Genomic DNA, 57,671 nt, shown 5'->3' on the forward strand with positions numbered 1-57,671 from the left:
TCACCCTGGCTGGCGAGGACTACCTGGACCAGCCGCTGCGGTTTCAGGGTCAGTATTTCGATGGGGAAAGCGGGCTGCATTACAACCGGCACCGGTATTACGACCCACGGCTGGGCAGGTATCTGACACCGGACCCGGTGAAGTTGGCGGGTGGGTTGAATCAGTATCGGTATGTGCCGAATCCGACGGGGTGGGTGGATCCGTTGGGGTTGAGTTCCAATTGTCCGCCGCCGAAGAACCAGGGTTGTGAGCTGCCGGGTGGGGTTGGTGGCGCTAAGGTCGATGAGGGTGAACCACAATTACCGGACTTGATTCATGGCGTTGACCCACATTCAGTGAAGCGAACGCATGCAATTATGGGAAAAAAATCAACTAAACACGTCGAAAAAATAAGGGATCAAATGCGAGCAGGCGGCTACGATGTCAGCTATCCCATAGACGTAGCAGAACATCAGGGCAACTTCTATATTCTGGATGGACATCACCGTGCAGCAGCTGCAAAACAAACAGCAACGCCTATAACTATAAAACTGATCACAAACATCAGAGAGCACAAAGGAGAGCTCAATACGATCGAAGAAGTCATTGAATCAGCTAACAATGTCGGACACGACCGATTGGAGCATCACAGAAGAAGATGAAAAAAGACGATAAAAATCTTGGGGATCTGATAACTGACTTTCTTTCAAAAGTTGAAAGTGGAACAGAACTACTACAAAAAAAATTTGGCACTCGGAATATTTTAAGACTTTGGCGGAGCAAGCAAATCGAACGCTGCGGTGAAATAACTGATGAAATTCAGTATGAACTACACGGCATAGGGTGCGCCATTCACTTCCCATCAGAATCAGTGGACTTTGATTATGGTTCGGATAACAGAATCGACGGCTTTGATGTATGGCGCCTTTACATTTACGCTAGCGATAGGCCATCTAAATATAAAAAATACTGCGACAAAAAAACAGTTGAAAAGGAATTTCAAGAATACATCGCATCAGGTCGAATAGAAAAAATGTCGACATCAGATAACCTTTACGTACTCGTCAACCCTGACTTAACTGCCAAATAACAATATTTTTTGTCGGTTTGCTTTCGTCCGCCTTTACGTCTGTTTTACCGACCGTGACGTCGCGAGCAAACCGATCCGAATCAAAGGGCCTGAAGTACAGGCCCCGGATATTTAAATTCAGTGTGCTGCCGTTCTCGACTCTCAAGACAACTTATTGCTCATCCTCATCCTCCTCAGACTCCATATCTGCCTCATCCGAATCATCCAACGGCACCGTCGCATCATCCATCAGCGACCCCGGATCCTCATTCCCCGGATCATTGATATACGGCAGCCCACTCGGGCCTTTCTCTTCCTTGCCTTCAGTTTCGGGAGTCATGGCAAACCTCATGAATTCGGGGGAGTCTATGACGTTCGAAAAGCCCCAGGGCCAATCGTTCCAAAGACTGACCAGCAGAAACGAGAAACCCGGCACACGGCCGGGTTTGTGTTGAATCGTCAATCAATGATGTCGGTTTTTATGTTTGTTCTTATGTTTATGACCACCACCGGAATGAGACTTCCCACCATCGTCACCCAGATTATTGCCGACCGCACCACCCGCCGCGCCACCCAATCCTGCACCGATGGTTGACCCCGCGGAACCACCCAGGCTGTTACCGATCACCGAGCCGCCGGCTGCGCCGAGGCCTCCGCCAATGGCGGCTTCCGTACGATTGCGTTTATTCGCCCCGACGGCACTGCCCGCCGCGCCGCCAACGCCCGCCCCCACAGCCGCGCCTGTACTCCCGCCGAGTTGCCCGCCGACCACGTTGCCCAACGCACCACCCAGCCCGCCCCCTACAGCCGCCGTACCGTCGCCGGCAGCCATTACGCCTTGCGAAACCAGCAATCCGAAAAACAGTGCAGATAATGACAGTCGCATATGAACCTCACAGTTCCCGAATCGGGATAATCCGCCCCAAAGAGGGCCTATGTGAGATTGGAGCCGCCTGCGGAACAAACGTTCACCAACGAAAAAGCCCGATGGGGTGCACCGGGCGTTTAGGTGGAACAGGATTAAACCTATTTCAGGACGAAGACAGACGATCAGTCTCAGTGACGCTTGTGACCTTTCGACAGATTGCTGCCCACCGCACCGCCAGCCGCCCCGCCAAGACCTGCACCGATGGTCGCACCGTTCCTGCCACCGAGGCTGTTGCCGATGATCGAACCGCCGGCCGCACCGACACCGCCGCCAATGGCTGCTTTGGTCCGGCTGCCTTTACGCGCCGCCATTGCACTGCCTGCGGCGCCTGCCACGCCAGCACCAATCGCTGCACCATTGCTGCCGCCCATTTTCTGGCCGACCACATTACCCAGAGCGCCACCCAGGCCACCGCCGAGCGCAGCTGTGCCATCTCCAGCAGCCATCGCACTTTGAGCGACCAGAAGCCCAAGAACCAGAGCAGGCAGTGTTAAACGCATGACAAAAACCTCAAAAAACGCGATGAAAAAATTGGCCGGCATTCAATGCTGTCGGCACGCATTCGGCGCCGATTGGACAGCGATTTCGCAAAAGGTTTTATCGCAGGCAAAAAAAAGCCCGCTGGGGAGACGGGCTGGAGACTTGCTTTCTAACGGATGGCTTCACCCTACTTTGATAGACGTGAAAAGTTTGTGAAAGCATTGCCAAGCCACCCGTCATCTGTAGGAAATTTCCAGCCTACTCGTCAGACGCAAAAAACCCCGCTTGTTGGCGGGGTCGCTCGCTGCAGACTATTTTCGGGCTCGAGTCGCGACCCTGGGCAGGAACTTCGCCTTCGGCCCTTTGGGTGCCTTGGACTTGATCTTGCCGATCTGAACCGGATCCTCGCCAAAGCCAGCCTGATAATCGGTCTGGCCGCATCGTACGCAATTGTTCAATGGAAACTCAGCACCATCGTCTTCGATATACGGATCAGTCATACCTTCGCCCCTGAGAAATGGGTCGACACCAGCAAAGCGCTTTTGCCTGAAAAAATATCGACCTCCAAGACTTTTGAGACTAGCTGGTCATTCCTGGACTTGCGGTTCAGATCGACCCATGCCCGACGAGCGGCCTACACCCGCTGACAACAACTTGAACACGGTGACAGCGAAATCTATCGGCCACCGAGTTTGTGCCGATAATCAGCGCAACTTGACCGCTGTCCCTGTTGCGAACACCACAACCATACCGCCCTTGCCCGCTGGCATGCTGATCTCGAAGTCCACTCCAACCAAAGCATCCGCCTGCAAGGCACGCGCTCGTTCCTTGATCTCGTCAGTTGCCTGGATACGCGCCTCTTTCAACGCGCGCTCCAGGGTCTGAGAGCGCCCACCAAAAAAATCCCTCATCCCCGCGAACATGTCGCGAATCACGTTTACGCCCTGCACGGATTCGGCACTAACGACATCCAGATAAGCCGTTATCTGACGCCCCTCAATTGAGGGCGTGGTGGTGATAATCATCCGATCAATCCTTGTCATACTTGAAAAAAAGCGATTATCAACTGAGTCGAGCTTGAGCGCTTGATCTGTTGATCTGTTGATCTGTTGATCTGTTGATCTGTTGATCTGTTGATCTGTTGATCTGTTGATCTGTTGATCATCACGCCTAATGCTAGGTCACGAGAAAAGTCGCTTGGATCATAACCCCTGCCTTTGCTGCCTCAGAGATCTACAAAGCCGAGAACAAACCTAAAGAAGCCGGGCGCCAAGGCACTATCCTAGGTGGTGGGGCCGCTGGTGGCGCGTTGGCTGGACAGAGCATCTCGATGCTATGCGGCCACGCGCTTTCAACTTTGCGCAGGTACTGATCAATCATCTCTTTAGCGGTGGCGCCCTTGCGGCTCGCCCGCTCGATTGCACCAGGCTCATCGAGTTCCGACTCACGCGCCCACGCCTGCGCAGCCTGTTTCCGGGCGAAGGTCTGGCTCTCTTGGTAGACTTGCACCCCATCACGTTTGATGCGGATCTGAGCGGTGTAGCTCACAGACCCATCCGCCAGTTTTCTTGCCCTCATAGCTGCCATATCAAAAGTGGTACGCGTCGGTTTTGAAGTGGTAGATCGCACCACCGAGACCTGAAAAACGCTTGAAAACGCCCTAAAACACGCCGAAAACACGTTGAGTAAAATGGTACAGAATCAGAGCCTTAGCCCAGTAAAATCAATGCCTGCGCCGTCTCGCCGCTTCAGCGTGGCCCCGATGATGGATTGGACTGACCGCCATTGCCGGTTCTTCCTACGCCTGCTGTCGAAGAACGCCCTGCTCTACACCGAGATGGTCACCACCGGCGCGCTCCTTAACGGCGATCACGAACGTTTCCTCCGTCACAACGAAGCCGAGCATCCGCTGGCGTTGCAGTTGGGCGGTAGCGTTCCGCTGGATCTGGCCGCTTGCGCGCGGATGGCCCAGGAACACGGTTATGACGAGGTGAATCTCAATGTCGGCTGCCCAAGCGATCGTGTGCAGAACAACATGATCGGTGCGTGCCTGATGGGGCATCCGCAACTGGTGGCCGATTGTGTGAAGGCGATGCGCGATGCAGTGTCGATTCCGGTGACGGTGAAACATCGGATCGGGATCAATGGGCGCGACAGTTACGAGCAGTTGTGTGATTTCGTCGGGACGGTGCGGGATGCCGGGTGTACCAGTTTTACAGTGCATGCGCGGATTGCGATTCTGGAGGGGTTATCGCCGAAGGAAAATCGCGACATCCCGCCGTTGCGCTATGACGTTGCCGCGCAGTTGAAGGCGGATTTTCCGGCGTTGGAGATTGTACTGAACGGCGGGATCAAGACGATAGAGGCTTGCCATGAGCATTTGCAGACCTTCGACGGGGTGATGCTAGGGCGTGAGGCTTATCACAATCCGTATTTGCTGGCGGAGGTGGATCAGCAGTTGTTTGCTAGTTCAGCGCCGGTGATCAGCCGCGCTGAGGCGCTGGCGCAGTTGCGGCCTTATATTGCCGAGCATTTGCAAGCCGGGGGCTCGATGCATCACATCACGCGGCATGTGCTGGGCTTGGGCACCGGGTTCCCGGGGGCGCGCAAGTTTCGTCAGTTGTTGTCGGTGGATATTCACAAGGCCAAGGATCCGCTGGCGTTGCTGGATCAGGCGGCGGAGTTGCTTGAAGGCCGTTGATGCCCTCCCCTCAAACTGGCCAGGCGAGCTGATTCGCCTGGCTTGATCCTCATCCCGCCGCTGCCTCCGTCCAGTTCACCCAGCCGAACAGCCACGTTGCCAGTATCAGCAAGCCAAACGCGATCCGATACCAGGCGAACGCGGCGTAGCTGTGGTTGGCGATGAACTTGAGCAGGCCGCGCACGGCGATCATCGCGAAAACAAACGCAGTAACGAAGCCGAGGGCGAAGACTGGCAGGTCACTTTGCTGAAACAGGTCGCGGTACTTGTAGCCAGAGTACACGGCAGCGCCGACCATGGTCGGCATGGCGAGGAAGAACGAGAACTCGGTGGCGGCTTTGCGCGACAGACCGAACAGCAGGCCGCCGATGATGGTCGAGCCGGAGCGCGAGGTGCCTGGAATCATCGCCAGGCATTGTACGAAACCGACCTTTAGCGCGTCAGACCAGTGCATGTCGTCGACGTGATCGACACTCACGACGTGATTACGCTGTTCGGCCCACAGCATCACAACACCGCCGACGACCAAAGCCACAGCGACGGTGATGGGGTTGAACAGGTATTGATGGATTTTGTCAGCGAACAATACTCCCAGTACAACGGCGGGGAGAAAGGCGATCAACAAGTTGAGGGTGAAGCGCTGAGCATTACGCTCAGTGGGCAATCCTTTGGCGATGGCGAAGATCTTCGGCCGGAACTCCCAGACGACGGCAAGAATGGCCCCCAGTTGAATAATGATGTTGAAGGCCATCGCACGTTCGCCGCCGAAATCCAGCAAGTCGGCGACGATAATCTGGTGGCCGGTACTTGAGATAGGCAGGAACTCGGTCAGGCCCTCTACCGCACCTAATATCAACACCTGGAAAAGGGTCCAGAAATCCATTAATCCTCCGTCAGAGTGCTCGTGGCGAGCGACCCGTTAAAACTGCACTCAGAAATTGAGTATCGGTATTGAAACAATTGCCGTATCGCCCCATTGCTGAGTAGGCGACGCAGAATATGCCTTATCAAAAGACACACTCAAGCCATGTTAGTAATCGTCCGCGTACGAACTACTCGAAAAATATTCAGGCACTTTAATAGAAAAAGTTTGCCAACCGGGAAAAGTGTGATCAATATCACACTCTCTTCGATGGCTAGATAATGGCAAAAGGACACAGACCAGTAATGGCCACTGATTCAAAACAGTGGCACAATTTCATATTGCCACCATCTGGCAGCTAGTTCAGCACCTCGAGAAAATCAACTAAAAGCATGGAATGCTTAATTATTGTTATAAAACTCGGGAGCCACGTCTAAAAATCGCGTGAATGTTACCAATTGTCAGTCACAGATGAGAATTAGTGCTTTAACATCCCGATGTCAGCACTTAATTCGAGTCAATGCATGATGCTCTCAGGGAACTTGGCGACTAGAAGTCCGCGCCCGACAAACGACGAACCCGGCGTTCTCACTCTGGGTCGAACCCGTGGCGTGGCTGAACACTTTAGAGCGCTGATCGCCCGGCACATACGAAGCGATATGGCACTGGATGCCAACGCCTACACTAGTTCATATGAGCAGAATGAACACCCTGGTTCGTATCGAGCCATCTTCATTGTCATCGACAGCCCCCAGGCTCTTGAAGAGAATCTTGCGCTGGTGGAGAGCCTGCGCACTGACAACTTGAAACCTATCATTTGTGCGGTCATCACCGGTCGCGGCGCCTTCAACAAGATCAAGTATTTTCTAGCCGGGGCGGACTTTTGTATCAAGGTCAACACTCCTTGCGACGATGGCGCCGAGTCACTTGGCGAATTCTTCAACAGTGAAGAATGGCAAAGAGAAGTCAATCTGACACTCGACCCCACTCGTATCTGCCTGATGGATACCAGCAAGAAGCTGGATATTTCTTTCGCTGAAATGAAGATCCTGGAAGCCTTTGCGCAAACCAGTAATCACATCCTCAGCCACGATGAAATCGCCGATATCATGGGGCTCAATACCAATTTCTACGATCCCAGGGCGCTGGAAAAATCAATCAGCCGCTTGCGTGGAAAAATCAAGGACATGTATGGTACGAACGCGATTCAGAGCATCCGCGGCTACGGCTATCGCCTGATGCGCGGTCTGATATCGACTGCCTGACTCAAGGGCACCCTCCCTTTTGCATACTTACGAAGGATCGTCTGATGCAACCATATAGCTCTAGTTATACCTCACGCCTACTAATAACAAAGCGCTTGAATGAGCACGCCAACATAATAATAAATTCAACAACATAGCAGCAGATCGAGTGGAATTCATCGAGAGCTATCATTGGGCCCAGACCCTGCCTATCGATTACTTCCAAGGAAGTCATTGCTCGCCTGCCGATTTATCTTTTAGCCATTTTTGGTGTGTATTTAGGAGAGAGACATGGAAACTAGTACAACCCTCCCAAGAAAATATTTTGTTGTCGTGACTCACAGTACAAGTTCTCAGCGTGAACTTGAGAGCATGCTGTCCAGCAAGCGCTTCAATTCGTTTGGTACGTCTCAGGCACAAATGTTTATTGAAGGTGCTACTTCGCCCTCTTCCGCCCCCATGCTGATGGAGTTCACCTACGCAAACGGCACCCGAAGAAACGTCGCCCGCACGATTGAACATGACACACAGCGAATATTGGCCACTCTTGAGTCCGAATGGCTGGCTGCACAGTCGGCGAATCCATTTCACAGCGTTCCGGCAAACACGCCTCCAGTCATCATGGACGACACGCCTTGCAGCGAAACCTGGCATCTTGATGATGATCAGGGCGCACTGAGCAAAGAAGGCGTCGAAATCAGTCTGACTGGCCTGGAAACAGCATTGGTCAAGAAAATGCTTAACCATGAAGAGCGTGTTGTCAGTCGCGATGACCTGATCCTCAGCATCGGCCGAGAGCCGGAGCAGTATCGCGGCCTGGAGATGTGCCTGAGTCGCCTGCAAGACAAATTCAAAAGCGCCAGCAAGGGTGAGCGATTGTTCCGTGCCGTAAGAAATCGCGGTTATTGCCTCATCCAGGAAATCGTCGCGTAAACACGGCGACCGCTCCATACAAAGCAAACAGATAACAGTGCGATTACAAAAACAAGAAGAGCACTCTGTTTGACTTTACCTCCCTTCGCCAAATAAGACATCCCTGCCTCCACCCCGACAACAGTAACAAAAACGACATCACCTATTCACCCCCTCCTCCACGACCTTTTCTAACACCCCTCTATTTAATTATTAAAAAGTTGGCACTATGCCACCTTGTTAGAACTCGTCAGACACCATCCCCGACAATAACTTAGTCTATTGATTGACGACAGTTCGGCCTATCGACGTTGTTACCTCAGGACACTCGTTAAAACAAAAACAATAACTCTGACTAACAACTCGGTTTTCAACTGTTGAAACCTGAATGGACGTCTTTTGGGGATATCGTATGGATCTTTCTCTTAGTATCAATCGAAGCGCAGGCCTCAAAGGACTGACCTTTTGGGGCCAATGGGCGCTGGCACAGGGCTTTGTTGTAACGCTGTTGTTCATGCTCGCTGAACAGCACACCGGTACCGTGGCGTTCTACTACCGAATGTGCGCAACGCTGGCGGTATTGGCCTCGGTCCCGGCTTACACGTTTAGCGGCGTTTATCGCAAACGCGACAATTACCTGACCGGGTTGGGTCGGCTGTTGATGGGCTGGTCCATGACCATGGCGGCGCTGGCCTTCATCGCCTTTGTCTGCAAGGCCGATGAACTGTTCTCACGACAGGTGATTCTGAGTTGGGCGGTGTATGGCTTCCTGGGTCAGGCACTGCTGTACGCGCCGCTGCATGCGTTTTCGAAGTTCTATCAGCGCTCACGTAAAAGCGAGCACAAGACCCTGATTGTAGGAACAGGCGAACTGGCACTGGGCTTGGCGAAGAAGCTCAACCAACTGGAGAACCTGCCGTTGGTGGGTCTGGTCAGCAACGGTGATCTGCCGGCCCTGGACTCGGACGCACCGCGCATCGTCGGCGCTCAGGAAGAGTTGCTGACGCTGATCGAGGCCCATGACATCCGCCGCTTGTACATCACGCTGCCGCTGTGCGAAGCGGCGAAAATCGAAGCGATGTATGTCGATTTGCTGGGGGCCAACGTGGACGTTGTCTGGGTGCCGGATCTGAACAGCCTGACGCTGCTCAATCACTCGGTGAAAGTCGTGGACGGTCTGCCGGCGATCTACCTGAACGAGAGCCCGCTGACCAGCCGCCCGACGGCGGCCCTGAGCAAAAGTCTGATGGAGAAAAGTGTGGCGCTGCTGGCCATCATCCTGCTGAGTCCGGTGCTACTGGTCATTGCGCTGGCGGTCAAACTCAACTCGCCCGGCCCGGTGTTCTTCAAGCAGGATCGCCATGGCTGGAACGGCAAGGTGATCAAGGTCTGGAAGTTCCGCTCGATGCGTATGCACGATGACCATGAAGTGAAACAGGCCAGCCGTAACGACTCGCGTATTACGGCGGTCGGCCGCTTTATCCGTCGCACATCGCTGGACGAGTTGCCGCAATTGTTCAACGTGCTGCAAGGGCATATGGCCCTGGTGGGGCCGCGTCCCCATGCTGTCGCGCACAACCATTTTTACTCGGGGAAGATCCTTGCCTACATGGCGCGTCACCGGATTAAACCGGGGATCACCGGGCTTGCTCAAATCAGCGGCTGCCGAGGCGAGACGGACACCATCGACAAGATGCAAAAGCGTGTTGAGATCGACCTGCAATACATCAATAGCTGGTCATTGTGGCTGGATCTGAAGATCCTGGTGAAGACACCGTTTACACTGCTGTCGAAGGATATTTACTGAGGTTGAAGGCTTAACACCGCGAGGGGACGAAAGTCCCCTTTTTTGTGCCTGTTGTTTTTTTGGGGGGGGGGCAGGCGACATCGATGCTGAATGTGCCGACGCCTTCGCGAGCAAGCCCGCTCCCACAGGGATTCTCGGCGGGCAGCGGGGTTGGGGTTCGGCAGATAACACGGTGGGAGCGTGGCTTGCCCGCGATGGCGGTGGGTCAGGCAACATTAATGCTGGATGTGCCGACGCCGTCGCGAGCAAGCCTGCTCCACAGGGGTTCCCACCGGTTTAGCGAGGGTTACTCGGTGATCTTCTCGAAGTTGCGATAGAACATGTCCCCTTCCCGGCTATCGGTCATTGAGTGCAATTGATAGCTGCGATTGAGCCTTGCGCCACCGTCACGAGTCAGTGGCGCCCACACCAGGTTGGCGCGGCGCATGGTGGACATGCTCATCATTTCGTCGAACGGAATGGACAGGTAGATGCCTTTGTCGAAGCTACCTTCACCGTACTCGGCACTGCCGGCGGTGGTGATCGTCGCCCAGGCCCCAAAGCGTACGCCGTTGAAAAACTCACGCGAGATGTCCAGCGTGCCGCCCCAGTCGCCGGCCAGGTATCGGCCGACGCTGACGGCCGCCAGCGTGTCGTAGGGCAGGTCGGTGTAGCCCGTGATGTGCCCGGTCACTACCGAGTAGTCACGCAGCGCGAAGCCCTGATCAAAATCGCGCTGACGCACGTAGTTGAGATCCGCTCCCACCGACCAACGCTCACCCGTCGGACGGAACAGTACTTCCCCGCCAACCCCGGCAAACATCGACTCCAGATACCCGCCGTACACCATGCCATACAGGTCTTTATCCAACTGTTCGGCATGGCTGACCTGGAACAACGGCATGGTCACTTCGGAGGTGGTCAGGTATTGACGTAAATCCGTGCGCACGCGCGGCAAGCCGCTCGGCGCATCGTAGGAAAACTTGTCGAAGTTGTTCGCCAGGTTGGCGCTGAGCAGGCCGCTCCACCAGGTGTTGCGGTTGAAGCGGTATTCGGCGTCCGCATCGGCACTGAACTGATAGAGCAAACCATCGGGGCCGCCAACGTTCTGTTTGAAGCCCAATCCAACGCCATAACTGAAGTGCTGCGGTGCTTCGGTGTAGAGAGTCTTCTCGTTGCGCGGCATCGCCGGGTTGATCTCGGTGGTGCGGTGCAACGACTCCAGCGGCTCTTCGTTGTTGATCACTTCACGGAAGGTCTGGCGCGGTACGCTGGTTTCTTCCAGCGGCAGGTCGTAGCGTTTGTTGACCAGGGTGAACCAGTCGATGTCGTCGTTGACGCTGTTGTCGAGAACCCGGCTCGCACGGCCGACCGCCTTGGACGAATGGAAGTAGCGCTGTTGCTCGCCATACACGATCAACTCGCGATCGCGCTGGCTGATGCGCTCGACCTTATAGCCGGCATTCTGCTGCAGGCGTTGCGACACGTCGGCCCAATTGACCTGTTCCATCGACGTGGTCGGCATTTTTGCCGGCAACGGCTCTGGAGTGGGATCGTACGTTTTGGCCGGGGCTTTGCGGCTGACGAAATTGGTGTGGAACGTCACGCCAAACATCGCTGTATTACCACGCTCCCACGCTGCACTGAGGTCGATCGAATCGGTGACCTTGAACACCGCACCGAGGTTGATCGGCGAGTCCTGTTTGATCACGTTGTCCTTCGGTTCGCTTTTGTAATCGTTGCCTTCGTATTCGAGTTTCAGGCTGAGGCGATCCCAGGGCGTCTGGTAGCTCACGCCGCCAAAAAGCGAGGGGCTGCCGCGAAAGTACGAACCGGCGTTGACGTCACCAGTACCTTCAGTTGCCGGGCGGGTTTTGAAACGGTCATCGGCGTAGCCCAACGGGTTGTCGAAGTCGCCGCGATTGCCGATATAGCCCCACGCGATACCGGCGCTGAAATCGAAGTTGTCGTAGCGCTTGTTGGCGACGAAAAACTCACTGGAGAACAAACCCGTACCCCCGATATCCCGGAAGCCCAGCGCCACTTCGGGCGCCCAATGACTCTCCTGCCACAGCCGGACCTTGGCGTCGACCGCCTTATCCTTATAGCTCTGGCTGCCACTCAGCGCCTCGGAGCCGTATGGCCGGTTGGTGATTGCGGTGTAGCGAAAGGAACCTTCGAGCCAATCGAGCGGCTGCAACGAAACGCTGTAGCGGCTGTAAGGCTCGGTGCGGTTGGCGTTGACGCTCAACTCGCCGGCCGGCGCCATGCGCGCCGTCGGCGTTTGCAACAGCCCCGTGCCACCGAAGTCATTCTGGGTAATGCGCGGCTCGGCATGAACCAACCCGCATGGCAATAACAACACAGCTGCAAACCGTAAATTCAACGAACCACCTCAACCAACTGCGTGGCAATCAATTCAGCCAACTGCTGATTCAGCTCAGGAACAGGCGGATCAAGATCATCATTTTTTACCGGTACAAAAATCTTGCTGCCGGCAACGGGAAGCTGGCCGCTTTCGCGATTCCAGTGGGCAATGCCAACGCGCCGCGAAGTGCCGTTGGGCTGGATCAGCCACAGATAGTCGGCCTCGGCGTCGGCCAGAATCGTGCAGTCTTGCAGGTAGTCGCGAGCCTCCTGCAAGGGCTGATACGGCAAGTGGCAAGGCTCGGCGACTGCACCAAGCACTTCAACTTCGTCGACCCGCTTCGGGTAGATCAGCCGATCACCGTTGTCGAGACGAATGTTGCGCGCAAAGCCAACTTCCAATGCCACCGGATCAAGATCGGCGATCTGCCGGCCAGTGACCGGCATCTGCCGGACGTCCTCGATCAACCGCGCAGCCAGCGCTGCGCGACCCGGTCGATCGAAGAGCAAGGCCATACGCCGCAACACATCCAGATCAAACAGCACACCGGCCTTGAGCCGCGCCTGCTCTTGCAGCAGTGACTGACGCAGCAGCACACCCGCCAGCCAATAACCCTCGGCATTGGGCACGGCCTCGTTGATCACATCGAGCAAGCGCCCATTCGCCGGCAACTCGACCGGCCCGGGATTGGCGACATCGCCACTGACGGTGACGGCGGCGTGGCTCATTGCGCTGATCAACATCAGACTCGCCGATAACATACCGAGCCGCTTCACGGGATGTGCCTGCGGTCAGGCGTCAGTTGCACAATCTTCACGCGTAACTGCGAGGTCAGTTGTTGCTCGCTCTGCATAATGAAACCGTCACGCGGATCGACCCAATAACGATTGGTCGCCCGCAGGCCGATGGCCGGGGCATCAATCTGCTCATCGACACGCAGCACGGTGTAGTCCTTATCAAGAATTCTGAGGGTTTGCGTGGATCGGCGGGAGAAGCGGCTGTTGACGATGACGCCAACCTCCTGGCCTTTGTAGAGGTCGATCCAGCGCCGCGTGGTGTAGCCGTCCGCAACCTGATGCAGGCCTTGTTTGAACGGCGAATCGTCGGACTGACGCATGCCATCCAGATCGCCCTCCAGGCCCAGGCCAACGCTGCGCACGGCGAGGCCGTTACGAAGCAGCAACACCTGCTTGCCGGAGGCGACCCAGAACTGCAGATCCTCACGCTCGCGCACCAGCGCCAGCACCCCGGAGCCGGACGGCGTGGTCAGTTTGAGTTGCGGATAATTGACCCCGGCCACTTCGGCCGCCGACACGTCCACTTCATCCGGGCCGATGACCGCCGCTTTGAGGTTGTTCAACGAAGCGCTCATCAACGGGTTGCAGCCACACAACAACGTGGCCGCTATCAGGCAGACGCCCACTTTCAAGGTGTTCACAGTCGGCGGCCTTATTTGGTGTTGTTACTGTATTCGCTCCAGTTCTTCGCAGCGGAAGCGCCCGTACCGACAATCGATGCCGATGGCACCAATTGGCTGATGAAGCGGTTCCAGCGAGTCACGTTGGCAGGTCCGACATAAACAACATCCTGAGGACGCACCTGGAAGTGCGAAGCGAGCGCCATGGCGGTCGGCGATTGGGCCTCCAACTGGTAGATCTTCGCCGGCTCGACATCGAGGTTTTCCACCCCGCGAATGACGTAAACCGCGTTGCCATTGGAGGTGGTTTGACTCAAGCCTCCGACCGAGCCGAGCACGTCCGAGAGGTTCATGGTCGCGGTCTTGAAGCTCAGTGCACGGGGCTGATTGACCTCTCCCATGACGTAGATGCGCTTGTTGTCGTTGTACGGCAGATAAAGCTTATCGCCACCCTTGAGGTAGACGTTCTGCAACTCCGAATCCGGCTGGTTGAGCGAGTCGAGATTGAGCGGATACGTTTGCCCATGGCGCGTCAGCAACAGGCCGGACAAGTCAGCGTTGTTGGTGTCGATGCCGGCTGAGCCGAGGGCCTCGACCACACTCAGCGGAGTGGTGGAAATCGCTTGTGGGCCAGCCTTGGTCACCGCGCCGGTCACCACGACTTTCTGGCTGGCGAAACGCAACACCGCGACATCCACTTGTGGCTCGGCGATGAAGGCCGACAGCCGCTGTTCGATGTCTGAGCGCAGTTGCTGAATGGTTCGCCCGGCGGCCTGGACTTCCTTGATGTAGGGGTAATAAAGCGTGCCATCGGAACGCACCAGACGGCCATTGGCGTCGATCTGTTGTTGCGCGCCGGACGGGGCCGTCAGCTCTGGGTGATCCCACACCGTGATGTACAAGACATCGTTGTTGCCGATGAGGTACTCGGACGGCGTTGCCAACAGTGCCGCCGGCACCGGCTCACGCTTTTGCGTGGCGCGGTTCATGGCAATCAGTTTGGGGGTGATCGGAATCAGCTCGACCCGGCTACTTTCACTGGCCCCTTGGCGGGTGATGTCACCGGTGCTCAGGTATTGGCCGGGGGAAAACATGCAACCTTGCAAAGCGAGACTTGCCAACATTAAAAGAGAAAAACTACGAGTCATAATGGCACTACGCTATTCAAGGGCGAATCCAAAAACAAAGTCACCCGACTTACGTCGGGCGACCTTGTACTGCACTAACAAATGTTCCTGTTAGTTGTGCGTGCCGGTGGTACCGGTGGTACCCGTCGTACCGGTGGTACCGCCGTTGGCACTGCCACCGCTGTTGGACGCCGCTACAGCACTGGCAACCATTGCAGTACTGGCTGCAGGCGCTTGAGAAGCCGCTACATTGCCACCTACATTGGTTACCGCTGTCAGCGGCGCTTCAGCGGCGGCTGCCCAGTTGCTCAACATCGTCAACAGGGCAATTGCCATCACTTTTTTCATATCAACTCCTTTCTAACATTCAACCTGATCGAAATCGGGTGTGTGCTAGAGGTGGTAGAGTTCAAGTCCGCAAAAAGCGCGAACAAGATCCGTTGTTCTTTCACAGTCTTACCCAACTGATAAAAGTCGAACGGCAGGTTTATATCTACGGACTTGCAATAAGCATTGCCAGTGTAATTTCCCGACGTTATCTAACAACCTGACTGAAAATAACATTGGGTTAAATAGCCATCATCGCAAGTAACCCTTGGGATGATTCGATTGCCAGCGCCAAGTGTCGGTGACCATGTCCTGCAAGTTGCGCGTGGCTTTCCAGCCCAGTTCTCTCGCCGCCTTGGAGGCATCGGCCCAGCTCTCGGCAATATCGCCCGAGCGACGCGGCATGACCCGATACGGAACGGGCTGCCCGCTCGCCTGCTCGAAGGCGTGCAGCACTTGCAGCACGCTGTAACCGTCACCAGTGCCCAGGTTCCAGGTATGAATGCCGGTGCGCCCGGTGATGGACTGCAAGGCCTTCAAATGCCCGTCCGCCAGATCGACGACATGGATGTAGTCGCGCACGCCCGTGCCGTCGACGGTGGGGTAATCGTCGCCGAAGATCGACAACTCTTGCAGGCTACCGACCGCCACCTGGCTGATGTAGGGCAGCAGATTGTTGGGGATGCCGCTGGGGTCCTCGCCCATATGGCCGCTGTCGTGGGCGCCGATCGGGTTGAAGTAACGCAACAGGGCGATGCTCCAGCGCGGCTCGGACTGACACAGGTCGCGCAGCACGTTCTCGACGATCAGCTTGGATTGGCCGTAGGGATTGGTCGGATTGCCGGTGGGGAAATCTTCGCGGATCGGCATTTGCTCAGGCTCGCCATACACCGTGGCCGATGAGCTGAACACCAGGTTAAACACCCCCGCCGCAGCCATCGCCTGGCACAGCGTGATGCTGCCGCTGACGTTGGTTTCGTAATACGCAAGCGGCTTGCGCACGCTCTCGCCCACCGCCTTGAGCCCGGCAAAATGCAGCACGGCCTCGATCGCGTGCTCGCGGAAAATCCGGTCGAGCAAGGCTCTGTCACAGACATCGCCTCGAATCATCCAGGCACTTTTGCCGCAGATGGCTTCTATCGCATGCAACGCCGCTTCACTGCTGTTGCACAGATTATCCAGCACGACAACTTCATAACCTGCTTCAAGCAGCGCAAGTGTGGTGTGCGAGCCAATATAGCCGGCACCACCGGTTACCAGAATTTTCATAGCGCGGTCCGTTATTGAATAAGTGCCAAGTAGCGTGTCAAGCCTCATTGTTGGATTTTGTGTGGTACACCACACAAACAAGGCGACAACAACCGAAAACAAAACTGGTTCAATGACTGGCAATAAATATCTTTGCAGGTCACACTCTATTGCCCGGTACTTATTAGCACTGCAAGTGTGCTTGTCACTATCAACAGATACCGACTAAAAATAACTAATAACGCGCTGACCGACATCTCATAACATTGCCATGTTTTACCCCCTCGATTCATTGCCATTAACAACCTGACTCAGGTATTAAAGTAGACCTTCAATCATCATTGAAACTTGCAGCCATTTGTTATGGCCTGCCATCGTCGCCTGTGTTCCATGACTGTCCAGGATACTTTTATGATTCGTAAATGTTTGTTCCCCGCTGCCGGCTATGGCACGCGTTTCTTGCCGGCCACTAAAGCGATGCCCAAGGAAATGTTGCCGATCGTCAACAAGCCGTTGATCGAGTACGCCGTTGAAGAAGCGCGGGACGCCGGTCTGCAACACATGGCCATCGTTACTGGCCGCGGCAAGCGCGCGCTGGAAGACCACTTCGACATCAGCTACGAACTCGAACACCAGATTCGCGGCACCGAGAAGGAAAAATTCCTCGCCGGCACCCGAGCGCTGATCGACACCTGCACCTTCTCCTACACCCGCCAGGTGGAAATGAAGGGCCTGGGCCACGCGATTCTCAGCGGTCGGCCACTGATCGGCGACGAACCGTTCGCCGTGGTACTGGCCGATGACTTGTGCCTGAACCTGGAAGGTGACGGCGTACTCAGCCAGATGATCCGGCTCTACAAAAAATTCCGCTGCTCGATCGTAGCCATCCAGGAAGTCCCGGCCGACCAGACGCACAAATACGGCGTGATCGCCGGTGAGTTGATTTCCGATGGCATCTACCGGGTCAACAACATGGTGGAGAAACCTGCGCCGCAGGACGCCCCCTCGAACCTGGCGATCATCGGCCGCTACATTCTGACACCGGACATCTTCGACCTGATCGCCGACACCCAGCCAGGCAAAGGTGGCGAGATCCAGATCACCGACGCGTTGATGAAACAGGCGCAGAACGGTTGCGTGCTGGCCTACAAATTCAAGGGTTTGCGCTTTGACTGCGGCGACGCCGAAGGGTATCTGCAGGCGACCAACTTCTGCTACGAAAACGTGTACCTCAAGGGCCGCTGAACCGGCCACATCCCCCGCCCACTCTCCACTTCAGGCAGACAACCATGAACATTGCACAACATTCGGCAGACATTGAACGAGAAGTGGGCAACCAAGGGGTGATGAGCTGGTTGTCACGCCATCAGCCATTGCCCAGCGCCAATGAGTCGTGGCTGGGCACGATTTTGCTGGTTGAGCGCATCGGCATGTTTCCTTCGTCCGGTGATATTCGCCGGTCGATGTCCGATCCCTATCCCCTGCTCGCGCATTTGAAAAGCATCTATGGTGAGCAGGCACTGGAGATGGATGACCGCGATGGCCTGAAAGTGATACTCAGCGACTGGCGCTTTCGCGTACGCATCTGCTGCAACGATCCGGGGATCATCATCAACGTGGAAACCCGTTGTGATACGCGGTTGATGCCGCAGAAAACCGCCGAACTGTTGAGTCAGTTGGATGCGTTCGAAAAAGCTTGAACACACAACGTTTCAAGATGATCAAAGTGGGTTACAGGGCAGGTGTTTCGTTGCAGCTGCCTTCCCTGCCACCCACGATCCAGCGGTAGAAATAATCGGCAATCACCTTGCCGCCCGTGGCGGGCTGCGGATGGATCCTGTCCGGGCCGATCATCGTAGCAGCGTAGCGTCTGACGTCGGCGCCGAACGCACATTGCAGGTTGGCGTAACCCAGATGCTGTTCCCGTGCCCAAGGCGCTAAAACCTGTGCGTAAGCCGACATCGGATAGGCACTGGAGCGCGTGGTGTCCTGCCGCATGATCAGGTTGATGCTCGCCGCCGGTTGAATCTCGCGGATCATCCCCACCAGGCCCTGAACGTTCTGCAGATACTGCGCAGGCGTCACACCAAAGCCCTGATCGTTGCCACCGAGCATGATCAGGTAAATATCGGCAGGGATCTTCGCCACCACGGCTTTCCACTGCATCTGCCACTGTGGATCGCGGTGATAGAAATCGGCGGACGCTGCGCCGGACGCCGCCAGTTTGGAGACGCGAATGCCGGTCTGATCGTTGCTCATCCAGACGCCGAACAGCGTGGGCGCGCCTTTCACCACTTCCAGTTTGAATGCCCAATCAGCCGCGGCCGGTGTGCCCGGCAATGGCACCTCCTGAACCCCGACACCTGCGAGCTTCAACGGTTGCCAGTTCTGGGATGGCGTCCAGCGGTAGCGGATTTCACTGGATTGACCGTTGCCGAGGTAAAGCAACTTTGCCTGAGTAATCACGGTGTCGATGGCCGGTGTCGGGCGGGCGTCTATTTGCAGCCATGAACCGGGCCGACCGGTGAGGGTGCGGCTATCCGGGCTGGCCTGACCGAGGCCAGACACCCGCCAGTCACCACCAAAGTACTTTTCACTGCGGCGGGTGTATTTGAAATGCGTGCCGCCCAGTGCTGCGCCATGGTTGAAACCAACGTAGCCAGGCCCGGCGAAACCGACCTCCCCGGCTACTCGCTGCACCAGTTTGTTCAGATAGAAATCCTGCCCGGCGCTGTAGCTGTCGCCGATCACCGAGACCGACAACACTTTGCCGGCCTGGCCTTCTCGCCACTTTGCAAAGCGCTCGCGCGCATCACCGACCTCTATCACCGACGCCGCAACAGGCTGGCCGTCATCGACTGCAACCATGGATCAATTCCTTCAGTCTGAGATGCCCGCGAAGCTTCTAGCGATTGATCTGCGCAACCGGTGCGATGGTCGCCACCGGTTTCTTCACCGCCGCCCGCTCACCCAAAAACAGCACAGACGTGAAGTTGAATCGACTGAAAACCAGCGACAGCACCACCGGCCCCAGCAAGCCACACGCAACGCCGCCGAGTACCAGAAGGCTTTCATCCTTCACGCCCAACCGTCCCAGTACGAACCGCGACGTGGCGGCGAACAGCACATGGAACAGGAAAATCGCATAGGAATAGCCGCCCAACCACGTCAGCCACTTCGAGCGCATGTCACTCGACAACAGTGCCAAGCAAGAGACGCAGCCCACGGTCAACCCGATCAGGCTGCGACGGTCGACGATCAACGCCCGGTCCTCCGCCGCCACGTACAGCAAGGCCAGCGAAATCAGCACGAACACCAGCGGGCCGATCACCTTGAATGTCTGCTTCAACTGGCTGACGTTTGCCTGACCAATCATCCCCGCCACAAAAAACGGCAACAGGTAAAGGGCGCCATTGATGCCGAAGGCATCGAACGTGAACGGCGGCAGCAAAAACACCGCCGCCGCGAAAGCAAACAGCAGGTACAAGCGCGTTGCCGAACGCAGCAAGCCACGCCACTCCAGCAAGCCGACGAACATGAAAATGATGAACACCGCCTGCAGGAACCAGAAGTGGTTGATCGGCACCCAGAACGACAACAACGCGTCGATCACGCCAACGTCCTTGTTGACCCCTGGCCCCACCGCTTGCAATACCGAGAACGGCACGCCCACGCAGAACAACGGCACGATCAGCCGCCGCACCTTACCGGCGAAGAACGCGGAAAAGTCATTGCCGCGAATTTTGTAGAGGGCGTAGATGTACCCGGAAATGAAGGTGAACAGCGGCATGCGCACATACACCATCGAGTCGGCAATCACTCGAAACGGCGAGCCGATGTCTATTTTCAAACCACCGCCCAACGGACCGATGACGTGATAGAGCACCAACAGCAGGCATGCCAGGCCGCGCAGGGTTTCGATCTCCAGGGACTTTTTCTTGCTCGACATAAAGCACCTGCCTCAATTCAGAATTCTTGATTCGACCTGCACGGGTTTGTTGGCCCGCAGCATCAATCCCAGACCGACAAACAGCACCGGCACCACCATGGAGAAGTGCCGGGCGAAGGAACCGAAGTCCGGTTCGAACAGGCCTTGCACCAGCAAAAACGCCAGCGGTATCGCGATCAGCTCCTTGGGTTTGGTCTGGATCGGCGCACCTTTGTAGTCGGTCGAAGTGATGACTTTGAACAGCAGCAGCGCGGTCATGATCATCAATGCGACGAAGATCACCTGCCCCGGCCCGGACAACAGAATCAACTCCACCGGGAACGACAGCCGGAAGAAGATGATCATCGAGTCCAGCGCCTGCGAGACGAAGTCACCGCCACTGAGCCAGGACACGATCAACGATTTCGACCCCTCCTCGCCCGCCGTGCGCAACTCGTTGTTGCTGGCACGGATCGACGACACCGGAAACCCGAGCGCCACCTGAATGGCCATGGCGACGGCCAGGTAGAACAGGAACAGCATCAGGAAAAAAGTGAAGCGCGAGACGTACTTCTTCATCACGCAGACGCCGACCCAGGACAGCGAAAACAGAATCCAGTAGGGCCGGATCAGCACGCCGTAGATCACCGCCGACAGAAAAAACCCGCCACGGTATTTGCGCGTCAACGAGCTGAGCAAAATACTCAACACGGCCACCGACACGATGATTTCCTTGGTCAGGTTTTCCAGGAAAAACGAGCGAACGATGCCCCACAGACACAGGGTGCCGAAAATCGCCAGCGGCATGCGCCGGAACACCACCACCGGAATCGCCGTGAGGAAAAAATTGCAGAACATCCCGTAGGCCCAGGCGTTGGTCAGGTTGATCCCGGTGGGCCGCAGCAGGAACGCCGAACACTCGTAGGACGAACGATCCGGCGAGAACGGGTTCCAGAAATTGCAGTTGTCGGCACGGGCGTAGGACGACCACAACGTCATCGCATCCGGCCCCGGATCGCGGGGGATCAGCAGCGGCATGGCCACCGACAGAAACAACCCGGTGAACAAAATCAGGAACGAGATCGACGAATCGAGTTTCTTGCCACGAAACTCGATGCACGGCAGCTTCAGGCCCATGACAGCACGGCCTTTTTCGCCCGGGTCACACGGGTCAACACGGCAATGACGCCGAGCTGAACGATGACCGCAAAGACGTTGCCCCACGCGGCGCCGTAGATCGAATAGTGCTTGATCAGCACGTAGCTGACCGGCACCGAAATCAACAGGCAAATGGCTGCACTGAGCAGTGATACGCGGCTGTTCTTCGAAGCGATCAAACCACCCCAGACGATGTCGCCAATGGCGCGCAACGCAAAGGAAAAAATCAGTACGCCGAGGATCGCGTTGTCTGGACGCGGCACAGGGGTGGCGACGTAATCGAGCACCACGTTAAAGAACAGATAAATCGCCACCGCGACCGCCGCAGACACCAGCAGCGAGCGCATCACCCATTTGTTCACGAACAATTGCTTGACCGTGAACGGCTGTTGATCGGCCTGAAACCGCTTGGCCAGTACCGGAATGCCCACCACCGCCACCACCGCGTAAGACAGAGCCTGCAAGGTGTTGGCCGCCGACCACGCGTACACGTATTTACCGAGGCTGGCGTAGGGTTCCAGATCAATGATCAGAAAGCGTTCGGCGTACTGACTCAACGCGATCAATCCGGTGCCGAGATAAAACGGCAACCCGGCCTTCCACACGGTGGCCGTGGCTAGCGTGCCGCTCGTCCGGCCTTTGTGAACGTTCACCACTATCAGGTAACCGGCGACGATCACCAGCACGTTGGCGGCAACCCACAGCCACAACACACTGACAATCCCCGAGATCCAGCCGAGCATCATCCCGCCCACCGCCAAAACCGCCCACAGCCCGGTTTTGATGAAAAACAGCAGCGCGCCCGCCGTGGCTTTCTGCGCGGAAAACACGAAGGCGTTGAGTTCAAACGACAGGTGTTCAGTGAGCAACACCAGCGTCACGCAGAGGATCAGCGCGCTCGTCGCCTCGACCTGCTGGAACAGTGAATAAATCCCCACGGTCACCAGCGACAACACCAGCCCCACCGCCAGATACAGCAGCAAGACCTTGTCGACGACCCGGCGCGAACTGCCACCCACGCTGATCAACCGATTGATCTCGGAACTGAAACCGACGCTGTAGAACTTCGACGCGATCAACGAGGCCGCCACGACCACGCCGTAAAAACCCAACGCCTCGTAACCGAGGAAATGGGTGATGGCCAGCACCAGCAAAAACTTCGCGCCCAATGCTCCGCCGCGAAGCAGTAGCCGAAATATCATCGAACGACACCTTTGATGATGTCGTCCATGGCCACGGTTTTCGCCTCGATCTCGCGGCAGGTGTCAGTCAGGCGCTTGCCAAAATTCGCCAGTGCGTTCGGCGCGTAAACCGTGTCGAGGATGGTGTCGACATTGATGTCGCCACCGTTGATCACCCAGTCTTCCACGCCCATGTCCTGATAGGCGCCAAAGCCTTTGCGCTCGTAGCTGATGTGATACGCCGGAACGCCGCTGAGCAGCGATTCGATGGCGCCATGCAAACGCACGGAGATCACCAGATCCGGCTGATATTTGGCCAGCGTCGCCTTCAAGGGCAGCAGGTCTTCGGTAATGCCCAGTTCGCGATAAAACGCGCCGTCATCGTTGCCGCGAACGGCGCTCTGGACGGCGCAGACGACTTTGCTTTTGCCCTTCAACCGCTGCAGCAACAACTTCAGGTTGGCCACGTAGGCGATTTTCTTTTCCTTGCTCCACTGCGGCGGCTTGCGCAGCACCACGCAGACGGTTGCCGGCGACGACGCGCAACGGGTGAATTTCGGCTGCTGCAGGATTTTGCTGGCCAATGACTGCACCGCCAGATCCGGCGCGCGGTACACGTTTGCACAGGCGTCGAACATCGCCGAGGAGCGGTTGTCGCGCACGAACACCGCATCGGCGCTGGCGTAGTGCTCGACGATCTTGCGGCTCTCGCCATGGAAGGGCCCGATGCTTTGCGGCAGATAAATCGAAGGGACGTTACTGAGGATCGCGGTTTCCAGTTGCTTGGCGTGGCCCAGTTTCAACTTGATGTGCTCGAAGGCACTTTTGGAGCGCATGTAGCCACCGCCGACGCCGACAATCAGATCGGTTTTCTTCAGCAGGTCAGCAAGGCCTGCGTAAGACTGATTGAGGAACACCGCTTGCTTGACCCGCCCCAATCCCTTGGCCGCCATCACTGGCGCGTCAAAACGCGGGTGCGGCAGGTAGCTGAAGGACTCGGGATCGGAAGCCACGACACTGATCGCCGTGTCGTCGCCAAAGTTGCGCTGCACCAGGGCAATCGCCAGATCCACGAGCAGGCCGTCACCGGAGTTGGACGCACTGTAGCCATGCAAAATCGTTACGTTCATAAGCTGAGTTCTACTTAATAAGTGGGGGCGCAATACACGTCGTAGGTCTGGCGGATCATCAACGTGGCGCTGAAGCGCTCACGCACGATGTTGCGACCTTCGTTGCCGAGGTCGAGCAATCGGGGCTTCTGGATTTTCCCCAGCACATCGGCCAGGGCCTGGTGATCTCCGGTCGGAAAGACGTAACCGGACACCTCGTTGGTAACCAGTTCGGGCAGTGACGTGCAGTTACTGGCAATCACCGGCAAGCCCATGGCCATGCCTTCCAGCGGCACCATGGCAAACCCTTCCCAGCGACTGGGCACAATCAGCGCATCGGCTTTCTGGTAGAGCGCCTGAACTTCGCTGGGCGTGACCCAAGGCAGGTATTCAACGGCGTCCATCGGTGGGCATTCGACCGAATCTTCATTAACCGCACTGCCGACCACCGTCAGTTTCAAATCGCTGCGTTGCACCTTGGCGAAGGCCTTGAGTAATACGTCGAAGCCTTTTTGGTAGTCGAGACGGCCAACAAACAGCAGATGAATCGGCTCCGGACTATCGACTTTCGGTACTTCGTCGCGTTGATGAATGCCGTTGTAGATCAGCGTCATGCGCTTGCGCTCGATGCCAAATTTCGCGGCGCTATCCAGCTCGTACTGGCTCACGCAAATGATCACGTCGGTGACCTTCTGCAGCACGCGCTCAATCCACGCATAGGCCTTCTGCTTGATTGGCGAACTTTCCATCAGGAACGAAAAGGCGTGCGGGCAGTAAACGATTTTCGGCTTGCGCCATGGACTCAATAGCACGCACACGCAACGGCCGATCACCCCGGAAAAAGTGCTGTGCAAATGCACCACGTCGGGTTTTTCCTTGAGCATCACCTGGGCCAGACGCCAGGCGAAACGCAGCAGCGACGACACATTGCGTCCGGTTCGGGCGAAGGTGCGAATCTGAGGCGCGGGAATGCCGTGCAATTCTTTTTCCTGATCCTGCGGGACCAGGTAAACCCGTTGGTAGTTCGCCGCGTCGCCTTCGGGCGATGCCGAGATCGTCCGAATGACGGTCGCGACGCCACCTTTGATCGTCTCTGCTACGTGCAGTATTTTCTTCACAACTCACCCACTTCAAACATGTAAGGACATCTCAGGATTTGTCGGACGCGTATTCGTAGTTGTAATAGCCGTAGCCGCCATTGCCGTAGTAACTGGCTGCGCGCTTCTCGACGCCGTTGAACACCGCGCCCTTCAACTCGATACCGTTCTGGGCAAAGCGGCGAATGGTCAACTCGATCTCTTTGGCCGGGTTCACGCCAAAGCGCGTGACGATCAGGCTGATGCCGGCTTCACGGCCGACAATCGCCGCGTCGGTCACGGCCAGTAGCGGCGGCGTATCGATGATCACCACGTCATACATCTCGCTGAGTTGCGCCAGCAGTTCGCGGAAGTTGACATGCATCAACAGCTCGGAAGGATTGGGCGGCACCTGCCCGCGACTGATGAAGTGCAGGTTGTCGACTTCGATTTTATTGATCGCCTGCTCGATGCTGCAGCGCTTGACCAGCAGGTCCGACAGACCATTGCTGATCGGGGTATTGAGGGTTTTGTGCAAATGCCCTTTGCGCATGTCGGCATCGATCAGCACCACACGCTGACCGCTCTGGGCCATGACTGCGGCGAGGTTGGAGGAGACGAACGTCTTGCCGACTTGCGGGCTCGGCCCGGAAATCATGATGCGGTTGTTGGTCGAATCCAGCCCGGCGAAGTGCAGGCAGGTGCGCAGGCTGCGGATCGACTCGATGGACAGGTCCGTGGGGTTGCGCAGGGCCAACAGGTACGCCGGTTTATCGACGCCATCACGCGCGCGACCTTTCTTACCGTCCTCCTCCTGCTGCAGCGTGCTGTAAGGGATCGACGCGTACACCGGCAAACCGAGTTGTTCAATGGCTTCTGGCCCTTCCAGGCCGCGACTCAGCGACTTGCGCAGCAACACCAGCGCGACGCCGACAAAGGCGCCGAGGAAAGTGGCGATGAGCACAATCAGGGCTTTTTTCGGCTTGACCGGACTGGTCAGGTCGACGTCCGCCGTGTCGATCAAGCGCACGTTGCCTACCGCACCCGCGCGGACGATGTCCAGCTCCTGAGATTTGTTCAGCAGTTGCGTGTAGATCTGCGAGGCGACTTCAACATCGCGGGTCAGGTTCAACAACTCCTGCTGTGTGGCCGGCAGATCGCCGACTTTGCTCTCCAGCGACTTCTGTTGCTGGGTCAGTTCGGCGATCTGCGACATCAACGCACGGTAGGCCGGATGCTGTCGGGTGAACTTGCGATCCATCTCCGCCTGCTGCATTTTCAATTCGGAGATGCGCGTGTCCAGCGCAACGGTCTGGCCCAGTACCGATTGGGTTTCCAGGGAGATGTTCACCGTTTTGCCGCGGGTCTGATAGGCATTGAGCGCATCACTGGCCTTGGCCAGATCGCGCTTGACCTGAGGCAGTTGGCTCTGCAGGAAGGCCAGGCTCTGCGCCGCTTCCGCCGAGGTGCGCTGCACGTTCTGCTGCACATACAGCGCCGCGATCTTGTTGAGGATTTTCACGGCCTCGGGCGCGTCGGAGCTGGCCAGGGCCAGACGAATAATCCCCGACTCCTTGCCTTGCTCGGAGATATCCAGCGCATCCTGATAACCCTGGATGGTCACGATTCGAGGGTTGCGCACCACTTCGAAGCGCGTGCCGGGGTTCGCCGAGAGTTGTGCGATCAGCCCTTCAACGCCCTCTTCAACGAAGGCTTCGCCAGCCACGCCTTGCGCCAGCAGGTTGTCGTTATCATCGAACAACTGGAAACGCTGCTGTTCGCCGGCGATCAGCGTGAGCTTCTTGCCCAGCAACGCGTTCGGCAGCGTGAGCCGAGCGATCTCCACGCGTTCACCGCCCCAGGCGTAGCTGTTCAGGCCAAAACGCGGTGGCGCCACGCTGAACGCCGTCTCGCCGCGATAACGGCGAGCGAGAAAAGCGCCAATCAGCGGGAAGGTCTTGGGGGTGACATCGATATCCAGACGCAGATCGTCGACGGTTTTGCCAATCACGGCGCGGGATTTGATGATGCCGATTTCGGTCACCGACGGCGATTGCCCACCGAGCATGCTGTTGAGATCGGCGAAACCGAGCATGTCGTTCTTTTTCGGCTCGACCTGAACCAGCGCGTTCGCCAGATACACCGGCGTGGCCAGCACTGCATAGGCAACGCCGGTGACCATAAAGGCGCCGGTCAGTGCGCCAATCAACCATTTCTGGTCAATCAGACTGCCGAATATGCCGAGCAGATCAATACTGTCTTGATCATTGCTTCGGGTGCCGATTACTGACGGTAACTGCATAAGTCTGTTCTTACCATTCATTGATCTGAAGAATATTCATCAACGCGCGAGACGTTGTGCCCAAGAGCTGACAGCATCTTCAATCAATGCATGGGCATGAATAAAAGCGGCCTTGCCTTGACGGTACGGATCTTGTATTTCGCGCTCGCTCTGCCACTTACCGAGCAAAAACACTTTGCCTCTCGCATGAGAGGCCATGTTCAATACTTGTTTTACATGCTCTTTTTCCATCACCAGAATAAGGTCTGATTCATTAACGATGTCCGAGGTCAGTTGCCGCGCCTTGAAACCCTCGGCGCAATGCCCGTGGTCTTCCAGCACCTGACGGGCCGAGGCCTCTATGGATTCGCCAACCCGCGCGGCGAGGCCGGCGGAGGAAACCGTGATTGATGAGGGGGCCAGCGCGTTACGCAGCATGAGCTCTGCTGTCGGACTTCGGCATATATTGCCCACGCAGACGACAAGGATCTTTCTGAACAAGGTGTACTTTCCTGTGTAATATCAAACTGCCAACATCTAGAGCGGTTTAAATGAACCCGCTAGATCTTCCCGCACTCAGAAATAGATTCGCCCTGTTAATACAGCGTATTAAGTACCACAGCCCTAAAAGCGCCCCAACCAGAATTACCGGACCAAAAATAACTGTGATTTTCAGATAATGAATTACTGACAAAAAATAACACTCACGCACTTAGCGCTCTTGTTAGTTTCAAAACGAATGTCACGAGATCACTATTCGCTGTTGTCACTTCTCATTGGAGATCAGACATGAAATCCGCCCATCTCATACGATTCAGTGCCTCGGCGTTATTGGCGCTCAGTGCCGCCACTCACGTGCAGGCCAGTGATCTGTTTCCCAACCTTCCCGCCAGGACCATCGGTGTTCAGGTGAAGATCCAGAACTTTTCCGCCGACGACGCTGCACACATCAAAGCCGCAGGCTTCAGCTTTGTGCGTTTCGGTGTGTGGAGCGACAGTCTCAGCGCCAGGGCGTATCAGCAGCAGGTCAGCGATGCTTTTGCGGCGGCCGGTTCCGCTGGTTTGCCGGTCCTGTTGACCGTGCGCGCGATCAAACCGCTGACCGCGACGCCCGGCAACACCCGTCAACTGAAGGCCGCCGGCGATTCGTTTGCCAATGTGTTGGCGGGCCTGGAAGACGCCTACAGCGCGCAACTGGTCGCGACTGAAATCTGGAATGAACCGGACCTCGAAACCTACTGGCCGACGCGCCATTTCGACACAACATTTGTGCCGTTCATGAGCGCGGTGTGCAAATCCCTGCAAGGCAAACCCCAATCCACGCCACGGGTCGGTTACGGCTTCGCCCGCGCGCCAACGGCGGGATCGGCTTCGACCGTTGCGCTAAACCGCATCGTCAGTGAGTACCCCAAATGCCTGAACGCCATTTCCTATCACCCCTACGGCATGACGCCGGCGCAGATCAGCAACGCGCAGGCCTTTATTCAACAGAACTTCCATTTGCCGGGCGTTATCAGTGAGTGGGGTATATCGGCACTCACCTCCAACGGTGGGAACGCCGGACAAGCCAGCAAAATCAGTGCGTTCATCGCCGATGTAAAAAAGCTCAACATCCCGCTGACATCAATATACGAATGGAAGAACAGCGATTCGGGCAGCAATGATCGCGAGAAGAACTTCGGTTTTCTGACCTCGGGCGGTCAGCCGAAACCGGCGAAAACGGCCGCCGCAACGCTCTTGAATGCTCAGTAGGCGTGGCGTAACCGATCTGTGCGCAGGTCGGTTGCTTTGAACCTGTGGGCGGTTTCGCTATCGAACTCATCGATACCGCGCCCTACCTTTCAAACAATCGTTTTCAGGTTGTTGCCGCAGGGGCCGTCGATACACGCACCCGCCCTTGAGTGGCTGTCAGCGCTCGGGTAATGTCGTCAAACCCACAGGACAGAGCACACACATGACTTCCAAGCTGGAACAACTCAAACAAATCACCACCGTGGTTGCCGACACCGGCGACTTCGAAGCGATCGCCCGGGTTAAACCGGTCGATGCCACCACCAACCCATCCCTGCTGCTCAAAGCGGCAGCCATCCCCGCTTATGCCCAATTGCTGAATGCTTGCGTCAGCGACTGCAAGGGTGATGTCGGCCTGGCCAGCGACCGTTTCGGCGTCGCGGTGGGCCAGGAAATTCTCAAGGTTATCCCGGGCCGTATCTCCACCGAAGTGGATGCGCGCCTGTCGTTCGATCAGCAAGGTGTACTCAAGCGTGCGCATCGCTTGATCGAGTTGTATGACAAGGCTGGCATTGGCCGCGATCGCGTGCTGATCAAGATCGCCTCGACCTGGGAAGGTATCCGCGCTGCCGAGGTCCTCGAAAAGGAAGGCATCCAGACCAACCTGACGTTGCTGTTCTCCTTCGCTCAAGCGGCGGCATGTGCCGATGCCGGCGTGTTCCTGATCTCGCCGTTCGTAGGCCGCATCTACGACTGGTACAAGAAGGCCAACGGCAACGACTACACCGGCGCCGACGATCCGGGCGTGCAGTCCGTGACGCGCATCTACAACTACTACAAGGCCAATGACTACAAGACCGTGGTCATGGGTGCGAGCTTCCGCAACCTGAACCAGATTGAGCAACTGGCCGGTTGCGACCGTCTGACCATCAGCCCGGACCTGATCGACAAGCTGGCGGCGGACTCTGGCAAGCTTGAGCGCAAACTGGCGCCAGGCAATGCCGGTGAAGCACGTCTGAGCCTGAACGAAGCGCAATTTCGCTGGTTGTCCAACGAGGACGCGATGGCGACCGAAAAACTGGCCGAAGGTATTCGTCAGTTCGCTCGCGACCAGGAGAAGCTTGAGGCGCTGTTGCAAGCCAAACTGTGATTTGACTGAGTGAAATGCAAAAAGGGCGAACCCTAACAGGTTCGCCCTTTTTCATTGCACCAGCACTGGCAAATGTAACGTCAGATTTGACGCTTTCGCGAGCAAGCAAACTCCCGAAGGTCTTTTTTTGCTCGACACAGATCAAAAGTGGGAGCGGGCTTGCTCGCGAAGGGGCCTGGCCAGGCAACCTGATTTCAGAGGATCAATGGCGTTCGAGGGCATTCACCAGGTCATGGAAAGCTTCACGGTTGGAATCGTTCAGCCCCATGAGGATCTTGTGCGCTTCAAGCACCTTGATCCGCACCACCTCTTCCGACTGATCCTGATCAGGCAGATCGTCCAGGCACTCCGGGCAAGGCACCGGGTGATTGACGATGTTGAACACCTGCTCGAAGCCCATCGATTGCAGCAGTCGGGTGATGTCATCGTGGGTGGTGACGACGGTCGGCAGCAGGCCGACCTTCTGCCGCGACAGGATCGACAGTTTGGCCAACAGCCCCAACGTGGTGCTGTCGATGCTGCGGGTTTCGGTCAAATCGATCACGATCGCGTTGAAGTTCAGCGCGGTGAAGATTTTCTCAATAGTCGCATCCAACGCCGAACACAGGGTCAGGCGAACTTCACCGACGAACTTCAGGACGAAGGTGCCGTCCTGCTCGGCGAACTGGATTCTACCGGTACTCATTGAAGGTTCCTGCTCAACACCAACAGGGCGATATCATCCGGCATCTCCCCTAGCGTGGCCAATCCAAACACTTGCCGCAGACCATCCAGGCTGCCGCCCGCTGACTTCACCCGCTCGGGCAAAGCCGCTTCTTTTTCTTTGAGCGTAGGTTCTGGCAAAAGGTCCAGAATACCGTCAGACATCAGCGTCAGGCTGAACGTCGGTGGCAGCTCAAGTACGTGATCTTCGTAGGCGGCTTCATTGAAAAGGCCTACCGGCAGACCACGCCCTTCGAGGTAACGAACACTGTCAGGCGTGTACAACACAGGCAAAGGCAGATGGCCGCCAATGCTATAGGTCAACAAACCGGTCTCCTCGTCGATGACTCCACCGACCATTGTGACGTGTTTGCCCAGCTTACAACTGATCAGCCCCCGGTTGATATGACCAAGAACCTGCGAAGGCTTGAATTCCGGCAACGTGCCGTTGCGCTTGGACTCGAACAGCAGACGCGTGGTCATGAACTTCAGCAGCACCGTCACAAACGCTGAAGAGGCGCCATGACCTGATACATCTGCCAGGTAAAACGCGACCCGGCGCTCGTCGACACGGAAATAGTCGACAAAATCACCGGACAGGTACAGCGACGGAATGATCTGATGAGCAAACCTGAGCTCGTCAATGCTCCACGGGCTTTCCGGCAGCATGTTCATCTGCACCTGGCGACCGGCGTTCTGGTCTTCCTGGAGCAGACTCAGGCTGGCCTCAAGCTCGCGATTGGCCTTTTCCAGCTTCTCGCGGTAGCGCTGATTTTCCAGCAGCAGACGCGCGCGATCCAGGGCCCGGCGCACGGAGTGCTCGAGCACGGCCAGATCTTCGAGAGGCTTGATCAGGTAATCCGCCGCACCGAGACGCAGGGCCTCGACAGCGTCGTTCATCACGCCGGCACCGGACACCACGATCACCGGTGTTTGCGGCGATAGCTCGGTGACCTGACGGATAAGTTCGAGACCACCCATCTGCGGCATGCGCAGATCGCAAATGACCAGGTCGGGCGTGTCTTGCTCGAATACCTGAAGACCCTGTTGGCCGTTACTGGCCTGCAGGACGCTGAAACCACTGTCTTCCAAATAGGCGGCGAGGCTCGCGCGCACTACTTCGTCATCATCGATTATCAGCAGCGTGGCACTGGTTTTTGGCATGTGGGCAAACGGCGCCAGAATTAGGTTGGCGTAGCGGGCGGGGCTACAGCCCTGCACTGACTACTGGATTCGCTTTCTAGCCTCTCTGCTGCATCGCTTTCGAGCGTTTGCTCTGCACGACGATTACACCAGAGGTGCCCTTCTAAGGCGCAGACGGTACTCCCATCCGCGGGGTGTTTCAAGCATGTGCCGATGGTCGCTTGACGACTTTACTTGTCAAATCACAGAGAGTTATAAGAACAACTCAAACCGTAACCCAATGGAAGGACGAAGCCATGAGTCAAACCGGTCGGGACTACAGCGAAAAGCGCGATTTCATCCGTATGCGGGTCGATGCCGATGTCGTATTGATTCACGCAGGTGATCAGGTGTCAGCGGTATGCATCGACCTCTCCAGCAGCGGCATGCAGGTAGAGGCGCCTAGGCAATTTGCGGTCGGCGACCGATTGAGCGTGCGCATCGACTCCGAACATGCCGCGCTCAGCGGGCTTGAAGCCGAGACCGAAGTGGTCTGGGTCCGGGCACAGGATGGCGGCGGCCAAAAGCTCGGTTTGACTATTCTGCAGATGAAATAAGCGCAAACAAAAAAAGGCGGCCCACAGGCCGCCCTCTTCATTTTATCGGTCGAGATTAAAAATCGTCGACGACCTTACCATCCTTCACCTTGAACTCGCGGTTCTGCAGGTAAGCGTTGCGAATGAAGGTGTACTTGTCGCCGCTGATCAGCTTCTCGCTCGACAGCAGGCTGGCACGGGTGTCGACGATGTTCAGGCCGAACACTGAATTACGCACCGGCACATCGTTGATGTAAGGGTAAGGACCGGTATAGCCGTCGACGTATTTAGCAGGCGCGTCACGCAGTGTGCTTGGGCCGAGCAGCGGCAGCATCACGTACGGGCCACTGCCAACCCCCCAGTAGCCGAGCGTCTGGCCAAAATCTTCGTCGCTGCGGTTCAGCCCCATCTTGGTCCCGACATCGAAGAAGCCGAGCAACCCGAACGTGGTGTTGAAGATCAGGCGCGCAGTATCAACGCCCGCCGCTGCCGGTTTGCCCTGCAGAATGTTGTTCGCCAGGTTGGTCACGTCACCCACGTTGCGGAACATGTTGTGGATGCCATCTTCCAGAAATTGCGGCGTCACGAACTCATACCCCTGCGCCAGAGGCTTCAGCGCGTAAGTATCGACGAAGTCGTTGAACCGGAAAATTGGACGGTTGACGCTTTCCCAAGGGTCTTCTTCCGTTGCAGCCTGAGTGGCGAACGGAGCCAGCAGCAGGCCGGCATATACACAAAGCTGAGCGAGCGGGTTGCTCCAGCGCATAGAAAAACTCCTTGGATTTATACTGGCGCGGGCTTCAAGGCCTAGGCGTTAAGAGCGCTAGTATAAGCGCAAAAGGTCTTTTGGGCAGTCTGCGAATGAAGCGACCTGTAGGACGATTCCTGCAACGGCTTTAACGCAGCTGTCATCCAACTGTCACCGGCAGGTCCTAGCCTTACCGCTATTTCAGGGACGTTGCCATGTCACATGCCGAAACTTTGCCCCTCAGCGCGCCCGGCCTGACCGCCGTGCTGTTCGGCCTCAGCGGATGTCTGGTGGATTTCGGTGCCCGTGCCCGCCGACAGGCGGCCATCCTGCCAGAGCACGCCGAGGCCACCCCTGGAGCAATCGATAGCCTGCACAGCTTGCAGCGCCAGCAGATACCATGCGCGTGGCTGGATGAGCTGTCCCCTGCCCTGGCGCAATCGCTGTCAGCCGCCTTACCGAACTGGATCAAACCCGCGCAACATCCAGCAACAATCAATCCATGGCCGGCGCCCAACGCTTGCTGGCAAGCGCTCATGGATTTGAATGTCCACAGTCTGGACGGATGCGTACTGGTCAGCGGCGAGCCACGACTGTTGCAAGCCGGCCTGAATGCCGGGTTATGGACAATCGGTCTCGCCTCCTGCGGCTCGTTGTGCGGCCTGGCGCCGGGGGAGTGGCAAGCCTTGAGCCAAAAAGAACGGGAGCAGTTGCGCGGCAAGGCGACCATGCAGTTATTCGGACTCGGCGTGCACTCGGTGATCGATCATTTGGGTGAGCTCCAAACCTGTCTGGCGGACATCAGCCTGCGTCGCCTCAAAGGCGAAAAGCCCTGATCGGGATCATGCAGGCTGGCCGAGAGTGGATTAATCTAAAGGCCAGCCATAGACCTTTGGCGCGCGGCCGCGGTCTATGCCAGTGCCTCTCGATAAAAGGAAACCACCATGCCCGCCCGCGAACTGCAAGAACAACTCAATACCCTGCGCGAGCAACTGGAGCAGAATCCACCGCTGTCTGAAGATGAGCGCGCTAACCTGCACGACCTGATGCAACAGATCGAAGCGGAACTTGAACTCGAAACCAAAACCCAGGATTCCAACATCGCCGACGGCGTGACCCTGGCGGTTGAACGCTTTGAACTCGAACACCCCGGGATCGCTGGCACGCTGCGCAACATCGTTAATGCGTTGGGCAGCATGGGGATCTGACGCCCTAAACGCAAAAAGCCCTGCCAGTAATGGCAGGGCTTTTTCGTTTTCGCGATTTGAAATGCAGCCTGTTACCAAACGGGATGCTTACTGACGCACCAGTCGATGGTTCGGCAGTTGCACACTCTCAGTGCTGCGATACGGGTTGATATCCAGCCCACCGCGACGCACGTACCGCGCAAATACCGTCAATTTCTCCGGCTTCAGCAACCGCTGCAGATCGAGGAAGATCCGCTCCACGCATTGCTCATGGAAATCCGAGTGCTGGCGGAAGCTGACGATGTATTCCAGCAGACTGGCATGATCCAGCGCCGAGCCACGGTACTCCACCACCACACTGCCCCAGTCTGGCTGACTGGTCACCGGGCAGTTGGATTTGAGCAGATGACTGTGCACGCTCTCTTCGACCATCCGCGATTCATCACACCGCAACAACTCCGGCCGCGGATGCTCGTAGTTGCTGACGCTGATATCCAGATCGTCGATGCACACACCCGGCAGCGCGACGACGCCTTCGGTTTCTACGTCTTTGAGGCTGCGAACCCGCACGCCCACCGGTTTGCCGGCAGCAGCGGACAGATCTTTGGCCAGCGTTGCTTCAAGCGTGGCCACATCAGCGAACGGCGTCTGGTTCAGCGAGTTCAGGTACAGCTTGAACGACTTGGACTCGATGATGTTTGGCGAATCCGCCGGGATACTGAACTCGCCGATCGCGACCACAGGCTTGCCCGAGGGCAGCAGCCACGACAATTCGAAGCAATTCCAGAAATCCACACCTTTATAAGGCAGGGTATCGGCGGTCAGGCCCAGTTCGGCCCATTTCGCGGTGCGCGGAATCGGGAACAGCAACGACGGCGTGTAAGTGGCGATGTATTCGCTGGATTTACCCAGCGGCGAGTGTTCGGCTGCGGGATGCATGGCGGAAACCTGACTGAAGAATCAGCGGATTCTAACAGCCTTTGCTTGCGCCTTTGAGTGCTTACTGACTGACAGTCAGTTTGCCGACCATCCCCGCCTGATAATGGCCGGGGATATTGCAGGCAAATTCCAGGTTGGTGGCTTTACTGAAAGTCCAGGTCAACTCAGCGGTTTTGCCCGGCTCGACCAACACACTGTTCGGGTCATCATGCTTCATGCCATGGCTCATCGCACCGTGATCCATGCCCGCCATGTCGTGGGACATTTCTTTCATGCCGGCAGGCGTGAGCATGCCGCTTTGTTGCATCTGCAACATTTCCTGCTGGTGCTTGGCATGCATCGCCGCGTCGCCCAGGTTGAATTCGTGCAGCAACTGGCCTTTATTCACCAGCACAAAGCGAACGGTCTCACCGGCCTTGACCTGGATCGTCTTCGGGTCGAACGACAGGTCAGCCATCACCACTTCGATGCTGCGCGTGGCTTTGGCGGCAGGCGCGGGTTCGCCGAAGGCATAGGTGTGTGCCGACGCGGCCCACACTGGCGAGCTCAACGTCAACAGACACGCGGTCACCGCCAGGGATTTACGCAAAAACATGGTCGTACTCCAACAAGAGAGGGTTCAGCCTGTGGGAAACTTTAGCCGGCCTGCGCTGGCATCTACCTGACAGGCAGATTACAACTTTGTCAGGTTCGCGCTTACCGAGATGCCCCACGGTATAAAGCTTTCGTTCCTACACCCCGAATCAACCCGAGTCGCCCATGAAACTGTTGATCGTCGAAGACCAAGCAAAAACCGGCCAATACCTGCGCCAGGGCCTGACCGAGGCGGGGTTCAATACCCAACTGGTGGCCGACGGCAACAGCGGCCAGCAACTGGCCTTGAGCGGCGACTATGCGTTGCTGATCCTCGATGTCATGCTCCCGGGGCGCAACGGCTGGCAAATCCTGCAAGCGGTACGCAGTGCGGGTCTCGACACACCGGTGCTTTTTCTGACGGCCAAAGACGCCGTGGAAGACAGGGTTCACGGTCTCGAACTGGGTGCCGACGATTACCTGGTCAAGCCTTTCGCCTTTTCCGAGTTGCTGGCCAGAGTGCGCAGCCTGTTGCGTCGCGGCAGCGCCACCGCACAGGAGACCAGCCTGCAATTGGCGGATCTGCGCCTGGACCTGATCCGCCGCCGGGTCGAGCGTAGCGGCCAACGCATTGACCTGACTGCCAAGGAATTCGCCCTGTTGGAAATGCTCCTGCGCCGCCAGGGCGAAGTGCTGCCAAAATCGCTGATCGCCTCGCAGGTCTGGGACATGAATTTCGACAGCGACACCAATGTCATCGAAGTCGCGATTCGCCGCTTGCGCCTGAAGATCGACGACGAATTCCCCAATAAACTGATCCACACCGTACGCGGCATGGGCTATGTGCTTGAAGAGCGCTCAGCCTGATGCGCCGGTTGTCTTTGAGCTCGCGACTGGCCTTGCTGTTTGCTGCTTGTACCGCCGTGGTGTCGCTGTGTGCCGGGGTCCTGTTCAACCACGCCAGCGAGGCACACTTCGTCGAACTCGATCAGCAGTTGCTGGACGGCAAGCTCATCGGCCTGCGCCGCGCCCTGCAGGATGTTCAACCCGGCCAACGCGAAGCGCGCCTGACCGATGAACTGAGCCGTCAGGCTGATCTGTCGCTGCGCATCAATGGCAGTGACGGCCAACACTGGTACGACAGCTCGACACAGATCCCCAAGCAATTACCGTCACACCTGGGCCTGTCGACGATCCGCAATGATGGCACTGACTACCGCGTACTCAACGCCCCACTCTACCCGGACAACACCGATTCACCGCAACTGACCCTGTTGCTGGACATCACTCATCACCAGCACTTCCTGCAACGCATGCAGCATTTGATCTGGCTGACCGTCGGCCTCTCGGCGCTGGCCACTGCGCTACTGGGCGCCTGGGCCGCACGCAGCGGCTTGCGGCCACTGCGGCAGATGAGTGCGGTGGCCCGTGGGATATCGGCGCAATCGCTCAATGCCCGACTGCCGGAAGCGCAAATGCCGCCAGAGCTTGCGGAAATGGCCCACAGCTTCAACGCCATGCTCGCACGTCTCGACGACTCTTTTCAGCGCCTCTCGGCGTTTTCTGCCGACATTGCCCATGAACTGCGCACGCCGCTTTCCAACCTGCTGACCCACACCCAGGTCACCCTCACCCGCCCACGGCCGATCGAGGATTATCGCGAAGCGCTGCACAGCAACCTCGAAGAACTGCAATGGATGGCGCAACTGGTCAACGACATGCTGTACCTGGCCAAGGCTGACCACGGCTTGCTGATGCCCAAGCGTCAACCGTTGGAACTGGCGGAAGAAGCGGATGCGTTGTTGGAGTTTTTTGCGCCGCTGGCAGAAGACGCCGGGGTGCAATTGAGCCGCGAAGGGAATGCGCGAATCGAGGGTGACCGCAGCATGTTGCGCCGGGCGCTGTCGAATCTGCTGGATAACGCGCTGCGGTTTACGCCGGCCGAAGGCCATGTACGTCTGACCATACTGGATAAGACGAATGTTGTGCGGGTGTCCGTCGAGAACAGTGGTGAAGAGGTTTCGGCTGAGCTGTTGCCACGCTTGTTCGACCGGTTTTATCGGACGGATCCGGCGCGACAGGAAGGTAGCAGTGAACATGCGGGGCTGGGGCTGGCGATTACTCAATCGATTGTCCGGGCGCATGGTGGGCAGATTCATTGCGAATCGGATCAGGGCTGGACGCGGTTTGTGATTGAGTTGCCCAAGAAAGACTGAGATTCATCGTTCCGGCCCCTTCGCGAGCAAGCCCGCACACACTGGATCTGCGTCGTACACAAATCCTCTGTGGAGGCGGGCTTGCTGGCGAAAGCGATATAACAGCTTACGAATATCTCAGCGCATGAGCCGGCTCGATCTTCGCTGCCCGCCACGCCGGATACACCGTCGCCAGGAAACTCAGGATGAACCCGGCGGAACAGATCAACAGCACATCCCCCGCCTGCAATTGCGACGGCAGATTGCTGACGAAATACACATCGGAACTGAAGATGTGCTGCCCAGTCACCCGCTCGACCCAGCCGACCATCTCACTGACGTTCAGCGCCGCGATAACGCCCAGCACGCCACCCATCAGGGTGCCGACAATCCCGATCACCGTGCCCTGCACCATGAAGATTGCCATGATCTGCCGGGGCGTAGCGCCGATGGTACGCAGGATCGCGATGTCCGCGCCCTTGTCGTTCACCACCATGATCAGGGTTGCGATGATGTTGAACGCCGCCACCGCGACGATCATCAGCAACAGCAGACCGATCATGGTTTTTTCCATTTTCATGGCACTGAACAGACTGCCTTGAGTGTGGGTCCAGTCGTCAGCCTTGAAATCGGCGCCCAGACCGGCGGCGATGTCCGCAGAGACCTTCGGCGCCGCGTACAAGTCTTTGACCGCCAGACGCACGCTCTGCACCTGATTCGGCTGCCAATGCTGCATGGTCGCCGCATCGGCGACATGGATCAGCCCCATGGAACCGTCCAGTTCAGCGCCAACCTTGAACACGCCAACCACGTTCAGGCGCTGCATACGCGGAGTGATCCCCCCCGGTGCGGTGCTGACTTCCGGCACGATCAGGGTGATCTTGTCGCCGACATTCAAACGGAAACGGCGGGCGGTGATTTCGCCGATCACCACGCCAAACTCACCGGGTTTCAAGGCATCGAGGCGGCCCTGGACGATGTGCTGGGCAACAATCGACACCTTGCCTTCCTGAGCAGGATCGACGCCGCTGATCTGGATCGGCTGCATCAAGCCCTTGTAGGAGAGCATGCCTTCCATTTCCGTGAACGGCACGGCGGCGGTCACTTCAGGATTTTTCATCGCGGCGGCGGCTACGGGCTGCCAGTCGTCAATCGGCTTGACGCCAACGATGGTCGCGTGAGGCACCATACCGAGGATGCGCGAGCTCATTTCACGCTGGAAGCCGTTCATCACCGACAGCACAACAATCATCGCCAGCACGCCGAGGGCGAGGCCGATCATCGAGGTCATCGAAATGAACGAAACAAAGCGATTGCGGCGCTTGGCTCGGGTATAGCGTGCGCCGATAAAGATCGATAACGGTCTGAACATTCGCTGGGGCACCGTATAAAAATAATAGACCCGACGCCTTTCAGACGTCGGGTTTGGGCCCAATCAGATGGGCGTCAGGCAACCTTCCTGCAAATGCAGGACGCGATCCATCTGGCGAGCCAGGTTCATGTCGTGAGTCACCACCAGAAACGCCGTGCGCATCGAAGTGCTGAGCTCCAGCATCAAATCCTGAATGCCTTGGGCGGTATGGGAATCGAGGTTGCCGGTCGGCTCATCGAGCATCACCAGGCCGGGATTGTTGACCAGGGCGCGGGCGATGGCGACACGCTGACGTTCACCACCGGACAGTTCGGCCGGCTTGTGCTCAAGACGATGACCCAACCCTACCCGCTCCAGCAACGCCGTGGCGCGCTGACGTGCTTGCGGGATCGGCGTCTTGCCGATCAACAGCGGCATGCAGACGTTTTCCAGTGCGGTGAATTCCGGCAGCAGGTGGTGAAACTGGTATACGAACCCCAGCGCACGGTTACGCAGCAGGCCGCGCTTCTTCTCGCTCAGCGCCGAGAGTTCTTCGCCATCGAGCCAGACGCTGCCCTGGGTCGGCGTGTCGAGGCCACCCAACAGGTTGAGCAAGGTACTTTTGCCCGAACCCGAGGTGCCGACGATTGCGACACGCTCGCCCGGGTGCAACTCCAGTTGCAGACCGGCCAGCACTTCTACCGACTCCGGACCTTCCTCGTAGGATTTGCCCAGGTTGCGGCAGCTCAAGATTGCTTGTTCACTCATGCCCGACTCACTCATAACGTAGCGCCTCCGCCGGCTGGGTGCGCGCGGCACGCCAGGCTGGATACAGGGTGGCGAGGAAACTCAGGACCAACGCAGCGGCGCAGACCATGACCACATCCTGGCTCTGCACCTGCGACGGAAGATAATCAATGAAATACACGTCAGCATTAAGGAATTTGTGGCCGATCAGGCCTTCAAGGGCCGAAATCGCAGCACTGACGTTAAGCGCGGCCAGGATTCCGACCACCGCGCCAATGGCGGTGCCAACCACGCCGATCACCGTGCCTTGCACCATGAACGTGCGCATGATGGTGCCCGGTGTCGCACCGAGAGTACGCAGAATGGCGATGTCGCCCTTCTTGTCGTTCACCACCATCACCAGCGTGGAAATGATGTTGAACGCCGCAACAGCGACGATCAGCAGCAACAGCAGCCCGATCATGGCTTTTTCCATACGGATCGCCTGATACAGATTGCCGTGGGTGCGCGTCCAGTCGCGAGCGTAGTAATGGTCTTCGCCAAGTTGCTGGGCGATGCTCCATGCCACGCGCGGCGCCTGGAACAGGTCGTCGAACTTCAGACGGATACCCTGCACCTGATCAGGTTTCCAGCGACGCATTTTCGCCAGATCCTGCAGGTTGGTGACGCCCAGAAAGCCGTCCAGTTCACCGGCGCCGACATGAAAAATGCCCACCACGGTGAAGCGCTTCATGCGCGGGAACATCCCGGCCGGGGTCACGCTGACCTCCGGCGCAACAAAGGTGACCTTGTCACCGAGGCCCACACCAAGCTTGGTGGCGGCCTTGTCGCCGATAACGATGCCAAAGCTGCCCGGCGTCAGGTCGTCGAGTTTGCCCTGCTTCATGAAGTTGTCGATGATCGACACGTTGCGCTCAAGCGCAGGGTCGATGGCATTGAGCAACACCTTGGAGATTTGACCGTTGTTGGTCAGCAGGCCCTGCATCTGGGTAAACGGCGCAACCGCCGCCACCTGCGGGTTCTGCTTGACCTTGGCGGCCAGGCTTTGCCAATCGTTGATCGGCTCGGTGGATTCGATGGTCGCGTGGGGCACCATGCCCAGCACGCGGGTGCGCATCTCATGATCGAAGCCGTTCATCACCGAGAGCACGACGATCATCACGACCACGCCAAGGGCGAGCCCGATCATCGAGGTCAGGGAAATGAATGACACAAAATGATTGCGACGCTTTGCACGGGTATAACGCGTGCCGATAAATACGAAGAGAGGTCTGAACATGTCGGGGCTTGTTCGGAGGGAAAAGGAACGTCCTTGTGGCGGGGGTCGATAACCAGCTTTACACTCAGACCACCGCCGCTACCATGGGTTCGCCATGTCGACATTAGATGAAGAAGATCGCCGCGAATACTACCGTATCGAGGACACGATCGCACTGGAAATTAGGCCTCTGTCTGCTCCCGAAGCCGCAGGCCAGGAAGTGTTGCAGGATGCTTCCCCACTCTTCAACCTGCTCAGCGAACTGCACCTGAGTGAATTCGAGTCGCAGCACCTGTTGCGCCAGATCAGCGAACGCGACAGGGCCATCGCTGCGTTCCTGAAATCGCAGAACAAGCGCATCGACCTGCTTAGCCAGGTGGTCGCCCTGACCGTGCTCGGCCACATCGGCGAGCCGCAACCGGTGATCATCTCCGAAGGCGGGATCGACTTTCAGTACCCGACGCCGATTGCGGTCGGTGCGCACCTGTCGGTGAAACTGGTGCTGATGCCTCAGGCGCTGGGCCTGCTACTGCGCGCCCGCGTCACCCATTGCGACCGCAAGGGTGACGGCTATGACGTCGGCACCGAGTTCGAACACCTGACCGATGCCCAGCGGCAGTTGCTCGCCCGCTATATCTTGCAGAAGCAGGCTCAGGAACGACGTCTGGCCCGCGAACAGAACGAGTCTGGCATTTAAATTAAGGAAGCACCGTGACCCTCATCTACGGCCACCGCGGCGCCAAGGGCGAAGCACCGGAAAACACCCTGACCAGCTTTCAGGAATGTCTCAAGCACGGCGTACGCCGTTGCGAACTGGATCTGCACCTGTCCAAGGACGGCGAGTTGATGGTCATCCATGACCCGACGCTCAAGCGCACCACCGAGCGGCGCGGCAAAGTGGTCGAACACACTGCCGCCGAACTGGTGACCTACGACGCGCGCAAGGGCGGCCCGGGCTGGATCAAGCCGTGCCCGATTCCGACGATGGAAGAGTTGTTCGAGAAATGCGATTTCGAACACTGGCAACTGGAAGTCAAAAGCGCTTCACGCACCCGTGCCGCGACCACGGTACTGGCGATTCGAGAAATGGCTCAACGCCACGGTTTGCTGGACAAGATCACGATTACTTCGAGTTCGCGAGAAGTATTGAAAGCGGCGCTGGATCTGGTGCCGGACGTGTCGCGCGGCCTAGTAGCCGAGTACGCCTGGCTCGATCCGTTGAAGGTCGCCCAGAATTATGGCTGTGAGATTCTGGCGCTGAACTGGACGCTGTGTACGCCGGAACGCCTGCAAAAGGCGCAGCGTCAGGGGCTGCATGTGTCGGTATGGACCGTCAACGAGCCTGCGCTGATGCGCAGACTCGCCGACTTCGGCGTTGACAGCCTGATTACAGACTTTCCCGGTTTGGCCACTGCCACCCTCGAGAATTGCTGAAATCGGTCTCCCCGGCCGGCTCAGGCCACCGGCCGGAGCCCGTCAAAAAAGCCGGTTGAGGCCATCGTACGCCGCTACCCGATAGGCTTCGGCCATGGTCGGGTAGTTGAACGTCGTGTTGACGAAGTACTTCAGGGTATTCAACTCGCCCGGCTGGCTCATGATCGCCTGACCGATGTGCACGATCTCCGACGCCTGATAACCAAAGCAGTGAACGCCCAGCACTTGCAGGGTTTCACGGTGGAACAGGATTTTCAGCATGCCTTGCGGCTCGCCGGCAATCTGCGCTCGCGCCATGCTCTTGAAGAACGCTTTGCCGACTTCGTACGGCACTTTGGCCTGGGTCAGTTCCTGCTCGTTCTTGCCGATCGAACTGATCTCCGGAATCGTGTAGATACCGGTCGGCACGTCATTTACAAAGCGCCAGCTACCATTATCAACGATGCTGCCGGCCGCCGAACGACCCTGGTCGTGGGCGGCACTGGCCAGGCTCGGCCAGCCGATCACGTCGCCCGCACCGTAAATGTTCGGCACGCAAGTGTGATATGCCTCGTCGACTTCGATCTGACCACGGCTATTGACCTTCACGCCGATGTTTTCCAGACCCAACTGATCGGTGTTGCCGGTACGGCCGTTGCACCAGAGCAAGGCGTCGGCCTTGATCTTCTTGCCGGACTTGAGGTGCAGGATCACGCCGTTATCGACGCCTTCCACACGCTCGTAGTCTTCGTTGTGGCGCACGGTGATGTTGTTGTTGCTGAAGTGGTAGCTCAACGCCTGGGAGATTTCCGAGTCGAGGAAGCTCAGCAATTGACCGCGGTTATCCACCAGCTCAACCAGTACCCCCAGACCACTGAAGATCGAAGCGTATTCGCAACCAATCACGCCCGCGCCGTAGACGATCAGTTTGCGCGGTGTGTGGCCGAGGCTGAGGATGGTGTCGCTATCGTAGATACGCGGGTGGTGGAAATCGATGTCGGCCGGGCGATAAGGACGCGAGCCGGTGGCGATGATGATGTGCTTGGCCACCAGTTTCTCGACCACACCGTTGGCGCAGACCACTTCGATGGTTTGCTCGTCGGCGAAGCTGCCAGTACCAAAGAACACGTCGACGCGGTTACGGGCGTAGTAGCCGGTACGCGAGGCGACTTGTTTGGCAATGACTTTTTCGGCGCTTTTCAACACATCCGGGAAGGAGAACCAGCGCGGCTCACCGATCGCCCGGAACATCGGGTTGGTGTTGAACTGCATGATCTGCCGCACCGAGTGACGCAGTGCCTTGGACGGGATGGTGCCGAGGTGGGTGCAGTTGCCGCCGACCTGACGACGGCTGTCGACCATCGCGACCTTGCGCCCTGCTTTGGCGGCGTTCATTGCCGCGCCTTCTCCCGCTGGGCCAGAACCCAGTACCACCACGTCGTAGTTGTAGACAGCCATGCGTACTCCTCAGAACAGGCCGAGGTGCCAGCAGCACCTGCGGCTAAATCACGCCGAATGGCGGCGCGAAGGAACAATTGGGGGCCAGTAATGAACCCGGACACAGTCTATAGAAGCGTCACCGCCGCGCACATTAACCCTTGGTCGCGTCGTAGGCTACTTTTGCCTGCACTACAACGCCAGCTTTCGTACTGTCCTCAGTCAGTTTTTGTGCCACTGAGCTGCTCGAAAGCCTGAGTGGTGCGTATGACGAAACCTGTATCGGCACGCATTACAAAGAATGCAGCAATGTCATGTTTTTCGGCATAGTCCCACGCCCTTTCAGGACCGAGAATCAGCAACAGTGTCGATAGTCCATCGGCCATCAACGCTGAAGGATGAATCACCGTGACTGACGCGAGGTCATGTAGGACCGGCGCACCGCTACGAGCATCGAAGGTGTGGGAATAGCGCCTGCCATCGTGCAGAAAATAGTTGCGGTAGTCGCCGGAGGTGGAAACGCCGTAGCCATTGACGTTGATGATGCGCTCGGCGACTTGTTGATCATCGCGAGGCTCTTCCAGTGCGATGCGCCATGGCGAGCCGTCGAGTTTTTTGCCCTTCGCCTTCAGCTCGCCCGTGGCCTCGGCGAGGTAATCGTGGATGCCCATGGCATCCAGCCTGGCAGCGATCGTGTCGACGGCGTAACCGGCAGCGATGCTGTTGAAGTCGACTTCAACAGCGGCGTCCTTGCACAACTGATCGCCCTCAATGCGCAGATGCTGATGGCCGACCCGCTGCATCACTTCAGCCAATGCAGCGGTGTCGGGGATTTTTTCTTCGCGACCTTGCGGGCCGAACCCCCAGAGATTCATCAGCGGTTCGACGGTGAGGTCGTAGGTGCCTTCACTTTGCTCTGCCAGTTGTTCGCCGACCCGAACCAATTCGAGCACCGACGCGGGCACGGCTCGGCAACTGTCAGCGGGCAACGCGTTGAAACGCTCGATGTCCGAGTCGCTACGGTAAGTGGACAGTTGTTGATCAACTTCGCTGAGGATGCCTTCCACTTCGCTGCGAACTATCGCCGGTTCGGCAAGACCGGCGTGGCGCACATACTTGACCGACCACGTGCTGCCCATGGCCGGGCCGCCGAAGCTTTCCATGGAATCGCCGTTGCCGCAGCCGGACAAAATGCCAGCCAGCACCACGAGCCACCCCCAGCGTCCAATTAACAATTCTTCATCTCCCTGCAAAACCGCGCCAGCCATTATGGGCTACAGACCCCGCTAGCTCCCAAACGAACGCAACGACTTCATAAAAATTCAATAGTGAGTACCTGCACATGTCCTCTACAACGGGCAAAGGCAAAGCGATTTTTCGCGTTGTCAGTGGCAACTTCCTCGAAATGTTCGACTTTATGGTCTATGGCTTCTACGCCACGGCCATCGCCAAGACCTTCTTCCCGAACGACAGCGCCTTCGCCTCCCTGATGCTTTCGCTCGCCACCTTTGGCGCCGGCTTCCTGATGCGGCCACTGGGCGCGATCTTTCTGGGCGCTTACATCGACCGCCATGGTCGTCGCAAAGGCCTGATCATTACCCTGGCGATGATGGCCGCCGGCACCGTGCTGATTGCCTGCGTACCGGGATACGCAACGCTCGGCGTCGCCGCACCGTTACTGGTGTTGTTCGGACGCCTGCTGCAGGGCTTCTCGGCGGGTGTAGAACTGGGCGGTGTCTCGGTTTATCTGGCGGAAATTTCCACCCCGGGGCGCAAGGGCTTTTTCGTTAGTTGGCAATCCGCCAGCCAACAAGCGGCCGTGGTATTTGCCGGCCTGCTTGGCGTCGGCCTCAACCACTGGCTGAGTCCGGAGCAAATGGGCGAATGGGGCTGGCGCGTGCCGTTCCTGATCGGCTGCATGATCGTTCCGATAATCTTCGTCATTCGCCGCTCGCTGGAGGAGACCCCGGAATTCCAGGCGCGCAAACATCGCCCGACCTTGCGGGAAATCGTCCGCTCGATCAGTCAGAACTTTGGCATCGTCCTCGCCGGCATGGCGCTGGTGGTGATGACCACGGTTTCGTTCTACCTCATCACCGCCTACACCCCGACCTTCGGCAAAGCTGAACTGCATCTGTCGGATCTGGATGCATTGCTGGTGACGGTGTGCATCGGCCTGTCGAACTTCTTCTGGTTGCCGGTGATGGGCTCTGTATCCGACAAGATCGGCCGCAAACCCCTATTGCTGGCGGCGACAATTCTGGCGATTCTGACGGCTTATCCGGCGCTGTCGTGGCTGGTGGCGAACCCGAGTTTCAGCCATCTGCTGATCGTCGAGTTGTGGCTGTCGTTCCTGTACGGCTCGTACAACGGCGCGATGGTGGTGGCACTGACCGAGATCATGCCGGTAGAGGTTCGTACGACCGGGTTCTCGTTGGCCTACAGCCTGGCGACGGCTACCTTCGGCGGCTTCACTCCAGCGGCGTGTACATACCTGATCCATATATTGGGCAACAAGGCTGCGCCGGGGATCTGGCTCAGCGGTGCGGCGGTACTGGGGTTGATTGCGACGCTGGTGCTGTTTCGTGGCAATAAGCATGAACTGCGCACGGCGCAAGCCTCGGTAGTCGGCGGCGCCTGACAGGACACCTTCAACAGCCGCACAAACAAAAACGCCCCGACCAAAGTCGGGGCGTTTTCATGTGCAGCTAAGGCTTAGCGCGGGAAGGCTGGCGGGTTTACACCGGCCATGTCTTCCATCACGCGAACAACCTGGCAGCTATAACCGAACTCGTTGTCGTACCAGACGTAAAGAACAACGCGGTTGTCCTGAACGATGGTTGCTTCAGCGTCGACAACACCGGCGTGGCGCGAGCCAACGAAGTCGGTGGATACCACTTCCTGCGAGTTGACGAAGTCGATTTGCTTGTGCAGATCGGAGTGCAGCGCCATGTAGCGCAGGTACTCGTTCATCTCTTCACGGGTGGCAGCTTTCTCAAGGTTCAGGTTGAGAATGGCCATCGACACGTTTGGCGTCGGAACACGGATCGCGTTACCGGTCAGCTTGCCGGCCAGCTCAGGCAGGGCCTTGGCAGCAGCGGTAGCAGCACCGGTCTCGGTGATGACCATGTTCAGCGCAGCGGAACGACCACGGCGATCGCCTTTGTGGAAGTTGTCGATCAGGTTCTGGTCGTTGGTGTACGAGTGAACGGTTTCGACGTGACCGTTGATGATGCCGAACTTGTCATTCACAGCTTTGAGCACCGGCACGATGGCGTTGGTGGTGCAGGAAGCGGCGGACACGATCTTGTCGTCAGCGGTGATTTCACCGTGGTTGATGCCGTGAACGATGTTCTTCAGCTTGCCTTTGCCAGGCGCGGTCAGAACAACGCGGTCGATGCCCGGGCACGCCAGGTGCTGACCCAGACCATCGGCGTCACGCCATACACCGGTGTTGTCCACCAGCAGCGCATCTTTGATGCCGTACTGGGTGTAATCCACCTCGGTCGGGTTCTTCGCGTAGATCACCTGGATCAGGTTACCGTTGGCGGTGATGGTGCTGTTTTCTTCGTCGATGGTGATGGTGCCGTTGAACGAACCATGAACCGAGTCGCGACGCAGCAGGCTGGCGCGTTTGGTCAAGTCGTTGTCGGCGCCTTTGCGCACCACGATGGCACGCAGACGCAGACCGTCGCCACCACCGGTTTTCTCGATCAGGATGCGTGCCAGCAGACGACCGATACGACCGAAGCCGTACAGTACAACGTCGGTGCCTTTGCGGGCCGAAGCGTTTTGCTGGCCAACCACGTCAGCCATCTCTTCGCGAACGAACTGCTCGGCGGTGCGGCCATTGCCTTCGTTACGGAATTTGAACGCCAACTTGCCCAGGTCTACCGAAGCCGCGCCGAGCTTGAGCTCGCTCATGGCTTTAAGCAGAGGGAATGTTTCGTGGACGGAGAGTTCGCTGTCGTCGGAAGAACGGTGGCGCGCAAAGCGGTGAGCTTTGAGAATCGCGATGACAGACTGGTTGATCAGGCTGCGGCCATAGATCGAGCTCACCACGTTGTTATTGCGGTAAAGCTGACCGATAAGCGGAATCATCGCTTCTGCGAGTGCTTCACGGTCGATCCATTCACCAAGACACTGGTCGGGCTTCTGAGTCACGGTAACCTTCCACATGTAGGGGCAGAAAAAAGGGGCTACATTATGCCGCCGGGAGCCTCTTGTAGCAATGCGCGCTTGTCGCGCAACCGGTAACAAAATCCCGTTCAAAAAAATTACGCCCTTCTCCAGCCCAGTAAAACCGGGGCCTGCAGCGCAGTCAATTTTTCGACGACTGTTAGACGATGTCCGTAACCCTCCGTAACACCACCCGGTTTCGGCACTACATAATCATTAAAAAAGTACTCGTTTTTATGGTTACCACTACATTTTGCGCAATCAGCGAAGATAGACACAGTCTGCAACTGACAGGCAGCACCTGACGCCGCTACAATTACCGACTTTGTCGCAACGCCTGGAGCTCAACCTTCCGTGCCTGTTCTGCGTCTACCGCTTCTCCCTGCCGAGGCAGGTAAACAGCACTGGGGCAACCTGCCCGGTGCCGCCCTGAGCCTGGCGATTGCCGAGGCTGCCAGCGCTGCCAAGCGCTTCACCCTGCTACTGACCGCCGACAGCCAGAGTGCTGAACGACTGGAACAGGAGCTGAGTTTCTTCGCCCCGGATTTGCCCGTTCTGCATTTCCCCGACTGGGAAACCCTGCCCTACGATCTGTTCTCGCCGCACCAGGACATCATTTCCCAGCGCATCGCCAGCCTATATAGGCTGCCGGAACTGGAGCACGGCGTGCTGGTGGTGCCGATCACCACGGCCCTGCATCGCCTGGCACCGACCAAATTCCTGCTCGGCAGCAGCCTGGTGCTGGACGTCGGCCAGAAGCTTGATGTCGAACAGATGCGCTCGCGGCTTGAAGCCAGCGGCTATCGCTACGTCGACACCGTTTACGAACATGGCGAGTTCACCGTGCGCGGCGCGCTGATCGACCTGTTCCCGATGGGCAGCAAACTGCCGTATCGCATCGATCTGTTCGACGACGAAATCGAAACCCTGCGCACTTTCGACCCGGAAAACCAGCGCTCCATCGACAAGGTCGATTCGGTCAAGCTGCTGCCGGCCAGGGAATTCCCGCTGCAAAAAGATGCGGTGACCCGCTTCAAGGCGCGTTTTCGCGAGCGTTTCGATGTCGACTTCCGTCGCTGCCCGATCTTTCAGGACCTGAGCAGCGGCATCACGCCGGCCGGTATCGAGTACTACCTGCCGCTGTTCTTTGATGAAACCTCGACCCTGTTCGATTACCTGCCACAGGACACCCAAGTGTTCTCGCTGCCGGGCATCGAGCAAGCGGCAGAGAACTTCTGGAACGACGTGCGCAACCGCTATGAAGAACGCCGCGTCGATCCATCGCGTCCTTTATTGCCACCCGCCGAACTGTTCCTGCCGGTGGAAGACTGCTTCGCCCGCCTCAAGAACTGGCCGCGGGTGGTCGCCAGCCAGCAGGACGTGGACACTGGCGCTGGTCGCGAACGCTTCCCCGCTCAAGCGCTGCCGAATCTGGCCATCGAAGCCAAAGCCACCCAACCGCTGGCGGCGCTGGCAGCGTTCCTCGATGAGTTCCCCGGCCGCGTGCTGTTCACCGCCGAATCGGCGGGCCGTCGCGAAGTGTTGCTGGAGCTGCTGGAACGCCTGAAGTTACGGCCGAAAACCGTCGACAGTTGGCCGGACTTTGTCGAGAGCAAGGATCGCCTGGCAATTACGATTGCCCCGCTCGACGAAGGCTTGCTGCTCGACACGCCTTCGCTGGCACTGGTGGCGGAGAGTCCGCTGTTCGGCCAGCGGGTGATGCAGCGTCGTCGCCGCGAAAAGCGGACCGACGCCAACAACGACGCAGTGATCAAAAACCTCACCGAGCTGCGCGAAGGCGCACCGGTGGTGCATATCGACCATGGCGTCGGCCGCTATCTGGGCCTGACGATTCTGGAAATCGACAATCAGGCGGCGGAATTCCTCACCCTGGAATACGCCGAGAACGCCAAGCTCTACGTGCCCGTCGCCAATTTGCACCTGATTGCTCGCTACACCGGCAGCGACGATGCGCTGGCCCCACTGCACCGCCTCGGCTCCGAGACCTGGCAGAAAGCCAAACGCAAAGCCGCCGAACAAGTGCGTGATGTGGCTGCCGAACTGCTCGATATCTACGCCCGTCGTGCCGCTCGCGAAGGCTACGCCTTTGCCGACCCGAAAGCCGATTACGCGACGTTCAGCGCCGGTTTCCCGTTCGAGGAAACGCCGGATCAGCAATCGACCATCGAAGCCGTGCGCGAAGACATGCTCGCGCCGAAACCGATGGATCGACTGGTCTGCGGCGACGTGGGTTTCGGCAAGACCGAAGTGGCCATGCGCGCGGCGTTCATTGCCGTGCACGGCGGCCGCCAGGTGGCGATTCTGGTGCCGACCACCCTGCTCGCCCAGCAACACTACAACAGCTTTCGCGATCGCTTCGCCGACTGGCCGGTGACCGTGGAAGTGATGAGCCGCTTCAAATCGGCCAAGGAAGTCAACGCTGCGATTGCCGATCTGGCCGAAGGCAAGATCGACATCGTCATCGGCACCCACAAGCTACTGTCCGATGACGTAAAGATCAAAAACCTTGGGCTGGTGATCATCGACGAAGAGCACCGCTTCGGCGTGCGTCAAAAAGAACAGCTCAAAGCGCTGCGCAGCGAAGTCGACATCCTGACGCTGACCGCTACGCCGATCCCGCGCACGCTGAACATGGCGGTGTCAGGCATGCGTGACCTGTCGATCATTGCCACGCCACCGGCACGACGTCTGTCGGTGCGCACCTTCGTCATGGAGCAGAACAAGAGCACGGTCAAAGAAGCCCTGCTGCGTGAACTGCTGCGCGGCGGCCAGGTTTACTACCTGCACAACGATGTGAAAACCATCGAGAAGTGCGCCGCCGACCTGGCCGAACTGGTGCCGGAAGCGCGGATCGGCATCGGCCACGGGCAGATGCGCGAACGCGAACTCGAACAGGTGATGAGCGACTTCTACCACAAGCGTTTCAACGTGCTGATCGCCTCGACCATTATCGAGACCGGCATCGATGTGCCAAGTGCCAACACCATCATCATCGAGCGCGCCGACAAGTTCGGTCTGGCGCAGTTGCACCAGTTGCGCGGTCGCGTCGGTCGCAGTCACCACCAGGCTTACGCTTACCTGCTGACACCGCCACGCCAGCAAATCACTTCGGACGCAGAAAAGCGTCTGGAGGCGATCGCCAATACCCAGGACCTTGGCGCCGGTTTCGTACTGGCGACCAACGACCTGGAAATCCGCGGCGCAGGCGAATTGCTCGGCGATGGCCAGAGCGGTCAGATTCAAGCCGTGGGCTTCACGCTGTACATGGAGATGCTTGAGCGCGCGGTGAAATCGATCCGCAAGGGCGAGCAACCGAACCTCGATCAACCGCTCGGCGGTGGCCCGGAGGTCAATCTGCGAGTGCCGGCGCTGATTCCGGAAGATTATCTGCCGGATGTTCATGCCCGACTGATCCTGTACAAGCGCATTGCCTCGGCGACTGACGAGGAAGGCTTGAAGGACTTGCAGGTCGAGATGATCGATCGCTTCGGCCTGCTGCCGGAGCCGACCAAAAATCTGGTGCGCATCACTGCGCTGAAATTGCAGGCCGAACAACTGGGCATCAAGAAGGTCGATGGCGGGCCGCAAGGTGGACGTATCGAATTCGCCGCGCAGACGCCGGTTGACCCGATGACGTTGATCAAACTGATCCAGAGCCAGCCCAAACGCTACAAATTCGAAGGCGCCACGATGTTCAAGTTCCAGGTGCCGATGGAGCGCCCGGAAGAGCGCTTTAATACTGTAGAGGCGCTGTTCGAGCGCCTCATCCCGAAAACTGCTTGAAGGACGCCGCATGCGCCTGTTTCGCTCACTGACCTTGCTACTGACCTTGGTAGCGCCCACGGCATTTGCCGATGACACCTATCAAGTTGAAATGATTCTGGTCCGCCAGAACGCGGTTCCGGCGATTGTCAGTCGCACCGCACCGGAAGACTGGGCCGCAGGCGCCCAGCGCCTGGGCGATGATAGCAACCGCACACCTGCGCTCGGCGATGTTGCCAGCAAACTCACCGCCAGCGGCGACTACAGCGTGTTGATGCACAAAGCCTGGCAGCAGCCACTTGGCGAGGCGCCGACCAAAGTCGCTGTCAGCGACGGCAAAGAACAGTTCGGCCAGTTCCCGATCGAAGGCACGCTTGAGATGAAGCTCGGGCGTTTCACCGACGTGACGGCCGACTTCTGGGTCAATCAGATCGACGCCAATGGCCTGGTCACCTCAAGCGAACGCCTGCGACAGGACAGTCACACCAAAAACGGCCAACTCAACTATCTCGACAACGGCCACCTGGCCCTGCTGATCAAGATCACTTCCCTGACGGCTCCAGCTCCACGGCAAGCGCCTGAAGCCATTGCGGACTGACCGAAGTCCTTATGTATGCCCCCTTAAGTAAACCGTTGGCACCCTCCTGGGTCAGCCGATTCAAGGAACAAAGCCTGGAGCGTGGCCGCCGCTACGCCCTGGAAAACCGGGTACGCATCGCCCAGGTCGGCGATGCGACCATCACCGCCAGTTGCGAAGGCTCTGGCGGTAACGTCTACCGTCAGACCATTCACTTGCGCGAGTCAGCCAAAGGCACCTTGCTGTTGGTGGACGCCGGGTGCACCTGCCCGGTTCGCATCAACTGCAAACACTGCGCAGCGGTGTTGCTGCATATACAGGAAACCCTCGATTTCCCCGCCGCCGCCAAAGACGCCGAACTGCTGGAAAAACTTCAAGCCGTACTGGAGAACCGCAGCCCCAAAGCCCCGCCGCAAGTGCTGATCGACAACGTGCAACCGCTGCCACGCCTGTGGCTGGCCAGTGTCGAGTTCAGCGCTTTCGAACCGCGCAACGGCAAAATGCAGCGCTATATTCAACATCGCGCGGCGTTGTCCTTCAGTTATCTGGACGAATACGTCAGCGGGCAGAAAAACAGCGACATCCTGATTCGCCAGGAAGCCCAGACGCTGCGGATAAAACGCCACCCGGAAATAGAACAGTCCTACCGCGAACAGTTACGAATCCTCGGCTTCCGTATCGCCACGCGACAAAGCAAAGCCTTGCCGGAAAGTGCTGGCGAACTCTATGAGATGGTCAATGACAGCGCCTGGCTGACCTTTACCCTCAATGATTTGCCGAAGCTGCGCACACACGGCTGGGAATTACAGATCGACGAAGAGTTCGGCTTCGACCTGACTGCCGTGGATGACTGGTACGCCACCGTAGAACAGGCGCCGGAGCGCGACTGGTTTGATCTGGAGCTGGGGATTATCGTCAACGGTGAGCGCCTGAGCCTGTTGCCGATCCTGCTCAACCTGATGCGCTCCCATGCTGAAATCCTCAATCCGGAACGCCTTGCACGCCGCCGCGATGACGAGCTGATTCTGGTCAATGTTCCGCAACGCAACAGCGAGCACGGGCCGCTGCAAGTAGCGCTGCCGCTGGGTCGATTGAAACCGGTACTCGCGACCTTGGGCGAGTTCTATTTGCAGGAACCCGGGGAAACCACCCTGCGCCTGAGCAAGGCTGACGCCACACGCTTGAATTCGCTGGAAGGCATTCCGCTGCTTTGGGAGGGTGGCGAACAGATCCGCACCTTTGCCCAGCGTCTGCGTGACATTCGCGATTTCAGTGCAAAAGCACCAGAGGGATTGAACGCGACGTTGCGCCCCTACCAGCTCGAAGGCTTGAGCTGGATGCAATCGCTGCGGCAGCTGGAGGTCGGTGGGATTCTTGCGGACGACATGGGACTGGGTAAAACCCTGCAGACACTGGCGCATATTCTCAGCGAGAAAAATGCCGGACGCCTGAACCGCCCGTGCATGGTGGTGATGCCCACCAGCCTGATCCCGAACTGGCTTGATGAAGCGGCGCACTTCACACCGCAACTGAAAGTGGTGGCCCTGTACGGAGCCAGCCGCAAAAAGCATTTCGATCATTTGGCCGACTATGACCTGATCCTCACCACCTACGCGCTGCTGCCCAAGGACATCGAGCGTCTGGCGCAACAGCCTTTGCACGTATTGGTGCTGGACGAAGCGCAGTACATCAAGAACCCAAACAGCAAAGCGGCCCAGGCTGCGCGCGAATTGAACGCTCGCCAACGCCTGTGCCTGAGCGGCACGCCACTGGAAAACCACTTGGGTGAACTGTGGTCGCTGTTCCATTTCCTGCTGCCCGGCTGGCTCGGCGACGTCAAAAGCTTCAACGCCGATTACCGCGTACCGATCGAAAAGCGCGGGAGTGAAGTCAGACTTCAGCACCTCAACGGTCGGATAAAACCGTTTTTGCTGCGCCGCACCAAGGAGCAGGTTGCGACTGAACTGCCACCCAAAACTGAAATCATCCACTGGGTCGATCTCAACGAAGCCCAGCGCGATGTGTACGAAACCATGCGCTTGGCCATGGATAAGAAAGTCCGCGACGAGATCACCCGCAAAGGCGTGGCACGCAGTCAGATCATCATTCTTGAAGCGCTGCTGAAACTGCGTCAGGTCTGCTGTGATTTGCGCTTGGTTAACGAAGCTACCCTGCCCGCTCGCGGCAGTACCTCAGGCAAACTCGACAGCTTGATGGAGATGCTGGAGGAGCTGTTCGAGGAAGGTCGGCGGATACTGCTGTTTTCGCAGTTCACTTCGATGTTGTCATTGATTGAAGACGAGCTGAAAAAACGCAATATCTCCTACGCTTTGCTGACCGGGCAGACCCGGGACCGACGTACGCCGGTGAAGGAATTTCAGAGTGGCAAGCGTCAGATTTTTCTGATCAGCCTGAAGGCCGGCGGTGTTGGCTTGAACCTGACGGAAGCGGACACAGTGATTCACTACGATCCATGGTGGAACCCGGCGACCGAGAATCAGGCGACTGACCGCGCGTATCGGATCGGCCAGGAGAAACCGGTATTCGTCTACAAGATGATTGCCCGAGGCACGGTGGAAGAGAAGATTCAGCACCTGCAGAAAGAAAAATCCGACCTGGCGGCGGGCGTGCTGGATGGGCGCAAGGCGGGGGACTGGAAATTGCAGAGCGATGACATTGAAGCGCTGTTTGCGCCGTTGCCGGATAAGTTCGAGAAGCGCTAAGACTGTCGGCGTCAGTCGGGCAGTTTTTGCGAGCAAGCCCTCTCCCAACCTGGATCTGTAGTGCTCACAACTCCAGACTGGGAACAGCGGGGCAATACTGCAAGGTTCAGCTATCAACTCCTGGGGGCAGGCAGCGGCGCAAAAAGTGCCTCAATATCGCTTTGCTCCAGCTTCCAGCCGCCAGTGGTACCGCCTTCAAGCACCGCACCGGCCAACGCCGCTTTCTCCTGCTGCATCGCCTGTATTTTTTCTTCCACCGTGCCTCGGGCAATCATTTTGTAGACGAACACCGGGTTGTTTTGCCCAATCCGGTAGGCACGGTCTGTCGCCTGATTTTCTACCGCAGGGTTCCACCACGGGTCGAAATGGATGACTGTGTCCGCCGCTGTCAGGTTCAAACCTGTGCCGCCGGCTTTCAAACTGATCAGAAACAACGGCACCTTACCGCCCTGAAAGTCTTTCACCGGTGTACGCCGATCCGTCGTTTCGCCGGTCAGCAGCGAATAGCCAAGACCACGCTGCTGCAACTCCTGCTCAATCAGGGCGAGCATCGACGTGAATTGTGAAAAGAGCAGAATTCTGCGGCCCTCACCAAGCAGCTCTTCGAGCATCTCCATCAGACTGGACAGTTTTCCGCTGCCGGAGCGAAGGGTCTTCGGCGTCAGCGGCATTTTGATCAACCGCAGATCGCAACAGACCTGGCGCAGCTTGAGCAAAGCGTCAAGGATAATGATTTGACTGCCGCCTACACCGCTGCGGGCAATTTCCTCACGCACCTTCTTGTCCATGGCCACGCGAACCGTTTCATAAACGTCTCGTTGACCATCGCTCAGATCAACCCAATGCACAATTTCTGTTTTTGGCGGCAACTCGGTCGCCACCTGGTCTTTCTTTCGACGCAACAGAAACGGCTTTATCCTGGCCGTCAAATGTTGCATACGCTGGGCATTGCCGTGTTTTTCGATGGGCGTACGGTAGTCGCGATTGAACGATTTGCTATCACCAAGCCAGCCAGGCAATAGAAAGTGAAACTGAGACCACAACTCGCCCAGGTGGTTTTCCAGTGGTGTTCCGCTCAGGCACAACCGCTGGCGAGCCTGCAGATCACGGGCCGCCTGAGCAGCCTTGCTGACTGGATTCTTGATGTTCTGTGCCTCATCGAGAATCAGCACACTCCACATCTGCGGCTGCAGAGCGTCAAGGTCTCGCGGCAGCAGCGCGTAGGTCGTCAGTACCAAGTCGTACTCGGCAAGGCAGGCAAAATCCTTTTGACGCGTCGCGCCATGCAGCGCCAACACCTTCAATTGCGGAGTAAAACGCTGTGACTCATCCAGCCAGTTGGGTATCAGGCTTGTGGGCATCACGACGAGTGCAGGATGATCGAGCCGTCCAGCCTGCTTTTCCGTGAGTAGATGCGCCAGGGTTTGCAGGGTTTTCCCCAACCCCATGTCATCGCCAAGAATACCGCCAACCTCCAGCTCGCGCAGGGTTTGCATCCAGTTCAGACCTTCGAGCTGGTAGGGACGCAACTGCGCCTTGAGACCGGCGGGTGCAGCGACGTGCGCATGCGTCGACTCGCGCAATCGCTTTGCAAAAGCGCGCAATCGATCACCACCTTGCCAGTCGAGCGACACGCCTTCCAGTAAACTCAGACGCGCAGCATCGGGAGCACTCAAGCGCAACGCATCGCCCTGATGATTGCCCAGATACAACTCAGCAAGCGTGGCCATCAGCGGCTTGACCCTGCCATAGGGTAGCGCGACTTTTGTAGTTGCACGGGAAGCGAGGTGACCACCTCCCAGCTCGATCAAGAGTTGCTCATCATCGCTGCGCTGACCCAGGCTGGAGGGCTCGAGCAACTGTGGCTGGCTGCGTAACAAATGCAGCAGGATCGGCAACAGGCTGTACCGCTCGCCGTTGACGACAATACCTAGCTGCAGATCAAACCACTGATGCCCGGACTCCTCCTCGACTTCTGCATACCACTGCTCCACAGGCTGCAAATTGAAATGAAAGCCAGGGCTGATATCGATTTTCCAGTTAGCCTCGCGCAACACCGCGAGTCCATCCTGCATAAAT

Annotated in this window: 53 protein-coding genes and 1 pseudogene (1 of these 54 running past the window's edge); 21 read left to right on the plus strand and 33 right to left on the minus strand. The window is 57.7% G+C overall.

Annotation, left to right across the window (positions count from 1 at the left end; all coding sequences use genetic code 11):
- Both AACY02_RS19315 and AACY02_RS19320 read left to right on the plus strand, forming a co-directional pair.
- Nucleotides 1–641, plus strand: a 641-nt coding sequence (locus AACY02_RS19315) for an RHS repeat-associated core and ParB domain-containing protein (RefSeq protein WP_339433337.1), incomplete at its 5' end; no start/stop codon positions are given.
- Nucleotides 638–1,069: a DUF6896 domain-containing protein gene (locus AACY02_RS19320; protein WP_339433338.1), complete on the plus strand. Its 432-nt coding sequence runs from the start codon at nt 638–640 to the stop codon at nt 1,067–1,069. The genes AACY02_RS19315 and AACY02_RS19320, both read left to right, overlap by 4 nt.
- Before the next feature lie 151 nt (nt 1,070–1,220).
- Here the strand turns inward: AACY02_RS19320 and AACY02_RS19325 are convergent, their stop codons facing one another.
- The 6 genes and pseudogenes from AACY02_RS19325 to AACY02_RS19350 form a co-directional block, all read right to left on the minus strand.
- The gene (locus tag AACY02_RS19325) at nt 1,221–1,388 is read right to left on the minus strand and encodes a hypothetical protein (protein WP_339433339.1); all 168 of its coding nucleotides are present in this window, start codon (nt 1,386–1,388) and stop codon (nt 1,221–1,223) included.
- A 123-nt stretch (nt 1,389–1,511) separates the two neighbouring features.
- The gene (locus tag AACY02_RS19330; RefSeq protein ID WP_339433340.1) at nt 1,512–1,934 is read right to left on the minus strand and encodes a glycine zipper domain-containing protein; all 423 of its coding nucleotides are present in this window, start codon (nt 1,932–1,934) and stop codon (nt 1,512–1,514) included.
- Between the two features lie 170 nt (nt 1,935–2,104).
- Nucleotides 2,105–2,476 carry a glycine zipper domain-containing protein gene (locus tag AACY02_RS19335; protein ID WP_339433341.1) on the minus strand — a complete coding sequence of 124 codons (372 nt, stop codon included), beginning with the start codon at nt 2,474–2,476 and terminating at the stop codon, nt 2,105–2,107.
- A gap of 291 nt (nt 2,477–2,767) precedes the next feature.
- Entirely contained in the window at nt 2,768–2,956 is a 189-nt protein-coding gene (locus AACY02_RS19340; protein ID WP_339433342.1) for a hypothetical protein, read from the minus strand.
- Nucleotides 2,957–3,160: 204 nt separating this feature from the next.
- Entirely contained in the window at nt 3,161–3,481 is a 321-nt protein-coding gene (locus AACY02_RS19345) for a YbjQ family protein (RefSeq protein ID WP_221734375.1), read from the minus strand.
- 313 nt (nt 3,482–3,794) lie between these two features.
- Nucleotides 3,795–4,043, minus strand: a pseudogene (locus tag AACY02_RS19350) (site-specific integrase); the annotation flags it as partial.
- Between the two features lie 139 nt (nt 4,044–4,182).
- On the opposite strand from AACY02_RS19350, the gene dusA reads away from it, so the two are divergent.
- On the plus strand, nt 4,183–5,157 hold the full coding sequence (gene dusA / locus AACY02_RS19355; protein ID WP_339433343.1) for a tRNA dihydrouridine(20/20a) synthase DusA: 975 nt from the start codon (nt 4,183–4,185) through the stop codon (nt 5,155–5,157).
- A gap of 49 nt (nt 5,158–5,206) precedes the next feature.
- On the opposite strand, the gene AACY02_RS19360 is transcribed toward dusA, so the two are convergent.
- The gene (locus AACY02_RS19360; protein WP_339433344.1) at nt 5,207–6,040 is read right to left on the minus strand and encodes an undecaprenyl-diphosphate phosphatase; all 834 of its coding nucleotides are present in this window, start codon (nt 6,038–6,040) and stop codon (nt 5,207–5,209) included.
- Between the two features lie 503 nt (nt 6,041–6,543).
- Between AACY02_RS19360 and AACY02_RS19365 the strand changes: the two genes are divergently transcribed.
- The 3 genes from AACY02_RS19365 (at nt 6,544) to AACY02_RS19375 (ending at nt 9,982) form a co-directional block, all read left to right on the plus strand.
- On the plus strand, nt 6,544–7,284 hold the full coding sequence (locus tag AACY02_RS19365; RefSeq protein ID WP_339433345.1) for a winged helix-turn-helix domain-containing protein: 741 nt from the start codon (nt 6,544–6,546) through the stop codon (nt 7,282–7,284).
- Between the two features lie 270 nt (nt 7,285–7,554).
- Entirely contained in the window at nt 7,555–8,196 is a 642-nt protein-coding gene (locus AACY02_RS19370; RefSeq protein WP_339433346.1) for a winged helix-turn-helix domain-containing protein, read from the plus strand.
- Nucleotides 8,197–8,587: 391 nt separating this feature from the next.
- On the plus strand, nt 8,588–9,982 hold the full coding sequence (locus tag AACY02_RS19375; protein ID WP_339433347.1) for an undecaprenyl-phosphate glucose phosphotransferase: 1,395 nt from the start codon (nt 8,588–8,590) through the stop codon (nt 9,980–9,982).
- A gap of 286 nt (nt 9,983–10,268) precedes the next feature.
- Here the strand turns inward: AACY02_RS19375 and AACY02_RS19380 are convergent, their stop codons facing one another.
- From AACY02_RS19380 to galE, 6 genes are all read right to left on the minus strand, one after another.
- A complete protein-coding gene (locus tag AACY02_RS19380) occupies nt 10,269–12,347 on the minus strand; it encodes a YjbH domain-containing protein (protein ID WP_339433348.1) in 2,079 nt (692 codons plus the stop codon).
- Nucleotides 12,344–13,105: a capsule biosynthesis GfcC family protein gene (locus AACY02_RS19385; RefSeq protein WP_401160224.1), complete on the minus strand. Its 762-nt coding sequence runs from the start codon at nt 13,103–13,105 to the stop codon at nt 12,344–12,346. The genes AACY02_RS19380 and AACY02_RS19385 overlap by 4 nt, the downstream gene beginning before the upstream one ends.
- Nucleotides 13,102–13,767 carry a YjbF family lipoprotein gene (locus tag AACY02_RS19390; RefSeq protein ID WP_339433350.1) on the minus strand — a complete coding sequence of 222 codons (666 nt, stop codon included), beginning with the start codon at nt 13,765–13,767 and terminating at the stop codon, nt 13,102–13,104. The genes AACY02_RS19385 and AACY02_RS19390 overlap by 4 nt, the downstream gene beginning before the upstream one ends.
- 11 nt (nt 13,768–13,778) lie before the next feature.
- On the minus strand, nt 13,779–14,840 hold the full coding sequence (locus AACY02_RS19395) for a polysaccharide biosynthesis/export family protein (RefSeq protein WP_339433351.1): 1,062 nt from the start codon (nt 14,838–14,840) through the stop codon (nt 13,779–13,781).
- A gap of 144 nt (nt 14,841–14,984) precedes the next feature.
- Nucleotides 14,985–15,221, minus strand: coding sequence for a hypothetical protein (locus AACY02_RS19400; protein ID WP_129394762.1), 237 nt, complete (start codon nt 15,219–15,221; stop codon nt 14,985–14,987).
- A 231-nt stretch (nt 15,222–15,452) separates the two neighbouring features.
- Entirely contained in the window at nt 15,453–16,469 is a 1,017-nt protein-coding gene (galE, locus tag AACY02_RS19405; protein WP_339433352.1) for a UDP-glucose 4-epimerase GalE, read from the minus strand.
- A gap of 390 nt (nt 16,470–16,859) precedes the next feature.
- On the opposite strand from galE, the gene galU reads away from it, so the two are divergent.
- Both galU and AACY02_RS19415 read left to right on the plus strand, forming a co-directional pair.
- Nucleotides 16,860–17,693 carry a UTP--glucose-1-phosphate uridylyltransferase GalU gene (gene galU / locus AACY02_RS19410; protein WP_339433353.1) on the plus strand — a complete coding sequence of 278 codons (834 nt, stop codon included), beginning with the start codon at nt 16,860–16,862 and terminating at the stop codon, nt 17,691–17,693.
- Between the two features lie 44 nt (nt 17,694–17,737).
- Nucleotides 17,738–18,148 (plus strand): mannose-1-phosphate guanylyltransferase, encoded by a 411-nt coding sequence (locus tag AACY02_RS19415; RefSeq protein ID WP_339433354.1) that lies wholly within the window; start codon nt 17,738–17,740, stop codon nt 18,146–18,148.
- A 31-nt stretch (nt 18,149–18,179) separates the two neighbouring features.
- On the opposite strand, the gene AACY02_RS19420 is transcribed toward AACY02_RS19415, so the two are convergent.
- From AACY02_RS19420 to AACY02_RS19455, 8 genes are read right to left on the minus strand one after another with little or no spacing between them, the layout of a single operon-like run.
- Nucleotides 18,180–19,316, minus strand: coding sequence for an SGNH/GDSL hydrolase family protein (locus tag AACY02_RS19420; protein ID WP_339433355.1), 1,137 nt, complete (start codon nt 19,314–19,316; stop codon nt 18,180–18,182).
- Between the two features lie 37 nt (nt 19,317–19,353).
- Nucleotides 19,354–20,397: an acyltransferase family protein gene (locus tag AACY02_RS19425; RefSeq protein WP_339433356.1), complete on the minus strand. Its 1,044-nt coding sequence runs from the start codon at nt 20,395–20,397 to the stop codon at nt 19,354–19,356.
- Nucleotides 20,398–20,409: 12 nt separating this feature from the next.
- Nucleotides 20,410–21,513 carry a hypothetical protein gene (locus AACY02_RS19430; RefSeq protein WP_339433357.1) on the minus strand — a complete coding sequence of 368 codons (1,104 nt, stop codon included), beginning with the start codon at nt 21,511–21,513 and terminating at the stop codon, nt 20,410–20,412.
- On the minus strand, nt 21,504–22,736 hold the full coding sequence (locus AACY02_RS19435; protein WP_339433358.1) for a polysaccharide biosynthesis C-terminal domain-containing protein: 1,233 nt from the start codon (nt 22,734–22,736) through the stop codon (nt 21,504–21,506). Before AACY02_RS19435 ends, AACY02_RS19430 begins: the two co-directional genes overlap by 10 nt.
- The gene (locus tag AACY02_RS19440) at nt 22,733–23,845 is read right to left on the minus strand and encodes a polysaccharide pyruvyl transferase family protein (protein ID WP_339433359.1); all 1,113 of its coding nucleotides are present in this window, start codon (nt 23,843–23,845) and stop codon (nt 22,733–22,735) included. Before AACY02_RS19440 ends, AACY02_RS19435 begins: the two co-directional genes overlap by 4 nt.
- 14 nt (nt 23,846–23,859) lie before the next feature.
- On the minus strand, nt 23,860–24,942 hold the full coding sequence (locus AACY02_RS19445; RefSeq protein ID WP_339433360.1) for a glycosyltransferase: 1,083 nt from the start codon (nt 24,940–24,942) through the stop codon (nt 23,860–23,862).
- 31 nt (nt 24,943–24,973) lie between these two features.
- The gene (locus tag AACY02_RS19450) at nt 24,974–27,202 is read right to left on the minus strand and encodes a polysaccharide biosynthesis tyrosine autokinase (protein WP_339433361.1); all 2,229 of its coding nucleotides are present in this window, start codon (nt 27,200–27,202) and stop codon (nt 24,974–24,976) included.
- A gap of 39 nt (nt 27,203–27,241) precedes the next feature.
- Nucleotides 27,242–27,682 (minus strand): low molecular weight protein-tyrosine-phosphatase, encoded by a 441-nt coding sequence (locus tag AACY02_RS19455; protein WP_339433362.1) that lies wholly within the window; start codon nt 27,680–27,682, stop codon nt 27,242–27,244.
- Between the two features lie 288 nt (nt 27,683–27,970).
- Here AACY02_RS19455 and AACY02_RS19460 point away from each other — a divergent pair, with 288 nt between their 5' ends.
- Both AACY02_RS19460 and tal read left to right on the plus strand, forming a co-directional pair.
- Nucleotides 27,971–28,933: a glycosyl hydrolase family 5 gene (locus tag AACY02_RS19460; RefSeq protein WP_339433363.1), complete on the plus strand. Its 963-nt coding sequence runs from the start codon at nt 27,971–27,973 to the stop codon at nt 28,931–28,933.
- Between the two features lie 202 nt (nt 28,934–29,135).
- Nucleotides 29,136–30,062, plus strand: a complete 927-nt coding sequence (tal, locus tag AACY02_RS19465; protein WP_339433364.1) for a transaldolase — start codon at nt 29,136–29,138, stop codon at nt 30,060–30,062.
- Between the two features lie 202 nt (nt 30,063–30,264).
- On the opposite strand, the gene rssC is transcribed toward tal, so the two are convergent.
- On the minus strand, nt 30,265–30,747 hold the full coding sequence (gene rssC, locus AACY02_RS19470; RefSeq protein WP_042560140.1) for an anti-sigma factor antagonist RssC: 483 nt from the start codon (nt 30,745–30,747) through the stop codon (nt 30,265–30,267).
- Nucleotides 30,744–31,928, minus strand: a complete 1,185-nt coding sequence (gene rssB, locus AACY02_RS19475; RefSeq protein WP_221733203.1) for a two-component system response regulator RssB — start codon at nt 31,926–31,928, stop codon at nt 30,744–30,746. The genes rssC and rssB overlap by 4 nt, the downstream gene beginning before the upstream one ends.
- A gap of 275 nt (nt 31,929–32,203) precedes the next feature.
- Between rssB and AACY02_RS19480 the strand changes: the two genes are divergently transcribed.
- Entirely contained in the window at nt 32,204–32,503 is a 300-nt protein-coding gene (locus tag AACY02_RS19480) for a PilZ domain-containing protein (RefSeq protein ID WP_221733204.1), read from the plus strand.
- 55 nt (nt 32,504–32,558) lie between these two features.
- Here AACY02_RS19480 and AACY02_RS19485 read toward each other — a convergent pair whose 3' ends face one another.
- Nucleotides 32,559–33,248, minus strand: a complete 690-nt coding sequence (locus AACY02_RS19485; RefSeq protein ID WP_339433365.1) for an MlaA family lipoprotein — start codon at nt 33,246–33,248, stop codon at nt 32,559–32,561.
- A 197-nt stretch (nt 33,249–33,445) separates the two neighbouring features.
- On the opposite strand from AACY02_RS19485, the gene AACY02_RS19490 reads away from it, so the two are divergent.
- Nucleotides 33,446–34,066 carry an HAD family phosphatase gene (locus AACY02_RS19490; protein WP_339433366.1) on the plus strand — a complete coding sequence of 207 codons (621 nt, stop codon included), beginning with the start codon at nt 33,446–33,448 and terminating at the stop codon, nt 34,064–34,066.
- Nucleotides 34,067–34,174: 108 nt separating this feature from the next.
- Nucleotides 34,175–34,438 carry a DUF4404 family protein gene (locus AACY02_RS19495; protein WP_339433367.1) on the plus strand — a complete coding sequence of 88 codons (264 nt, stop codon included), beginning with the start codon at nt 34,175–34,177 and terminating at the stop codon, nt 34,436–34,438.
- 87 nt (nt 34,439–34,525) lie between these two features.
- Here the strand turns inward: AACY02_RS19495 and queF are convergent, their stop codons facing one another.
- Both queF and copI read right to left on the minus strand, forming a co-directional pair.
- Entirely contained in the window at nt 34,526–35,356 is an 831-nt protein-coding gene (gene queF / locus AACY02_RS19500) for an NADPH-dependent 7-cyano-7-deazaguanine reductase QueF (RefSeq protein ID WP_339433368.1), read from the minus strand.
- A 61-nt stretch (nt 35,357–35,417) separates the two neighbouring features.
- Nucleotides 35,418–35,951 (minus strand): copper-resistant cuproprotein CopI, encoded by a 534-nt coding sequence (gene copI, locus AACY02_RS19505; protein ID WP_339433369.1) that lies wholly within the window; start codon nt 35,949–35,951, stop codon nt 35,418–35,420.
- A 164-nt stretch (nt 35,952–36,115) separates the two neighbouring features.
- Here copI and AACY02_RS19510 point away from each other — a divergent pair, with 164 nt between their 5' ends.
- Both AACY02_RS19510 and AACY02_RS19515 read left to right on the plus strand, forming a co-directional pair.
- Nucleotides 36,116–36,796: a heavy metal response regulator transcription factor gene (locus AACY02_RS19510; protein WP_339433370.1), complete on the plus strand. Its 681-nt coding sequence runs from the start codon at nt 36,116–36,118 to the stop codon at nt 36,794–36,796.
- Entirely contained in the window at nt 36,796–38,145 is a 1,350-nt protein-coding gene (locus tag AACY02_RS19515; RefSeq protein ID WP_339433371.1) for a heavy metal sensor histidine kinase, read from the plus strand. The genes AACY02_RS19510 and AACY02_RS19515 overlap by 1 nt, the downstream gene beginning before the upstream one ends.
- Before the next feature lie 106 nt (nt 38,146–38,251).
- On the opposite strand, the gene AACY02_RS19520 is transcribed toward AACY02_RS19515, so the two are convergent.
- The 3 genes from AACY02_RS19520 to AACY02_RS19530 all read right to left on the minus strand — a co-directional run bounded on the left by AACY02_RS19520 (nt 38,252) and on the right by AACY02_RS19530 (nt 41,501).
- On the minus strand, nt 38,252–39,496 hold the full coding sequence (locus tag AACY02_RS19520; protein ID WP_339433372.1) for a lipoprotein-releasing ABC transporter permease subunit: 1,245 nt from the start codon (nt 39,494–39,496) through the stop codon (nt 38,252–38,254).
- 63 nt (nt 39,497–39,559) lie between these two features.
- Complete coding sequence (gene lolD, locus AACY02_RS19525) at nt 39,560–40,258, minus strand: lipoprotein-releasing ABC transporter ATP-binding protein LolD (RefSeq protein ID WP_401160251.1); 699 nt, start codon at nt 40,256–40,258, stop codon at nt 39,560–39,562.
- The gene (locus AACY02_RS19530; RefSeq protein ID WP_339433374.1) at nt 40,251–41,501 is read right to left on the minus strand and encodes a lipoprotein-releasing ABC transporter permease subunit; all 1,251 of its coding nucleotides are present in this window, start codon (nt 41,499–41,501) and stop codon (nt 40,251–40,253) included. The genes lolD and AACY02_RS19530 overlap by 8 nt, the downstream gene beginning before the upstream one ends.
- 94 nt (nt 41,502–41,595) lie before the next feature.
- Here AACY02_RS19530 and AACY02_RS19535 point away from each other — a divergent pair, with 94 nt between their 5' ends.
- Nucleotides 41,596–42,177, plus strand: coding sequence for a PilZ domain-containing protein (locus AACY02_RS19535; RefSeq protein ID WP_339433375.1), 582 nt, complete (start codon nt 41,596–41,598; stop codon nt 42,175–42,177).
- A 14-nt stretch (nt 42,178–42,191) separates the two neighbouring features.
- Nucleotides 42,192–42,914 (plus strand): glycerophosphodiester phosphodiesterase, encoded by a 723-nt coding sequence (locus AACY02_RS19540; RefSeq protein WP_339433376.1) that lies wholly within the window; start codon nt 42,192–42,194, stop codon nt 42,912–42,914.
- A 42-nt stretch (nt 42,915–42,956) separates the two neighbouring features.
- Here AACY02_RS19540 and sthA read toward each other — a convergent pair whose 3' ends face one another.
- A complete protein-coding gene (sthA, locus tag AACY02_RS19545; protein ID WP_339433377.1) occupies nt 42,957–44,351 on the minus strand; it encodes a Si-specific NAD(P)(+) transhydrogenase in 1,395 nt (464 codons plus the stop codon).
- A 197-nt stretch (nt 44,352–44,548) separates the two neighbouring features.
- Nucleotides 44,549–45,598, minus strand: a complete 1,050-nt coding sequence (locus AACY02_RS19550; RefSeq protein ID WP_339433378.1) for an FAD:protein FMN transferase — start codon at nt 45,596–45,598, stop codon at nt 44,549–44,551.
- A gap of 74 nt (nt 45,599–45,672) precedes the next feature.
- Between AACY02_RS19550 and AACY02_RS19555 the strand changes: the two genes are divergently transcribed.
- Entirely contained in the window at nt 45,673–46,971 is a 1,299-nt protein-coding gene (locus AACY02_RS19555; RefSeq protein ID WP_339433379.1) for an MFS transporter, read from the plus strand.
- Between the two features lie 74 nt (nt 46,972–47,045).
- On the opposite strand, the gene AACY02_RS19560 is transcribed toward AACY02_RS19555, so the two are convergent.
- Nucleotides 47,046–48,509 carry a glyceraldehyde-3-phosphate dehydrogenase gene (locus tag AACY02_RS19560; protein WP_339433380.1) on the minus strand — a complete coding sequence of 488 codons (1,464 nt, stop codon included), beginning with the start codon at nt 48,507–48,509 and terminating at the stop codon, nt 47,046–47,048.
- A 354-nt stretch (nt 48,510–48,863) separates the two neighbouring features.
- Here AACY02_RS19560 and mfd point away from each other — a divergent pair, with 354 nt between their 5' ends.
- From mfd to AACY02_RS19575, 3 genes are read left to right on the plus strand one after another with little or no spacing between them, the layout of a single operon-like run.
- The gene (gene mfd, locus AACY02_RS19565) at nt 48,864–52,313 is read left to right on the plus strand and encodes a transcription-repair coupling factor (RefSeq protein ID WP_339433381.1); all 3,450 of its coding nucleotides are present in this window, start codon (nt 48,864–48,866) and stop codon (nt 52,311–52,313) included.
- Between the two features lie 10 nt (nt 52,314–52,323).
- Nucleotides 52,324–52,890, plus strand: coding sequence for a CsiV family protein (locus tag AACY02_RS19570; RefSeq protein ID WP_339433382.1), 567 nt, complete (start codon nt 52,324–52,326; stop codon nt 52,888–52,890).
- 11 nt (nt 52,891–52,901) lie between these two features.
- Complete coding sequence (locus AACY02_RS19575; protein ID WP_339433383.1) at nt 52,902–55,592, plus strand: DEAD/DEAH box helicase; 2,691 nt, start codon at nt 52,902–52,904, stop codon at nt 55,590–55,592.
- A gap of 113 nt (nt 55,593–55,705) precedes the next feature.
- On the opposite strand, the gene AACY02_RS19580 is transcribed toward AACY02_RS19575, so the two are convergent.
- Nucleotides 55,706–57,671: the 3' portion of a DEAD/DEAH box helicase gene (locus AACY02_RS19580; protein ID WP_339433384.1), read on the minus strand. It continues 1,328 nt past the right edge of the window; 1,966 of the gene's 3,294 nt are visible here — the last part of the coding sequence; the start codon falls outside the window, past its right edge — the gene reads right to left on this strand; it ends in the stop codon at nt 55,706–55,708.

It is taken from the genome of Pseudomonas sp. EA_65y_Pfl2_P78 (assembly GCF_963970495.1).
GTDB classification, from domain to species: domain Bacteria; phylum Pseudomonadota; class Gammaproteobacteria; order Pseudomonadales; family Pseudomonadaceae; genus Aquipseudomonas; species Aquipseudomonas baetica_A.

Bases quoted from the DNA above. Each gene is read 5' to 3' on its own strand.
- AACY02_RS19320 (WP_339433338.1), top strand. From the start codon at position 638: ATGAAAAAAGACGATAAAAATCTTGGGGATCTGATAACTGACTTTCTT.
- AACY02_RS19325 (WP_339433339.1), bottom strand. From the start codon at position 1,388: ATGACTCCCGAAACTGAAGGCAAGGAAGAGAAAGGCCCGAGTGGGCTG.
- AACY02_RS19330 (WP_339433340.1), bottom strand. From the start codon at position 1,934: ATGCGACTGTCATTATCTGCACTGTTTTTCGGATTGCTGGTTTCGCAA.
- AACY02_RS19335 (WP_339433341.1), bottom strand. From the start codon at position 2,476: ATGCGTTTAACACTGCCTGCTCTGGTTCTTGGGCTTCTGGTCGCTCAA.
- AACY02_RS19340 (WP_339433342.1), bottom strand. From the start codon at position 2,956: ATGACTGATCCGTATATCGAAGACGATGGTGCTGAGTTTCCATTGAAC.
- AACY02_RS19345 (WP_221734375.1), bottom strand. From the start codon at position 3,481: ATGATTATCACCACCACGCCCTCAATTGAGGGGCGTCAGATAACGGCT.
- dusA (WP_339433343.1), top strand. From the start codon at position 4,183: ATGCCTGCGCCGTCTCGCCGCTTCAGCGTGGCCCCGATGATGGATTGG.
- AACY02_RS19360 (WP_339433344.1), bottom strand. From the start codon at position 6,040: ATGGATTTCTGGACCCTTTTCCAGGTGTTGATATTAGGTGCGGTAGAG.
- AACY02_RS19365 (WP_339433345.1), top strand. From the start codon at position 6,544: ATGATGCTCTCAGGGAACTTGGCGACTAGAAGTCCGCGCCCGACAAAC.
- AACY02_RS19370 (WP_339433346.1), top strand. From the start codon at position 7,555: ATGGAAACTAGTACAACCCTCCCAAGAAAATATTTTGTTGTCGTGACT.
- AACY02_RS19375 (WP_339433347.1), top strand. From the start codon at position 8,588: ATGGATCTTTCTCTTAGTATCAATCGAAGCGCAGGCCTCAAAGGACTG.
- AACY02_RS19395 (WP_339433351.1), bottom strand. From the start codon at position 14,840: ATGTTTTCCCCCGGCCAATACCTGAGCACCGGTGACATCACCCGCCAA.
- AACY02_RS19400 (WP_129394762.1), bottom strand. From the start codon at position 15,221: ATGAAAAAAGTGATGGCAATTGCCCTGTTGACGATGTTGAGCAACTGG.
- galE (WP_339433352.1), bottom strand. From the start codon at position 16,469: ATGAAAATTCTGGTAACCGGTGGTGCCGGCTATATTGGCTCGCACACC.
- galU (WP_339433353.1), top strand. From the start codon at position 16,860: ATGATTCGTAAATGTTTGTTCCCCGCTGCCGGCTATGGCACGCGTTTC.
- AACY02_RS19415 (WP_339433354.1), top strand. From the start codon at position 17,738: ATGAACATTGCACAACATTCGGCAGACATTGAACGAGAAGTGGGCAAC.
- AACY02_RS19420 (WP_339433355.1), bottom strand. From the start codon at position 19,316: ATGGTTGCAGTCGATGACGGCCAGCCTGTTGCGGCGTCGGTGATAGAG.
- AACY02_RS19425 (WP_339433356.1), bottom strand. From the start codon at position 20,397: ATGTCGAGCAAGAAAAAGTCCCTGGAGATCGAAACCCTGCGCGGCCTG.
- AACY02_RS19430 (WP_339433357.1), bottom strand. From the start codon at position 21,513: ATGGGCCTGAAGCTGCCGTGCATCGAGTTTCGTGGCAAGAAACTCGAT.
- AACY02_RS19435 (WP_339433358.1), bottom strand. From the start codon at position 22,736: ATGATATTTCGGCTACTGCTTCGCGGCGGAGCATTGGGCGCGAAGTTT.
- AACY02_RS19440 (WP_339433359.1), bottom strand. From the start codon at position 23,845: ATGAACGTAACGATTTTGCATGGCTACAGTGCGTCCAACTCCGGTGAC.
- AACY02_RS19450 (WP_339433361.1), bottom strand. From the start codon at position 27,202: ATGCAGTTACCGTCAGTAATCGGCACCCGAAGCAATGATCAAGACAGT.
- AACY02_RS19460 (WP_339433363.1), top strand. From the start codon at position 27,971: ATGAAATCCGCCCATCTCATACGATTCAGTGCCTCGGCGTTATTGGCG.
- tal (WP_339433364.1), top strand. From the start codon at position 29,136: ATGACTTCCAAGCTGGAACAACTCAAACAAATCACCACCGTGGTTGCC.
- rssC (WP_042560140.1), bottom strand. From the start codon at position 30,747: ATGAGTACCGGTAGAATCCAGTTCGCCGAGCAGGACGGCACCTTCGTC.
- rssB (WP_221733203.1), bottom strand. From the start codon at position 31,928: ATGCCAAAAACCAGTGCCACGCTGCTGATAATCGATGATGACGAAGTA.
- AACY02_RS19480 (WP_221733204.1), top strand. From the start codon at position 32,204: ATGAGTCAAACCGGTCGGGACTACAGCGAAAAGCGCGATTTCATCCGT.
- AACY02_RS19485 (WP_339433365.1), bottom strand. From the start codon at position 33,248: ATGCGCTGGAGCAACCCGCTCGCTCAGCTTTGTGTATATGCCGGCCTG.
- AACY02_RS19490 (WP_339433366.1), top strand. From the start codon at position 33,446: ATGTCACATGCCGAAACTTTGCCCCTCAGCGCGCCCGGCCTGACCGCC.
- AACY02_RS19495 (WP_339433367.1), top strand. From the start codon at position 34,175: ATGCCCGCCCGCGAACTGCAAGAACAACTCAATACCCTGCGCGAGCAA.
- queF (WP_339433368.1), bottom strand. From the start codon at position 35,356: ATGCATCCCGCAGCCGAACACTCGCCGCTGGGTAAATCCAGCGAATAC.
- copI (WP_339433369.1), bottom strand. From the start codon at position 35,951: ATGTTTTTGCGTAAATCCCTGGCGGTGACCGCGTGTCTGTTGACGTTG.
- AACY02_RS19510 (WP_339433370.1), top strand. From the start codon at position 36,116: ATGAAACTGTTGATCGTCGAAGACCAAGCAAAAACCGGCCAATACCTG.
- AACY02_RS19515 (WP_339433371.1), top strand. From the start codon at position 36,796: ATGCGCCGGTTGTCTTTGAGCTCGCGACTGGCCTTGCTGTTTGCTGCT.
- AACY02_RS19520 (WP_339433372.1), bottom strand. From the start codon at position 39,496: ATGTTCAGACCGTTATCGATCTTTATCGGCGCACGCTATACCCGAGCC.
- lolD (WP_401160251.1), bottom strand. From the start codon at position 40,258: ATGAGTGAGTCGGGCATGAGTGAACAAGCAATCTTGAGCTGCCGCAAC.
- AACY02_RS19530 (WP_339433374.1), bottom strand. From the start codon at position 41,501: ATGTTCAGACCTCTCTTCGTATTTATCGGCACGCGTTATACCCGTGCA.
- AACY02_RS19535 (WP_339433375.1), top strand. From the start codon at position 41,596: ATGTCGACATTAGATGAAGAAGATCGCCGCGAATACTACCGTATCGAG.
- sthA (WP_339433377.1), bottom strand. From the start codon at position 44,351: ATGGCTGTCTACAACTACGACGTGGTGGTACTGGGTTCTGGCCCAGCG.
- AACY02_RS19550 (WP_339433378.1), bottom strand. From the start codon at position 45,598: ATGGCTGGCGCGGTTTTGCAGGGAGATGAAGAATTGTTAATTGGACGC.
- AACY02_RS19555 (WP_339433379.1), top strand. From the start codon at position 45,673: ATGTCCTCTACAACGGGCAAAGGCAAAGCGATTTTTCGCGTTGTCAGT.
- AACY02_RS19560 (WP_339433380.1), bottom strand. From the start codon at position 48,509: ATGTGGAAGGTTACCGTGACTCAGAAGCCCGACCAGTGTCTTGGTGAA.
- AACY02_RS19570 (WP_339433382.1), top strand. From the start codon at position 52,324: ATGCGCCTGTTTCGCTCACTGACCTTGCTACTGACCTTGGTAGCGCCC.
- AACY02_RS19575 (WP_339433383.1), top strand. From the start codon at position 52,902: ATGTATGCCCCCTTAAGTAAACCGTTGGCACCCTCCTGGGTCAGCCGA.